The sequence below is a fragment of the Geomonas terrae genome, from assembly GCF_004791675.1.
Taxonomy (GTDB): domain Bacteria; phylum Desulfobacterota; class Desulfuromonadia; order Geobacterales; family Geobacteraceae; genus Geomonas; species Geomonas edaphica.
On sequence record NZ_SRSC01000002.1, the window covers coordinates 922,389 to 980,059 of the forward strand.

37 protein-coding genes and 2 riboswitches (2 of these 39 cut by a window edge) are annotated in these 57,671 nt (G+C 58.5%); of the genes, 14 read left to right on the forward strand and 23 right to left on the reverse strand.

All coding sequences use genetic code 11. The features are described 5' to 3' along the window. From E4633_RS11215 to E4633_RS11265, 11 genes are all read left to right on the forward strand, one after another. Positions 1–82 carry the 3' portion of a type II toxin-antitoxin system RelE/ParE family toxin gene (locus E4633_RS11215; RefSeq protein ID WP_135870318.1) on the forward strand. It extends 275 nt beyond the left edge of the window, so the window shows 82 of its 357 coding nt (coding positions 276–357); the start codon falls outside the window, past its left edge; the stop codon is at positions 80–82. Positions 83–84: 2 nt separating this feature from the next. Then, on the forward strand, positions 85–411 hold the full coding sequence (locus E4633_RS11220) for an XRE family transcriptional regulator (protein ID WP_135870319.1): 327 nt from the start codon (positions 85–87) through the stop codon (positions 409–411). A 154-nt stretch (positions 412–565) separates the two neighbouring features. Then, a complete protein-coding gene (locus tag E4633_RS11225; RefSeq protein WP_135870320.1) occupies positions 566–1,141 on the forward strand; it encodes a dihydrofolate reductase family protein in 576 nt (191 codons plus the stop codon). Continuing rightward, positions 1,125–1,520 (forward strand): hypothetical protein, encoded by a 396-nt coding sequence (locus tag E4633_RS11230; protein ID WP_135870321.1) that lies wholly within the window; start codon positions 1,125–1,127, stop codon positions 1,518–1,520. The genes E4633_RS11225 and E4633_RS11230 overlap by 17 nt, the downstream gene beginning before the upstream one ends. A gap of 69 nt (positions 1,521–1,589) precedes the next feature. Further along, complete coding sequence (locus E4633_RS11235; RefSeq protein WP_135870322.1) at positions 1,590–2,135, forward strand: hypothetical protein; 546 nt, start codon at positions 1,590–1,592, stop codon at positions 2,133–2,135. Between the two features lie 1,416 nt (positions 2,136–3,551). Next, on the forward strand, positions 3,552–17,333 hold the full coding sequence (locus E4633_RS11240) for an Ig-like domain-containing protein (RefSeq protein WP_162604974.1): 13,782 nt from the start codon (positions 3,552–3,554) through the stop codon (positions 17,331–17,333). A 38-nt stretch (positions 17,334–17,371) separates the two neighbouring features. After that, complete coding sequence (locus E4633_RS11245) at positions 17,372–18,934, forward strand: TolC family protein (protein WP_135870324.1); 1,563 nt, start codon at positions 17,372–17,374, stop codon at positions 18,932–18,934. Positions 18,935–18,956: 22 nt separating this feature from the next. Continuing rightward, positions 18,957–19,730 (forward strand): efflux RND transporter periplasmic adaptor subunit, encoded by a 774-nt coding sequence (locus E4633_RS11250; RefSeq protein WP_135870325.1) that lies wholly within the window; start codon positions 18,957–18,959, stop codon positions 19,728–19,730. Then, positions 19,727–21,055 (forward strand): efflux RND transporter periplasmic adaptor subunit, encoded by a 1,329-nt coding sequence (locus E4633_RS11255; protein WP_135870326.1) that lies wholly within the window; start codon positions 19,727–19,729, stop codon positions 21,053–21,055. The genes E4633_RS11250 and E4633_RS11255 overlap by 4 nt, the downstream gene beginning before the upstream one ends. Next, complete coding sequence (locus tag E4633_RS11260; RefSeq protein ID WP_135870327.1) at positions 21,049–23,160, forward strand: HlyD family efflux transporter periplasmic adaptor subunit; 2,112 nt, start codon at positions 21,049–21,051, stop codon at positions 23,158–23,160. Before E4633_RS11255 ends, E4633_RS11260 begins: the two co-directional genes overlap by 7 nt. A gap of 1,226 nt (positions 23,161–24,386) precedes the next feature. Next, positions 24,387–26,747: a methyl-accepting chemotaxis protein gene (locus E4633_RS11265; protein ID WP_456237294.1), complete on the forward strand. Its 2,361-nt coding sequence runs from the start codon at positions 24,387–24,389 to the stop codon at positions 26,745–26,747. Positions 26,748–26,868: 121 nt separating this feature from the next. Here E4633_RS11265 and prsR read toward each other — a convergent pair whose 3' ends face one another. Genes prsR through E4633_RS11280 form a run of 3 tightly spaced genes read right to left on the reverse strand, consistent with a single transcriptional unit; the run spans position 26,869 to position 31,624 of the window. Continuing rightward, positions 26,869–28,227 (reverse strand): PEP-CTERM-box response regulator transcription factor, encoded by a 1,359-nt coding sequence (gene prsR, locus E4633_RS11270; protein WP_135870329.1) that lies wholly within the window; start codon positions 28,225–28,227, stop codon positions 26,869–26,871. Positions 28,228–28,237: 10 nt separating this feature from the next. Then, entirely contained in the window at positions 28,238–30,310 is a 2,073-nt protein-coding gene (gene prsK / locus E4633_RS11275) for an XrtA/PEP-CTERM system histidine kinase PrsK (protein WP_135870330.1), read from the reverse strand. Between the two features lie 27 nt (positions 30,311–30,337). Next, entirely contained in the window at positions 30,338–31,624 is a 1,287-nt protein-coding gene (locus E4633_RS11280; protein ID WP_135870331.1) for a nucleotide sugar dehydrogenase, read from the reverse strand. Positions 31,625–31,773: 149 nt separating this feature from the next. Here E4633_RS11280 and E4633_RS11285 point away from each other — a divergent pair, with 149 nt between their 5' ends. Then, on the forward strand, positions 31,774–32,499 hold the full coding sequence (locus E4633_RS11285) for a Crp/Fnr family transcriptional regulator (protein ID WP_135870332.1): 726 nt from the start codon (positions 31,774–31,776) through the stop codon (positions 32,497–32,499). A 32-nt stretch (positions 32,500–32,531) separates the two neighbouring features. Here E4633_RS11285 and E4633_RS11290 read toward each other — a convergent pair whose 3' ends face one another. From E4633_RS11290 to E4633_RS11315, 6 genes are all read right to left on the reverse strand, one after another. After that, a complete protein-coding gene (locus E4633_RS11290) occupies positions 32,532–33,257 on the reverse strand; it encodes an Ig-like domain-containing protein (protein WP_135870333.1) in 726 nt (241 codons plus the stop codon). 30 nt (positions 33,258–33,287) lie between these two features. Next, on the reverse strand, positions 33,288–34,421 hold the full coding sequence (locus E4633_RS11295; RefSeq protein ID WP_162604975.1) for an Ig-like domain-containing protein: 1,134 nt from the start codon (positions 34,419–34,421) through the stop codon (positions 33,288–33,290). A 97-nt stretch (positions 34,422–34,518) separates the two neighbouring features. Next, a riboswitch (cyclic di-GMP riboswitch) is annotated at positions 34,519–34,595 on the reverse strand. Positions 34,596–34,730: 135 nt separating this feature from the next. Continuing rightward, positions 34,731–35,867, reverse strand: a complete 1,137-nt coding sequence (locus E4633_RS11300) for an Ig-like domain-containing protein (RefSeq protein WP_135870335.1) — start codon at positions 35,865–35,867, stop codon at positions 34,731–34,733. A gap of 74 nt (positions 35,868–35,941) precedes the next feature. After that, a riboswitch (cyclic di-GMP riboswitch) is annotated at positions 35,942–36,018 on the reverse strand. Between the two features lie 85 nt (positions 36,019–36,103). Beyond that, positions 36,104–36,724, reverse strand: coding sequence for a YdcF family protein (locus E4633_RS11305; RefSeq protein WP_135870336.1), 621 nt, complete (start codon positions 36,722–36,724; stop codon positions 36,104–36,106). Beyond that, positions 36,721–37,851 (reverse strand): glycosyltransferase family 2 protein, encoded by a 1,131-nt coding sequence (locus E4633_RS11310; protein ID WP_135870337.1) that lies wholly within the window; start codon positions 37,849–37,851, stop codon positions 36,721–36,723. The genes E4633_RS11305 and E4633_RS11310 overlap by 4 nt, the downstream gene beginning before the upstream one ends. A 14-nt stretch (positions 37,852–37,865) precedes the next feature. Beyond that, positions 37,866–38,144, reverse strand: coding sequence for a glycosyltransferase (locus E4633_RS11315; protein WP_246038038.1), 279 nt, complete (start codon positions 38,142–38,144; stop codon positions 37,866–37,868). A 477-nt stretch (positions 38,145–38,621) separates the two neighbouring features. Between E4633_RS11315 and E4633_RS11320 the strand changes: the two genes are divergently transcribed. Beyond that, a complete protein-coding gene (locus tag E4633_RS11320) occupies positions 38,622–40,517 on the forward strand; it encodes an Ig-like domain-containing protein (protein WP_162604976.1) in 1,896 nt (631 codons plus the stop codon). A 101-nt stretch (positions 40,518–40,618) separates the two neighbouring features. Continuing rightward, on the forward strand, positions 40,619–41,980 hold the full coding sequence (locus E4633_RS11325) for a right-handed parallel beta-helix repeat-containing protein (RefSeq protein ID WP_135870340.1): 1,362 nt from the start codon (positions 40,619–40,621) through the stop codon (positions 41,978–41,980). 49 nt (positions 41,981–42,029) lie between these two features. Here the strand turns inward: E4633_RS11325 and E4633_RS11330 are convergent, their stop codons facing one another. The 14 genes from E4633_RS11330 to E4633_RS11395 all read right to left on the reverse strand — a co-directional run. After that, positions 42,030–42,848 carry a class I SAM-dependent methyltransferase gene (locus E4633_RS11330; RefSeq protein WP_162604977.1) on the reverse strand — a complete coding sequence of 273 codons (819 nt, stop codon included), beginning with the start codon at positions 42,846–42,848 and terminating at the stop codon, positions 42,030–42,032. A 43-nt stretch (positions 42,849–42,891) separates the two neighbouring features. After that, positions 42,892–44,142, reverse strand: a complete 1,251-nt coding sequence (locus E4633_RS11335; RefSeq protein WP_135870342.1) for a glycosyltransferase family 4 protein — start codon at positions 44,140–44,142, stop codon at positions 42,892–42,894. Continuing rightward, on the reverse strand, positions 44,139–45,302 hold the full coding sequence (locus tag E4633_RS11340; RefSeq protein ID WP_162604978.1) for a glycosyltransferase family 4 protein: 1,164 nt from the start codon (positions 45,300–45,302) through the stop codon (positions 44,139–44,141). The genes E4633_RS11335 and E4633_RS11340 overlap by 4 nt, the downstream gene beginning before the upstream one ends. Before the next feature lie 22 nt (positions 45,303–45,324). After that, a complete protein-coding gene (locus E4633_RS11345) occupies positions 45,325–46,536 on the reverse strand; it encodes an O-antigen ligase family protein (RefSeq protein WP_135870344.1) in 1,212 nt (403 codons plus the stop codon). Further along, positions 46,533–47,645 (reverse strand): glycosyltransferase family 4 protein, encoded by a 1,113-nt coding sequence (locus tag E4633_RS11350; protein ID WP_135870345.1) that lies wholly within the window; start codon positions 47,643–47,645, stop codon positions 46,533–46,535. Before E4633_RS11350 ends, E4633_RS11345 begins: the two co-directional genes overlap by 4 nt. Before the next feature lie 4 nt (positions 47,646–47,649). After that, positions 47,650–50,175 (reverse strand): oligosaccharide flippase family protein, encoded by a 2,526-nt coding sequence (locus E4633_RS11355; protein WP_246038063.1) that lies wholly within the window; start codon positions 50,173–50,175, stop codon positions 47,650–47,652. A gap of 74 nt (positions 50,176–50,249) precedes the next feature. Beyond that, positions 50,250–51,587, reverse strand: a complete 1,338-nt coding sequence (locus E4633_RS11360) for a glycosyltransferase (protein ID WP_135870347.1) — start codon at positions 51,585–51,587, stop codon at positions 50,250–50,252. A gap of 118 nt (positions 51,588–51,705) precedes the next feature. Next, positions 51,706–52,821: a glycosyltransferase gene (locus tag E4633_RS11365; protein WP_162604980.1), complete on the reverse strand. Its 1,116-nt coding sequence runs from the start codon at positions 52,819–52,821 to the stop codon at positions 51,706–51,708. 16 nt (positions 52,822–52,837) lie between these two features. Further along, positions 52,838–53,485: an exosortase C-terminal domain/associated protein EpsI gene (locus E4633_RS11370; protein ID WP_135870349.1), complete on the reverse strand. Its 648-nt coding sequence runs from the start codon at positions 53,483–53,485 to the stop codon at positions 52,838–52,840. Continuing rightward, positions 53,485–54,315, reverse strand: coding sequence for an exosortase A (xrtA, locus tag E4633_RS11375; RefSeq protein ID WP_135870350.1), 831 nt, complete (start codon positions 54,313–54,315; stop codon positions 53,485–53,487). Before xrtA ends, E4633_RS11370 begins: the two co-directional genes overlap by 1 nt. Before the next feature lie 21 nt (positions 54,316–54,336). Further along, positions 54,337–55,539 carry a DegT/DnrJ/EryC1/StrS family aminotransferase gene (locus E4633_RS11380; RefSeq protein WP_135870351.1) on the reverse strand — a complete coding sequence of 401 codons (1,203 nt, stop codon included), beginning with the start codon at positions 55,537–55,539 and terminating at the stop codon, positions 54,337–54,339. A 12-nt stretch (positions 55,540–55,551) separates the two neighbouring features. Then, positions 55,552–56,586 carry a FemAB family XrtA/PEP-CTERM system-associated protein gene (locus E4633_RS11385; RefSeq protein WP_135870352.1) on the reverse strand — a complete coding sequence of 345 codons (1,035 nt, stop codon included), beginning with the start codon at positions 56,584–56,586 and terminating at the stop codon, positions 55,552–55,554. After that, entirely contained in the window at positions 56,583–57,473 is an 891-nt protein-coding gene (locus tag E4633_RS11390; RefSeq protein ID WP_135870353.1) for an XrtA system polysaccharide deacetylase, read from the reverse strand. The genes E4633_RS11385 and E4633_RS11390 overlap by 4 nt, the downstream gene beginning before the upstream one ends. 5 nt (positions 57,474–57,478) lie before the next feature. Further along, positions 57,479–57,671, reverse strand: the 3' end of a protein-coding gene (locus tag E4633_RS11395) for a TIGR03016 family PEP-CTERM system-associated outer membrane protein (RefSeq protein WP_135870354.1). Its footprint extends 1,055 nt past the window's final position; only the last 193 of its 1,248 coding nucleotides appear in the window; its start codon lies beyond the right edge, outside the window; it ends in the stop codon at positions 57,479–57,481.

A 57,671-nucleotide genomic window follows, 5' to 3' on the forward strand; every position in this document is an offset into this window, starting at 1 on the left:
CCGCTGGTACAAGATCAACATCCCGATAGCAGACCGGCTTTATGACGAATATTTGGAAGAAGTAGAAGAAGGAGGTAACTAGAGATGGCAAGAAAATATAGCGAGCTGCGCGCCAAGATGTCGCCAACCGCGCGCGCACAAGCCGAAGAACAGACCCGCCAGCTCCTGAAGGAGATGCCGCTCCAAGAGCTGCGCCAAGCGAGGAAGATGAGCCAGCAGCAGATGGCGAAAAGTCTGCACACCAACCAGTCCAACGTGTCCCGCATCGAGAAGCGGACCGACATGTACATCTCCACCTTGAGAAACGTGATCAAGGCGATGGGAGGCGATTTGGAGGTAGTAGCTCGTTTTCCAGACGGCAGTGTGCGCATTAACCAGTTTGAAGACATCGATGAGGCAATAAAGACTTGATTAAGCCGTATCTACAGGCGCTACCAGCCTCTCAGCGTGCGAACGTGTGGAAGAAGCTGGTGCTTAAGAAAGATAGAGAAGACGGCAGGGAAATCATTCATTTGCTCCCCAGTGACACCTAAGCAAACGCAAACAGCATAGGAGATTTGCACTCGTGAAGACGCAGTACTATGTCGCATCAACGCTTGACGGCTTCATTGCGACCGAGACCGATTCGCTCGACTGGCTCTTTCCGCTTGGCAGCCTGGAAGAGTCCAGCTACCAGACGTTCATCGCTGATGTCGGCGCATTGGCCATGGGGTCTTCCACTTATGAGTGGATTCTCCGTAACGCAGACTCTGTCGCCGCGGAGACTGGTTCCCCTTGGCCATATACGCAGCCGACGTGGATATTCACCAGCCGTGTCCTCCCCGTGATCCCGGGAGCCGACATCAGGTTCTGTAAAGGGAACGTAGCAGATGTGTTCGGTGAGATGCGCGCAGCCGCAAAAGAGAAGAATATTTGGGTGGTTGGCGGCGGAGACCTGGCTGGACAGTTCTACGACGCCGGACTGCTTGACGAGCTCATCGTTCAGGTCGGCTCGGCCACTTTGGGCAAGGGCAAACCGCTACTTCCACGGCGCATCCTGAGCCCGGTGCTAAGCCTCACGTCAGTTCAGCAGATGGGTACCGGAATGGTCGAGCTTCGTTACGAAGTCGCAAAGGAGCGGGTTTTTGGAAGCAATCTTTGAGCTGGTGTTCGGTGTACTATGGGAGTTGTTCGCCAACCTTGTCTTTCAGGTGCTGATTGAACTGGGCATGCGCTCACTTGTGGAACCGTTCAGAAAATGCGATCGCAGGCATCCGATACTCGCCTTCATAGGAAGCATTTTGCTGGGAAGCTTGGCCGGTGTCGCGAGTCTCTGGATCTTTCCAAATCACCTCTTCCAGTTCAAACATCTGCAAAGCTACGGACTCTTTTTCGTACCGCTTTTCTGCGGAGCAACCATGGCCGGTTTGCGGCGCCTTAGGGAGTCAAAGGGACAGCCGGTCTTCTTCATGGACAGCTTTGCCTACGGCTATACCTTTGCATTTTTCATGACCCTTGTTAGATTCTACAGGGCAGGATAAACATACGCGGACGGTTGGAAGCTTCGAGATAAAGGTAATTGTCAGAGCCGATAGCAAGAGGTCTCCGCTATGACATCTAGTCAGTCACCAGAAAGGGACATAGATCAAAAATACCGGTTCCTACTGCTCATGACTGCACTGCTCACAGTTCTGACTGGATGCATGGCAGCCTCGACTGCGGTATCTGGAATTGGAGCACGGGCATTATACGGCGGAACGGATTATAACCCTTCAGCAGAAACAGTCAGCATCAAGCTGAGGGATGCCGCATTAATAACGGGAACAGCAGCACCGATATTGCCATACCGCTCCCTTGTAATCGACGGTAAAAATGAAATCGTCGAAGTCATCACGCTTAATTACAATGACATCGTCTGGACCGGCTATAGTGACGGCATGCAGACCGGCAAAGTCAAATGCATTGCCAAAGGCAAAGAAACAGACTTCGACGTCAGGCTAAAAAACCACAACACCAGCCTCTATCTTGAACACAGGTATAGGCAGTGGTACGGGTATCCAGCACAGGGGCTTTTAATTGCGACCGTGCCGATTGAAGGCGCGCTCAATGCTCTTGTGCTGGGAGTCGGTGCTCTATACGCCATGACCGGAGGGTAACAAGAGCAAGCACGAAATACTTCGACACCGTCAGGAGAAGCCGGTGAGCAGAACACAAAAGATCAGGTGCCGCTTAATGGTTTGTCTTACTGCGGCGCTGATATCAGCATGCGGCATCATGGGGGAAACAACGCGTTCAGTCGTTCAACTCGGCACTCTACCCTCGGCAGATCAACATCGTCCCATAGTTGTAGGATCGGTGACCCGTGAAAATGGAAGCATTCGTCTAACGTGCGTCGGACCGGTTGCAGCGCAGGTATTCACAAATCACGACCAAGAAACCATCGAAGATTCGCTCGGTATGACCCTTGTGGCAGCGTCACGAAATATGGGGAGGCAGAGCGGAGATCTGATAAGAATTCACCTGCTGATACGCAAATACTTCCTGGGAGTGAGCAACAGTGCCTCAGCAATCCTGACCGGTGTGGAGTGGGTTTTGAGCGGCCCTCAAAATGAAGTCCTTTTCCATGATTCCTTTTACGCAGCACGGGAATGTCACCTACCAAAATTCTGCACACTCGGACGCGAGAAGGACGCTATCAGAAGCGCAATCGTCAAGCGCATCATGCAAAAGACCATACTGTTCGCGACCGGAGGGTGCCCGGATACAACAGACACGGAAGGAACCTATTCCAGCTTAGAGAGTGCAGCGGCAAAGTTGCCAAAGCGAATCAAGGGATGGAATATAAACGAATCGAAGGAGTTGGACCTGGAATGGGCAGAAATGCAACATCCGACTGATTGGCATCAGTACCTGTCCAACGGACCACATTGGTCCCCCACTCCTACAATTGATCTTAGATGCGAATAAAGCCGGCCATTGGAAATTCATAAAAACTAATTATTTTATCTTTACAAAGCAAAACCTCTGTGGTATTCACAATATCACCTCGTTGTTGCTTCACCTGACCCCCCTGAACTACCTCCCAGGGGGGTCTTTCTTTTTACCGATGCCCCGCCCCCCCTTTCCTCGACATCTTCGTCCCAGATACAACTGCTCTTCTATTTTCTGAAAGCTCCGAACTACTCGCCATTGTCCCCCCCCCGAAGGATATCTGTCCGTTCCCAGCACACCTGTTTGTCCCCCCAGGGGACACGCTGTTTTAGTCCGGTCATTATTTTGACCAAAGCCCAGGGGATTGCGCCCGAAAAACTGGATCAACAATCGGGAAGATGCACTTAATAATAACGGTTTACAACTATTATCGATCAACGCCAGTATGTGGTCCGCATGTTGCAAAATGCTAGGCGCCGGTTTCCCTTCCAACATCTGACATAGGGCAATAGTGCAGTCGCGTGTGAGTTTCCTGTAACCTTCTCCTTGCTTGCCGTGTTTGCCTGTGAGAGTGCCCAGAAGTGATCGAAGCCTTAAAGCGGCAGCCGATCCTTCTTTAAGTCGTACCAAGGAGCAGGATGATGAACAAGTGCTATCGCCTTGTCTGGAGCAGAGTAAAGGAAGCATGGCTGGTCGTCGCCGAGAACGTCGCAAGCAAGGGAAAAGGCGGCCCCACACTGACACAGAGGCACCGCGTCTCCGCAGGGGGAAGCTACCTGCTCGCCCTCGAACAGCGGTTCATGTTCGACGCCGCGGCAGCGCCGACCGTCGCGGTAATAGCCGATGACCACCACGCCGAAAGCGCCTCCCCGCTAGCAGCAGAAAAGGCGACCAGCGTCCATCGCGACGCGACCGATTTCGCCTCGCTCCTGGTCAAACCGCTTGCTTCAAACGTAGGTGCTGCCGCCACCAAGGGGGTGGAGATCGCCTTCGTCGACGCAACGACGCCCGACGCCTCAAGCCTCATCGCGGGGATACGTTCCGGGGGCCAGGTGGTCCTCCTCGACCCGAACAAGGACGGCATCCAGCAGATCACCGACGCACTGCAAAAAGCCGGCAACGTCTCCGCGATCCATATCGTCGGACACGGCAGCACCGGGGATATCACCCTCGGCTCGACCGAACTCACCACCGCGAACCTCTCCGCGCATGCTGCGGATCTCGCTGCCTGGACCTCCCACCTCGACAAGGGGGGCGACATCCTCATCTACGGCTGCAACGTCGCACAGGGTAGCGAGGGACAAGCGCTGATCCAGGGGTTAGCGAGGGTGACCGGTGCGGACGTCGCCGCATCCACCAACAGTACCGGCGCAGCGGCGCTCGGAGGGGACTGGGTGCTCGAGTCGGCCACCGGCCCCATCGAGGCCTCGACGCTGCTGACCAAGGAAGGGGCCGCAGCCTACCAGGACCGTCTCTCCTTCGTTTCCCTGGGTGGTTCCTCGGCGTGGGTCCCGGTGATGTACGGCGCCTCCAAGGACCCGGTAGGCGACAGCCAGGCGGGTGCAGCCGACACCGACATAGTTGGCGACGCAGCGCACGGATCGCTCTACGCGGCATACGACGACAACGGCACGGCCACCACCTCGGACGACACCCTCGTCTACCGCATGCGGATCGACAACCCGACGAGCTCCACCAACTTCGGCGGCGTCGCGATCGTCGGCATCGACGCGAACCTGGACGGCAGGATCGACCTCTTCATGTCGGTCGACGGCCGCAACAACGCCCAGGCGGTGAAGATCCTCGACCCCGGGACGGGCCTCAACACGTCCCCCAGCACCACGACCACATCGCCGCTCCCAACCGGATGGCTCGCGAACAACGGCGTGTACGCCTTCACCTCGAGCAACTACTCGGTGGTGGCGGTTTCCTCGGCCAGCGACCCGAACTGGAACGGGGACGCGGACCTCGGCAACGACGGAAAGACGGACGTCTTCGTCAGCTGGCGCATCCCGGTGGCCGACATGGCGACGGTCCTCGCCATGCCCTCCCCCGTCGACCGCAACGGGGTGACCGGGCCGCGCGGCACGACCGGCATCCAGGGGTTCACCAAGGACACCGTGGTCCAGTACGTGAACTTCACCCAGACTCAGCCCGGCCCGATCAACGGTGACCTGAACGGGGTCGGGGCGAGCTACGACAAGAACGCCACCTTCTCCTCGCTCGGTGCCTTCACCGCGCAGATGTCGACGAGCCAACCGATAAGCGCTGCACTCTCGGTCAACATCACCTCGCCGATCGGGGACGGCAACCTCTCGCACTACCCGGGCGGCTCCCCTGAGGATGCAAGCGTCACCATCACGGGGACCACCTCCTCCACGGTCGCCAACAGCAGCTGGGTGAGGGTGACGGTCAGCGACGGTACCAACAGCAGCATCGGATACACGCAGGTAAGCGGTGCAGCCTGGTCGCTCTCCGGTCGCGATCTCTCCGGGCTGAACGACGGCACCCTCAGCGTGACCGCCGAGCTCTGGAGTACTGGTGACGCCTCCGGGAGCAGACTCACCGGTTCCACCGCGGCAACCACTTCCGTGCTGCACGACAAGGTCGCGCCGGCGGTCACCATAAGCCAAGGGGCCTCGGCGACCGATGCCACCCCGGTTATATCGGGGACCTCCGACCTCCCCGCCGGTTCCACGATACGGATCACCGTAGACCCGGACAACAACGCAGCCACTAACGACGCCGTCACCTACCTCGCCATCGTCGGAGCCGCCGGGGCCTGGAGTGTCGATACCGGGGCAGTCCTGCCAGCTACCGGATCGCTCTCCGCCACCGGCATCCTCCCCTACGCGAAAATCTCGGCGAGCGGTACCGACGCGGCCGGTAACGTAACCACGACCACGGCCTTGAACGCACCCACAGTTACGCCGCTCACCACCAACGCCACCGCGCCGACCATCAGCGGCACCTGGACCAACATCACCGGCGACGTCCTCTCCGTCACCGTGAACGGGACAACCTACACCACGGGCACCTCCCCGGCCCTGACCGTAAGCGGCAACACCTGGTCGCTCGTCCCCAACGCCCTTACCTCTGGCACCTACCCGATTACCGCCACAGTGACCCGCAGCGGATTAAACGTAAGCGACCCAACGACCGGGGAACTCGTGATCAACACGAGCGCACCGAACGTCTCCATCACTTCGGCGAGCACCCAGACTACGACCTTACCCCTCATTTCCGGGACCACGAACGCCACCTCGGTCACCGTGACCATCGATCCGAACAACGACGGCAATTGGAGCGACGCGATCACCTACAACGCGACCGTCTCGGGCGGGACATGGACCGTCGACACGGGACCGGCGGCACCGGTCTCGGGGAGCGAGCCGAGCGCCTATTCGGGACAGATCGGGGTGAAGGTGACGGCGACCACGGGTGGGAACTCCGCGGTCACGAACCAGACGCTGACCCTTGTGCAGCAAACACCGGCGGTCACGATATCCACCATCGAGACCGCCATCGCCTCCGGGAACACCACGGCGAACCGGATCACCGGGGATGCGAAGCTCAACTCCCTCGAGGACGACAACGTCACCATCAGCGGCACGTTGCAGGGAGGCTCGAGCGTGAGCCTCACCGTCTCGGACATCTACGGCAACACCATCTACGTCACCCCGACGGTCTCCGGCACCACATGGAGCGCCACCGGCCTCAACCTCTCCACGCTTTCGGATGGGACCCTTACGGTCAAGGCGACGGTCACCGGCACCTCGGCCGAGGCGACCAGCACAGCGGTGACCCACGACAAGACGCCGCCGCTCATCACGATCCAGACCCAGTCGGTCATCGCGAAGAACCAGGCCATCATCAGCGGCACAAGCGAATGCCCGAGCACGAACCTCACCGTAGAGGTGTACCTGGCCGGGACCTCCACGCTCGTCTGGTCCTCCACCACGGTGGCCACCGATGCTTCGGGTAACTGGACCGTCACCACACCGAACGGCACCAACCTGATCAGCGGCAACAGCGGGACCGTCGACATCAAGGTGAAACCGACCAGCACCTACGCGGACAACGCTGGGAACATCGTGCAGCAGGCGATAAAGTCGGCCCAGCAGGTGAAACAGGGCCAGACCGCGTCGACCGCGACCATCGCCATCGGCACCATCGCCGGGGACAACGTCATCACTTCAGCGCCCGACGAGATCAGTTCCGGACTCACCATCTCTGGCACCACGAGCCTCACCACAGCGGCGGCGGGCTCCTTCACCATCACCATCGACGACGGTGCCGGGCACAGCGTGACCGCCCTCACCGCCAACATCACCAACACCTCGGGGACCTGGACCGCGCGTTTCACCAACGCCGACATCAAGAGCCTGAACAACGGCGTGCTCAACGTGACCGCCCAGGTGACCGACACCGCGACCAGCTCGGCGGTCACCACCGTGTCTCACCCAACCCTCGTTTTGAGCCAGCCCACGCTGAGCATCACCGACAACGTCCCGGGCACCCTCGGTGGGAGTAACCCCGTTACCTTCACCTTCACCTTCAGTGAAAACGTGACCGGCTTCGACGCAACCGACGTCACCGTCGGCAACGGCACCAAGGGGACCTTCACCGCGGTGGACGGCAAAACTTACACCCTTTCCGTCACCCCTTCCCTGGCCGTTACCGGTTCCGTTACGGTTAGCGTCGGCGCACAGGCCGCCACCGGATCGATTTCCGGAAAAGGGTCGCTGGCGGCAACAGGCTCCCAGGGTTACGAACCGACGCCGCCCAGCGTGGCCATCGGGTCGGCCACGCTTACCAACGATCCGACTCCCGTGATCACCGGCACCACCAACCTGCCGGACGGGTCGGTGATCACCATCGCCCTCGATCCTGACAACAACCCCGCCACCTCCAACAGCGTCACCTACTACGCGGTAGTGACAGGCGGGACCTGGTCCATCGACACCGGGACCGCGCTTCCCTACAGCGGCTCGCTCCCCAACGGCGGCTTCGCAGGAACGGTCGGGGTGACGGCAAGCGGAACGAACCTGAACGGCTCCACCGCCATAGCAACCCAGCCGCTTACGGTGGACATAGTAGCGCCGGCAATCGGCTTCACCTCGGGAAGCCGCACCCCGAGCAGCACGCCGACCATCACCGGCAGCACCGATCTCCCTGCCGGAAGCAGCATCTCCGTCACCATCGACCCGAACAACGACGGCGACTGGAGTGACCAGCAGAGCTACCTCGCCACGGTGCAGACCGGGGGGACCTGGTCAGTGGCCACCTCGACGCCGCTTTCCGGGACGGTCGGGGTGCGCGCCTCGGGAACGGATGCCGCCGGCAACTCGGCGACCACCTTCCAGAAGCTCACCGTGGACACGAACGCACCGACCGTCGCCGTCACCGGCCCGCTCGACTGGCAGGGGAACGCTAACGGCATCCTGAGCGGCAGCGAAGACGACGCCGTGGTGGTAAAAGGGAGCACGACAGGCATAGCCGACGGGAGCACGCTCGTCGTCACCGTAACCGACGGCGTCTCGACCATCATGGACACGGTGACCGTCACCGGAAACAGCTGGAGCATGAGCGCCCTCAACCTCTCTGCGCTTGCCAACGGCACCATTTCCGTCACGGCCAGGTACTACGATGACGCCGGGAACACCTACGTTGCCAACGCCGCCGCCCAGCACGACAAGTCCGGTACCGTCTCTATCGACTCAATCAGCACCGACACGTCGGTCCCAGGTGACTTCGTTACCAGCGACAACACCCTTAAATTCACCGGTTCAGCCTCTCCCGGTGCCACGGTCACCCTGAGCCTCTCCGGCCCCAGCCACACCTTCTCCGGGATCCCCGTGACCGCGAACGGCTCCGGCGTTTGGACCTATGACTACAGCGGTACCACGCTGACCGACGGCACCTACACCCTGCAGGCGGTGAGCGGCACCACGGCGACGCAGACCATCGTGGTCGACAGCACCGCACCGGCCGGAGCGGTCACCGTGAACACCCAGACGACGAGCGACACCACTCCAACCATCACCGGTACGGCCACCTTGGGCGCAGGCGAGAGCCTCTCCGTCACAGTGAACGGCGTCACCTACCGCACCGGCGACAGCAGCTTAAGCTACGACAAAGCAGCCCATACCTGGAGCCTCACCATCCCGAGCGGCGATGCTCTCGTACCGAAGAACGCGGATGTATCGGGCTTTGATGGGAAGTACGACGTTACGGCGACGATAAGCGACACGGCAGGTAACAAGACGAGCGACGGGACCTCCAAGGAGTTGACCATCCAGGATGCCGCCGCCCCTGTGATCGACCTCGCCCCTTCCGACGCAGGAAGTATAAACCGCAGTACGAGCACGGCCGGCTCGGCCGTCAGTTTGGATGCCAACGCCGATCCGGCTACGGTTTCGGAAGCCTCCGACCAGGTCACCAGGATCACGGTTACCGTGGGCGGTCTTCTCGACGGCAGCAGCGAGAAACTCACCTTCGGGGCCACCACACTCGCAGCTAACGGCAGCGATGGCGCCGTTAGCTCAGTGACCGTGGGCGGTATCGCGGTCAACGTCTCCTTTGCCTCGGGAGTGTTCACCATCCAGAAGGCGAACTACGAGCCGCTGACCGCAGCCGAGGCACAGGCGGTAGTCCGGGATCTGCAGTACCAAAACAGCGCAGGCAGCCCGAGCACGGGAACGAGAACCTTCGACATCTCGGCAACCGACGCCGCCGGCAACACCTCCTCCGCGGCCCGCTCCAGCGTCTTTGTCGGTGTGGTCGATATTACGCCGCCGGCCGCGCCAAGTATCGACCTTGTCGCCTCTTCGGACAGCGGCATAAGCAATTCCGATGACATCACCTCCGCGACCGCCCCAACCATCCGGGTCACGCTGAACGGAACAGGCGGCAGCGCCCCGCTTGCAGGCGATGTGGTCAACCTTTACGAAGGGGTCACGCTGGTAGGGACCGCAACCTTGACCGGTGCAGACATCACGGCTGGGCACGTCGACATCGCCTCGTCGACGCTGGCACAGGGGAACAAAAGCTTCTCCGCGACGGTGACCGACGCCGCCGGCAATGCTTCCCTCCCCTCCTCCGCGCTTGCCGTGCAGATCGACACCACCGCTCCATCCCTTTCATCGGCTACCGCGAACGGCTCGACCCTGGTGCTCTCCTACAACGAGGCGGCATCGGGCTTCGCATCCACCTCTCCGGCGACCGGCGACTTCTCGGTGCTGGTGAACGGCGTCACCCCGGTTACGGTCAGTAACGTCGCCGTCGACACCACCGCGGAGACGGTTACCCTCACCCTCGGAAGCGCCGTAGCGAACGGCGACGCTGTGACGGTCTCCTACACCGCCGGAACCAACAAGATCCAGGATGTGGCGGGCAACGCGGCGGCAAATCTCGTCGGCCAAGCCGTGACGAACAGCACTCCCGCCCCTGGAGACGTGACTCCGCCGACCGTCACCATAACCGCCGGACAGGACAGTCTGAAAGCCGGCGAAACCACCACCGTGACCTTCAGCTTCAGCGAGGATGTGGACGCAACCTTCACCGTAGGCGACATCAGTGTTGAAAGCGGTTCGCTGTCGAACTTCACCAAGGTGGATGCGACCCATTACACAGCGACATACGCTCCGGCGGCTGACACGGAAGATGCCGCGATGCGCGTCAGCGTAGGTACAGGGACATTCAGCGATCTCTCCGGCAACGCCAACACCGTTGAAGCGACCAAAGATCTCGCCGTAGATACAAAGGCGCCTACGGCCAGCATCTCGATCGATACCGTAACTGCGGATAACGTAGTCAACATCTCGGAGTCAGCCGGTACCGTCGCCGTTACCGGCACCGTAGGCGGTGACGTACAGACCGGCGACACCGTAACCATTACCGTTGACGGGACGAACTACACCGGCACCGTGGACGCCTCCAGAACCTTCAGCATCAACGTCCCCGGTAGCAAGCTTGCTGCAGATGCGGATCTCACCGTCGATGCAAGCGTGACCACCACTGATGCAGCCGGTAATGCTACGACTGCCACGACGACTCAGGCATACACCAAAGATGTAACTGCACCGACTGCATCTGTAACGGTCAATGGCATCACCTCGGATAACGTCCTCAATATCTCCGAGGCGGCCGGTACCGTTGCCATTACCGGCTCGGTAGGCGGTGACGTGCAGACCGGCGATACAGTGACGATCACGGTCGATGGTACCAATTACACCGGTACAGTGGACGCCTCCAGGACCTTCAGCATCAACGTCCCTGGCAGCAAGCTCGCCGCCGATACGGACCTCACTATTGATGCAAGCGTGACCACTACCGACGCTGCCGGGAACTCCACCACTGCAACCAGCACCAAGGCATACACCAAAGACGTCACCGCGCCGACTGCATCTGTGACGGTCAATGGCATCACTTCCGATAACGTCCTCAACATCTCCGAGGCCGCCGGGACTGTCGCCGTTACCGGCACTGTGGGCGGTGACGTGCAGACCGGCGACACTGTAACCATTACCGTCGACGGGACGAACTACACCGGCACCGTGGACGCCTCCAGAACCTTCAGCATCAAAGTCCCAGGTAGCAAGCTTGCTGCCGATGCGGATCTCACCGTCGATGCAAGCGTTACCACCACTGATGCAGCCGGTAATGCTACGACTGCCACGACGACTCAGGCATACACCAAAGATGTAACTGCACCGACTGCATCTGTAACGGTCAATGGCATCACCTCGGATAACGTCCTCAATATCTCCGAGGCCGCCGGGACTGTCGCCATTACCGGCACCGTGGGCGGTGACGTACAGACCGGCGACACTGTAACCATCACCGTCGACGGGACGAACTACACCGGCACCGTGGACGCATCCAGGACCTTCAGCATCAACGTCCCTGGCAGCAAACTTGCCGCCGATGCCGACCTCACTATTGATGCAAGCGTGACCACCACCGACGCAGCAGGGAACTCCACCACTGCAACCAGCACCAAGGCATACACCAAAGACGTCACCGCACCGACTGCATCTGTGACGGTCAATGGCATCACTTCCGATAACGTGCTGAACATCTCCGAGGCGGCCGGGACCGTCGCCGTTACCGGCACCGTGGGCGGTGATGTCCAGACCGGCGATACAGTAACGATCACGGTCGACGGTACCAATTACACCGGTACAGTGGACGCCTCCAGGACCTTCAGCATCAACGTTCCTGGCAGCAAGCTTGCCGCCGATACGGATCTCACCGTCGACGCAAGCGTTACCACCACTGATGCAGCCGGTAATGCTACGACTGCCACGACGACTCAGGCATACACCAAAGATATAACTGCACCGACTGCATCTGTAACGGTCAATGGCATCACCTCGGATAACGTCCTCAATATCTCCGAGGCCGCCGGAACTATCGCCGTTACCGGCACTGTGGGCGGTGACGTGCAGACCGGCGACACCGTAACCATTACCGTTGACGGTACCAATTACACCGGCACCGTGAACGCATCTAGGACCTTCAGCATCAACGTCCCGGGCAGCAAGCTCGCCGCCGATGCCGACCTCACTATTGATGCAAGCGTGACCACCACCGACGCCGCCGGTAACTCAACCACTGCAACCAGCACCAAGGCATACACCAAAGACGTCACCGCACCGACTGCATCTGTGACGGTCAATGGCATCACTTCCGATAACGTCCTCAACATCTCCGAGGCGGCCGGGACTGTCGCCATTACCGGCACCGTGGGCGGTGATGTCCAGACCGGCGATACAGTAACGATCACGGTCGACGGTACCAATTACACCGGTACAGTGGACGCATCCAGGACCTTCAGCATCAACGTCCCCGGCAGCAAGCTTGCTACAGATGCGGATCTCACCGTCGATGCCAGCGTGACCACCACCGACGCAGCAGGGAACTCCACCACTGCAACCAGCACCAAGGCATACACCAAAGACGTCACCGCACCGACTGCATCTGTGACGGTCAATGGCATCACTTCCGATAACGTGCTGAACATCTCCGAGGCGGCCGGGACCGTCGCTATCACCGGCTCAGTAGGCGGTGATGTGCAGACCGGCGACACCGTAACCATTACCGTTGACGGGACGAACTACACCGGCACCGTGGACGCATCTAGGACCTTCAGCATCAACGTCCCTGGCAGCGAGCTTGCTGCCGATGCGGATCTCACCGTCGATGCAAGTGTGACCACCACTGATGCAGCCGGGAACTCCACCACTGCAACCAGCACCAAGGCATACACCAAAGACGTCACCGCACCGACTGCATCTGTGACGGTCAATGGCATCACTTCCGATAACGTGCTGAACATCTCCGAGGCGGCCGGGACCGTCGCTATCACCGGCTCGGTAGGCGGTGATGTGCAGACCGGCGACACCGTAACCATTACCGTTGACGGGACGAACTACACCGGCACCGTGGACGCATCCAAGACCTTCGCCATCAACGTTCCGGGCAGCAAGCTGGCTGCCGATGCCGACCTCTCCATTGATGCAAGCATGACCACCACCGACGCCGCCGGTAACTCAACCACTGCAACAAGCACGAAGGCATACACCAAAGATGTCACAGCACCAACTGCATCTGTAACAGTCAATGGCATCACTTCGGATAACGTGCTGAACATCTCCGAGGCTGCCGGGACCGTCGCCGTTACCGGCACCGTGGGCGGTGACGTACAGACCGGTGACACCGTAACTATCACCGTCGACGGGACCAATTACACCGGCACCGTGGACGCCTCCAGAACCTTCAGCATCAACGTGCCGGGTAGCAAACTGGCCACCGATACGGATCTCATCGTCGACGCGAGCGTGGCTACTACCGATGCCGCCGGGAACTCGACAACCGCAAACGGCACGAAGTCATACACCCTTAACTTCACGCCGCCAAACGCGTCTGTGACATTGAACACCATCACTTCGGATAACGTCCTCAACATCTCCGAAGCTGCCGGTACCGTCGCCATCACCGGCACCGTAGGTGGTGATATAAAGACCGGCGACACCGTAACCATCACCGTCGACGGTACGAACTACACCGGCGCCGTCGACGCCTCCGGGACTTTCAGCATCAACGTCTCTGGCAGCAAACTTGCTGCCGATGCGGATTCGACCATTGACGCAAGCGTTACCACCACAAGCGCTGAAGGTATCTCTGCAACTGCAACAAACAACAAGGCGTACTCCAAAGACCTCAATGCCCCCGCAGCATCCGTAACGGTGAATGGCATCACCTCAGACAACGTCCTCAACATCTCCGAAACTGCCAGTACCGTCGCCATCACCGGCACCGTGGGCGGTGACGTACAGACTGGCGACACGGTAACCATTACCGTTGACGGGACGAACTACACCGGCACTGTGAACGCCTCCAGGACTTTCAGCATCAACGTCCCGGGCAGCAAGCTTGCCGCCGATACGGATCTCACCATTGACGCCAGCGTGACCACCACCGATGCCGCCGGGAACTCAACCACGGCAACAAGCACCAAGGCCTACGCCAAGGACCTCACTGCCCCGACTGCATCTGTAACGGTCAATGGCATCACTTCGGATAACGTGCTGAACATCTCCGAGGCGGCGGGTACTGTCGCCATCACCGGCACAGTGGGTGGTGACGTGCAGACCGGCGATACCGTAACCATCACCGTCGATGGGACGAACTACACCGGCACCGTCGATGCCTCCAGAACCTTCAGCATCAACGTCCCGGGCAGCAAGCTCGCCGCCGATGCGGATCTCACCGTTGATGCAAGCGTCACAACCACGGATTCAGCCGGTAACACTACGACTGCCACGACGACTCAGGCATACACCAAAGATGTCACTGCACCGACTGCGTCTGTAACGCTGAATGGAATCACCTCCGACAACGTCCTCAACATCTCCGAAGCAGCCGGTACCGTCGCCATTACCGGTTCGGTGGGCGGTGATGTGCAGACCGGCGATACCGTAACCATCACCGTCGATGGGACGAACTACACCGGCACCGTCGATGCCTCCAGAACCTTCAGCATCAACGTCCCGGGCAGCAAGCTCGCCGCCGATGCGGATCTCACCGTTGATGCAAGCGTCACAACCACGGATTCAGCCGGTAACGCTACGACTGTCACGACGACTAAGGCATACACCAAAGACGTCACCGCACCGACTGCCTCTGTGACGCTCAATGGCATCACCTCCGACAACGTCCTCAACATATCCGAGGCGGCCGGGACCGTCGCCGTTACCGGCACCGTGGGCGGTGACGTACAGACCGGCGACACCGTAACCATTACAGTTGACGGGACGAACTACACCGGCACCGTCGACGCATCCAGGACCTTCAGCATCAACGTCCCGGGCAGCAAGCTCGCCGCCGACACGGACATGACCATCAACGCCAGCGTCACCACCACCAGCGCAGGCGGCGGTTCAACAACTGCCACGACTACCAAAGGGTACAACGTAGACGTTATCCCTCCCAGCGCCCCCACCATCAACACGGTAACGGACGATTTCGCACCGGAAACCGGTAACGTAGCCAACAACGCCTACACCAACGACACCTCCCCGACCGTGGCCGGTACCGCCGAGGCCGGTAGTACAGTGAAGGTATTCGACGGAGGCGAACTAGTGGGGACCGTGGTGGCCGACAATTCCGGCCATTGGACCTTTACCGCGCCCTCACTCGGCAACGGCACTCATACTTTCACAGCGTCCAGCACCGATGCGGCCGGAAACTCCGCCTCGACTGCCGACGGCTACACCGTACACATCGATACAACAGCGCCGACACCCGCCATCCAGGCTGCCGTCGACGACGCCGACACCACAGTTGCTCGCGTCACCGACAACGGCACGATAAAAGACGCAACTCCGACCCTCGTCGGCACTTCCGAACCGGGAAGCACCGTCACCATCTACGAAGGGACCACCATCATCGGAACGGCCACCGCGGACAGCAACGGCAATTGGACCGTAACCCCCACGGCCGCCCTTTCCGACGGGACCCACACCTTTACCGCAATTGCCGCCGATGCGGCAGGGAACAGCAATACCGGCGCCAGCGCTTTCACCTTGAAAATCGACACTTCGACGCCGCACACCACCACCGGGACGGACACGACTGCCGCTCCGTCGACGCCTGCGCCGACCACGCCGACCGCAACGTCCCCCTCCACGACTACAGATCTGATCACCGGGACGGACTCTCACACTTCTTCCAACCAAACCAGTGCCGACACAACACCCACAGCCTTCGAAGGCACTCCGGCGGAAACCGAGCAGAGCGGCGTCGTCAACTACACCCGCTCGGACATGACCGCCGGGCAGGAAGGGCTGTTCGCGGCACAGACGCCGTCCTCCCAGGAGGCCAACGCCCAACAGGCAACGGCATTCAACCTTCCCAACGGAGTCTTCGTCCAGAACGGCACGAGCGACAAGGTGACCCTCGAGGCGACCCTCACCGATGGCAGGCCGCTCCCCGACTGGATCAAGTTCGACTCGAGCACCGGTCGCTTTACCGCCGTTCCGCCGGAAGGGACCTCCGGCGCAGTGGACATCAAGGTCACCGCTCACGACACGAACGGCAACACGGCAGCGGTCCAGTTCCAGCTCACCGTAACGACGGCGAATACCCAGGGTGCTACTTCCTCAACCGATGCCCGTTCCGGCCAATCGGACGCTTCCACTTCCGGGGGGGCAGCAGCCCAGCCGACCGTTCCGGCACAGTCTTCATCAACTGAGATTTCTGACAGGACCTCGACGTCCCAAAGTGTAGGAACGGGCCCTGCAACTGCCGCCATCTCCAACGGAGTGGTCGTCTTCGGGACCGATGCGGGCCACGCTACGGTGAGCGACCTGGCACTCTACGTAGTTAATCCACCGGCGCCCCAGGAGGTCCAGATCAACGACGTTTCCACCTTCGCCCTCCCCTCCGGTGTCTTCAGGCATTCCGAGCCCGGCGCAGAGGTGAAAGTGGATGCGACACTGTCCAACGGCCAGCCGCTTCCCGAGTGGCTGAGCTTCGACGCAACTACCGGCCGTTTCATCGTCAACCGTCCGCCTGCGAATGCGACAGGAACCTTCGAGGTGAAGGTCATGGCGAGCGACGCCAAGGGAAACGCGGCATCGACGGTGTTCAAGCTGACCATCGCCCCGGCCCGCCCGAACGCAGTACCCCAGAAACCCGCCGCCGGCGGTGCGGAACCGGCTGAAAAACCTGCCCAGGAGAAACCGGAAGCGCCGCACGCAAAAAATGATCGCGGCACCGAACTGTCGCCACATCGCGCCCTTAAAGGTCGTGCTTCTTTAGCCGATAAAATTGCTGGGGAGAACAACAGGCAACGCAGCATGGAACTGGTGAAGATGTTCGATAAAACTCCCGCCAAGAAGGGGCACGCCGTATGATTCTCGATCAAACGAGTCGTAAGAATTCAGGAGCCAGCATGAGGAAAACAACGCCGTACGCAGTGATCGCGTCATTATTCCTTTTCGGTACGGGTTGCGCCGTACATACAAAACCTTTGTCGACAAGCGATCTCATGTCCCGGGTCGCCGCGGACCGCTTGGCCATGTACGAGGGGCAGGAAACGGTACAGGCCCCGGTCACGCTCGAAGAGGCGATGGCGCGGGCGCTAAAATACAACCTCGACCATCGCATAAAGATAATGGAAGATGCCTTGACTCTGCGGCAGGCAGACGCGATGTCCTACGACATGCTGCCGCATCTCGTCGCCTCGGCCGGCTACTCACAGCGTGACAACTACAACGCCTCTTCCAGCATTAACTACAAGACTCACGAGCAGTCGCTGGTCCCCTCCTACTCCTCCGTCCGGGACCATTTCACCACCGATCTCACCCTTAGCTGGAACATCCTCGACTTCGGAGTGAGCTACCTTCAGGCCAAGCAGCAGGCGGACCGGGCCCACATCATGAACGAGCGTCGCCGCAAGGTGGTGCACACGATCATCCAGCAGGTGCGCCAGGCTTACTGGCAGGCGCTGGGGGCGCAGCAGATGGAAGGACGCTTCGAGCCGCTGCTGGCCGAGGTGCGCAAAACGTTGAACGACATCGAATGCGTCGAGGGGGAGAAACTGCGCCCGCCGCTGGAGACGCTCAATTACCGTAAGACGTTGCTTGAGGTACTGAAGCAGCTTGAGATCTTCCGGGATGAACTGCAACAGGCCAAGCCGCGCCTGGCCGCACTGATGAACCTCCCCCCGGGACAACCTTTCAACCTCGTCGTCCCGCCAGGGATGGATGTACCGGGGCTGTGCGACAACCTTAGCGCCATGGAGGAAAAGGCCCTGCTGCAGCGCCCGGAGCTGGTCGAGGCCGATTACAACGAACGGATCAGCGCGGCGGACGTGCGCAAATCCATACTCAGGATGCTCCCCGGCATCGAGGTGAACGTCGGAGGGAATTACGACTCCAACAGCCTCCTCGTGAACAACAGCTGGATCGAGGGGGGCGCGCGGATGACCTGGAACCTCATGAGCCTGCTGAGCGGCCCGAGCCAGTACAAGCTGGCCAAGGGACAGGCTGAGCTCGTGAAGGCGCAGCGGATGGCGCTCAGCATGGCGATCCTCACCCAGGTCCACATCGCGTACCAGAACTACCAGACCCAGGTACGCCAGTACGAACTGGCCGGCGAGTTGAGGGACGTGGAGAAGAAGATCTACGAGCAGACCAGGAACGCTGCGGCAAGCGGTTCGCAGAGCAGGATCAACGAGATCCGTTCGGCAACCTCCACGCTCATGGCGGAATACCGCAACTACCAGAACTACGCCGCGGTGCAGAACGCTTACGGGCAGGTGAACGCAAGCCTCGGGCAGGACCCGCTGCCGGAAACGGTAGGGTCCCACGAGCTTTCGCAGCTGTCCCTGGCGATCAGGAACCAGTTGGATACCAAGTGCCCGGCTCCGGAGAAGTTTTATCAACGTGCCGTTTGCCGGTCTTCCGCGCCGGTCACACCGGCGGTGCCCCCCCTTCCGGCGGGGCTGCGCTAATCTGCTCACAGAAGGAACCGATATGAAGATTCCTCACCTCCTGCTTTCGTTTCGCCGGGCCAACCGCCTGGTTTCATTTCTTGCCTGCACACTGGCAGGTATCGTCTCCCTTCCCGGGGTCTCCACCGGTGAGGGAATGGTCCGCATCCAACTCGCACCGGCACAGCAGACCACGCTCTCGTCGGAGATCGCGGCAAACGTACTAAAGCTCCCCTTCAAAGAGGGGGACTCCTTCCGACAGGGAGAGCTCCTGGTCGAGTTCGACTGCTCGCTGCTCCAGGCGCAGTTGCAAAAGGCGCAGGCGACGGCCGAGGCGGCTCGCGAGACCCTGAAGGTGAGCGAGCGCCTCGCGGAATTGAACTCGATCAGCAGCCTCGAGGTCGACCAGGCCCGCGCCAAGGTGAAGGAAACCGATGCCGAGGTGTCCGCCATGCAGGTGACCGTCTCGAAATGCACCATGAAGGCGCCGTTCTCAGGAAGGGTCGCGAAACTCCAGGTGGACCGCTTCCAGTACGTCTCGCCCGGCAAGCCGCTCATGGACCTCCTCGACACGAGCAGGCTCGAGGTGAGGATGATCGTCCCCTCCCGCTGGCTCTCCTGGCTGCGCACCAAGGGGCGCTTCACGGTGCATATCGAGGAGCTGGGGAAAAGTTACGAGGCGCGGGTGGTGAGGATAGGTGCCCGCATCGACCCCTTAAGCCAGACGGTTCCGGTCATGGGCGAGATCGTGGGGCACCACGATGAGCTCGTGACGGGGATGAGCGGGACGGCGAGCTTCGCCAAGGGGCAGAGATGACCGAGATCCAGGATGAACGGCTGCTCGGGATGGGGCTGCTCCTGCAGATCGGGCGGCGGGCACGTCAGGCCGCCGATCCCCGCGAAGTAGGTTTCATCGCAGTCAATGAGACCAAGCAGGTCCTCAGTTACCGGCAGGGGGCGTTGTGGCTCCAGGGAAAGGGGGTCTACGCGGTGTCGGGGCTCCCGGAGAGCGATCCGAGCGCACCCTACGTGCAGTGGCTAGCCCGCGTCTTTCCGAACTGGCGCAAAGAACAGAAAAGCCGCGCGACCGGCCCCTCGGAGCTTCCGGCTGCCCTCGGAGAGCGCTGGGGGGAATGGCTTCCGGCGCACGCGGCGGTCGTCCCGCTGCGCGGCAAGGACGGCTCCCTCCTCGGACTTCTGCTTTTTGCCCGTGACGAGGAGTGGCTCGAGGGGGAACTCACCCTCCTTGACGAGCTTGCCTCGATATACGCGCACGCCCTGTGGGCTCTTGCGGGTGGAAAAAGGCGCGGAGCACCGAGAAGCGGCGTCTTCCGCGGGGCATTCAAACTGATCCCGGTGGCCCTCGCCGTCGCCGCCCTCTTCTACCCCGTTCGCCTCTCGGTGCTCGCACCGGCCGAGGTGACCCCCAAGGATCCCTTCGTGGTCAGATCCCCACTGGACGGCGTCATCGACCGTTTCTACCTGCACCCGAACCAGCCGGTGCGCCAGGGGGATCTCCTGTTCGAATACGACAGCTCCGCACTGCGCGCCAAGATGGGGGTGGCGGCGAAGGCCTACGAGGTGGCGAGCGAGGAATATCGCCAGTCGGTGCAGATGGCGCTTTCCGACGACAAGACCCGTGGCGAGATGGAGCCGAGGCGCGGGAAGATGCAAGAGAAGGAGGCAGAGCTTTCCTACTCGCGACAGATGTTCCACCGCCTCCAGGTGCGCGCCCCGAGATCCGGGATCGCGGTGTTCACAGATCAGAGCGACTGGGTAGGGAAGAACGTTTCGGTCGGTGAACGGGTGTTGGTAATCGCCGATCCTGCCCGGGCTGATATGCTCATCCACCTCCCGGTCGCGGACGCGATGAACCTGGAACTCGGCTCGAGGGTGAAGCTATATCTCGGGACGGACCCGCAGCATCCCGTGGAAGGGACCCTGCGCTACGCATCGTTCAAGCCGGAGCTGAACCCGGCCGGGTACGCGGCGTATCGGCTGAAGGCCGACTTCGCCCCGGGTGCAACACCGCCGCGGCTGGGGCTCACCGGGACGGTGCGCATCTATGGTGAAAAGGTCAGCCTCGGGCGCCTCATCTTCCGGCGCCCCATAACGGCACTGCGCCAGAGGCTGGGATGGTGAACCTGGCACTCCCACCGCTACGGCAGGAGCTTGACCTACTCCCGGCCCCCACGGCCCCGGACGGCTCGCCCGGGTGGACCCTGCACGATCCGGCGAACAACCGCTACTACCTGCTCGCCTGGCCAGCCTTCGAGATCCTCTCCCGCTGGCACCTGGGATCAGTCGCGGCGGTGCTTGAAGCGGTCCGCCGGGAGACCACCCTCGACGCTACCGAGACCGACCTCGCCGAGGTGACCACCTTCTTGCAGCGCAACTTCCTGCTCGACCTCCCCTCCGCAGCCGGGACCGATTACCTCGTCGCGGCGGCACGGGCCCGCAAGCTCGGCGGCGCCACTTGGCTTTTGCACAACTACCTCTTCTTCCGGGTCCCCCTTTTCAGACCGCAGCGCTTTCTCGACACCACCTCGCCCCTCGTCGGATGGATCTACACCAAGGTCTTCCTCCTGATCGCACTCGTGGCGGCGGCCCTTGGTCTCTACCTCGCCTCGCGGCAGTGGGACCTCTTCGCCCACGCCTTCACAGCCTACCGGGGCGGCGAGGCGCTTTTCGCCCTCTGGTGCATCATCCCGCTTGCCAAGGTCATCCACGAGTTCGGGCACGCCTTCACCGCGCACCGCTTCGGGTGCCGCATCCCCGCTATGGGGGTCGCCTTCGTGGTAATGACCCCTATGCTCTTCACCGACACCAACGAGGTGTGGAAGCTCACCTCACGCCGGCAAAGGCTCGCGGTCGGGGCGGCGGGGGTGCTGGCCGAGCTCATCCTGGCCCTGGCCGCCCTCTGGGCATGGCTGCTCCTTCCCGACGGGCCGTGGCGGGGAGCGGCCTTCATGCTGGCGACAACGACCCTGTTGATGACCATCGCCTTGAACGCGAGCCCCTTCATGCGTTTTGACGGCTACTTCTTCCTTTCCGACCTCCTCGGAATCCCAAACCTGCATGCGCGCTCCTTCGCCTTCGGGCGCTGGTGGCTGCGTGAGAGGCTCTTCGGCCTCAAGGACCCTCCTCCTGAACCGGCCTCGCGAGGGAGGAGGCGTTTTCTGGTAGGCTTCGCCTACGCCGTCTGGGCCTACCGTTTTTCCGTCTTCATCGGCATCGCGCTTTTGGTTTACCACTACTTCTTCAAGGCCCTTGGGATCTTCCTCTTCGGGATCGAGATCGGCTGGTTCGTACTGCTCCCCTTCTACCGCGAGGGGGCCGACTGGTGGAAAATGAGAGACCGCATCACCTTAAACTTCGCCCTTTTCACCACCCTGCTACTCGTGGCAGGGGTGATCGCCCTTCTCGTGGTTCCCTGGCAGGGGGACGTCGCCGCGCCGGGGGTGCTTCTGCCTGCACGCGAGCAGCAGGTCTCGGCGCCGCGCGGCGGTATGCTGCTTCAGACCGCCGACGACGGCACCGCAAAGGTCCGTCGCGGAGAGCTCCTCGCCAAGCTGCAGGTCCCTGAACTCGAGGCCCAGATAAAGAAGGCCGGCACCTCGGCAGCGACATCGGCGTGGCAGGCAGCCAGGCAGAGCTTCGACCCGCAACTATTGAGCCAGGGGATGGTACCTCAGCGCCGCTACGAAGTGGACCGTAGCGAACAGGCCGGGCTAGAAGGAGAGCGAAACCGGCTCACCCTGCGGGCCCCGTTCGACGGGACAATCGTGGCCCGAAACGACGAGATCGCTCCGGGGGTCTGGGTGTCGGCGAAAGAACCACTATACCTGCTGGCCGATACCGCCGGTAACCGGATCGACAGCTACGTCGGCGAGCGCGACCTTAAGTGGCTGCAGCCTGGGGCTCGCGCCCGTTTCCTGCCGGACGCAAGCGAATTCGGCCCGGTGAGCTGCACGGTAGCCGACATCGACCGGGTGAACGTGCCGGAGATCGACGATCCCATGCTCGCCTCGTCGTCCGGTGGGCCACTACCAACCCGCCCCGACGCGCGCGGTGCACAGATCCCGCAGACCCCGGTGTTCAGGGTACGTCTCGACAACTGCGCTCCTCACACGGTTCCCTTGGTCCCCCTGCGCGGCGTGGTACACATCGAGGCGCAGAAGCAGAGCCTCCTCGGGGAGATCACACGCAACGCCGCGGCACTGTTGGTCCGGGAAAGCAATCTGTAACCTCCACTCTCCCCAAAGCAGATCACCGCTGCCTCCAGCCGAGGTCCATATGGGTGGTGCGGCATGCCATTCAGCTTGAATGGAGCTCCACATCGCGCGATGTGCCACGACCTATGGGACGATGTGCCATGACCTATTGCGCGAGGTGCCATGGCCTATTGCGCGATGTGCCACGACCTATTGCACGATGTGCCACGACCTATTGCACGATGTGCCACGACCTATTGCACGATGTGCCATGACCTATCGCACGATATGCCGCTACCTGTCGCGCGATGTGCCGCTACCTCTCGTCTTAACGTAGGTACAGGAGCGGCGACTCAAATGAAATTAAAAATTTGTTAATTTTAATTGACAGCTCACATTCATACTTTATACTGCACTACTCCTGCGCAACGAGTCACACGTGCCACGGCACGGAAGGAGTTTGATAATGGCAATTTGTATGGACTGCAAAGGCAAAAGGACCGTCACCTGCCCCGAGTGCGGTGGCACCGGTAACAGGTATTATGTCGCGGTGCTCGATATCTGGGAGTCCGATTGCAGCGCCTGTTTCGGAAGCGGTACCGTCAGCTGTCCTGCTTGTGAAAGCCGCCCGCTCGGCTCAGCGGTACCGAGACCACCGGCAGCCTGGACCCCGCCACCAGCCCCACCGGGACTGTAAAAGACATTTGAACGTGAAAAGGGCCGGCAGAAGATGCCAGCCCTTTTTTTCTCCCTCTTCGACGCCACGCTGAAAAGCCCGCCGCCCCACCTCGCCACAAGCAGTGTAACCGACCTAAAAAGACACCCGGAAAACTGGGGCGGCCCCATTTGGATGAGATGATGAATGCAGTCAGCACAGGATTAGCCAAAAAAAATGCAATACATTTACCGTTCTGTATACTTTTTTTATCCGCACTATCAGCCTGTTATACGGAAATCGTAAGCTATCCCGGTAACGCCCCCTTCTTACGTTAGATATGACCAACCATTTTCTCCTACATTAAATTCGCCCACCTCCGAAGAAGCAACCAATTCTGTAAAGAATCACGTCCGGTGAAAGCACAGAAATTACCTTTTCTGCTCCCGAGATGCCGCATGTCTGTCGTGCCTGACTGCTGAATTATCCAGCGCCGGTTCTGGCGCCGTCACTACAACCCGAAGAGAGGACAGGAAGAAAAATGGGGGAACTGAAACTGAAGGCAAAGGTATTGGTCGGATTCGCCGTCGCAGCTTTGCTCGGCATGGCGGGTTGTCTCGTCGCGATGCGGGGCTCGACGGGGATCGGAGTGGGTGTCTCAGTGGCGGCCTGTATAGCCACCCTCGCGCTTGGGGTCTGGCTCTCCCGCGCCGTCGGCGCGAGGACGCAGTCGTTGGAAGAGGAATGCGAACGGCTCATTGAGAAAAACGACTGGTTCCGCGCCATCATCGACGCGGTGCCGTTTCCGGTGCACGTAACCGATAACGACATGAAATGGACCTTCATGAACAAGCCGTTCGAGACGCTCCTGGTCCGCGAGGGGCGCATCAAGGATCGCGACACCGCCGTGGGACTTGCCTGTAGCAACGCCGCAGCCAACATCTGCAACAACGAGGGATGCGGCATAAAGCAGCTGCACAAAGGGGTGAACGAGAGCTTCTTCGACTGGTGCGGGTCGGAATGCAAACAGGACACGGCCTACCTGATAAACCGCAAGGGGGAGCGGATCGGCTACGTAGAGACGGTGACCGACCTCACCGCCATGATCAGAAACCGCGACTATACCCATACCGAGGTTGAGCGCATGGCTGAGAACCTGACCAGGCTGGCGCTGGGGAATCTCGACCTCGACCTGCAGGTGGCGGATGCGGACCAGCATACCGGCGTAACCCGCGAGAACTTCGTGAAGATCAACGCGAGCCTCTCCAGGGTGAAGGACGCCGTCGGCGCCATGATCGAGGACACGGAAAAGCTGGTCAACGCGGCGCTGGCCGGTGAGTTCCAGACCCGCTCCGACGCTTCCAGGCACCAGGGTGAGTTTCGCGCCATCGTGGACGGCGTGAACCGGACGCTCGACGTGGTGGTCGATAAGAACGACTGGTACGAGGCGATCATCGACGCGGTCCCCTTCCCCATCCACGTCACCGACAACGACATGAACTGGACCTTCCTGAACAAACCCTTCGAGGCGCTCCTGGTCAAGGAGGGGCGCATCAGAGACCGGGTCACCGCGCTCGGGCTTGCCTGCAGCAACGCCGCGGCCAACATCTGCAGCACCGAGGGGTGCGGCATCAAACAGCTGCAAAGGGGAGTGGGCGAGAGCTACTTCGACTGGTGCGGCTCGGGTTGCAAACAGGACACCTCGTACCTGCTGAATCGCAAGGGGGAGAAGATCGGTTACGTCGAGGTGGTCCAGGACCTGACGGCGATCATAAGGAACCGCGACTACACCAAGGTGGAGATCGAACGGATGGCCGCGAACCTCAGGCTCCTCTCGGAGGGGGACCTCGACCTCGATTTCGCCATCGTGCAGCCGGACAAGCACACGAAGGAGACACACTCCGACTTCGCCAGGATCAACGACAGCCTGAAAAGCGTGAAACAGGCCATGGACGGCGTGATCGGCATCACCAAGGAGATAGCCGACGGAAACCTGACCGTCGAAGTGACGCCGCGCTCGGAGAAGGATGAGTTGCTAAAGGACCTCGCTGCTATGGTGCGCAAGCTCTCCGACGTGGTACTGGACGTGAAACAGGCGGCGGACAACGTGAGCATAGGGAGCAAGGAGCTCGCAGAAAACGCGGAGAACACCTCGCAGGGGGCAACGGAGCAGGCGGCCTCCGCCGAGCAGGCATCGAGCTCCATGGAAGAAATGAGCGCCAACATCAGGCAGACCGCCGACAACGCGATGCAAACCGAGAGAATCGCGGTGAAATCGGCCGCTGACGCGCAGGAGGGAGGGAAGGCCGTCGCAGAGACCTTAGCCGCCATGAAGGAGATCGCCGGGAAGATCTCCATCGTCGAGGAGATCGCACGCCAGACCAACATGCTCGCGCTGAACGCGGCCATCGAGGCGGCGCGCGCAGGTGAGCACGGCAAGGGGTTCGCGGTGGTGGCGGCCGAGGTGAGAAAGCTCGCCGAGCGCAGCCAGAAGGCTGCCGGCGAGATATCGACACTCTCCACCTCGAGCGTGGAGATCGCGGAGAAGGCGGAGGCCCTTCTGGGGGAAATACTGCCCAACATCCAGAGGACCGCGGAGCTGGTTCAGGAGATCAGCGCGGCAAGCAAGGAGCAGGACGGCGGTGCGCAGCAGATCAACCAGGCGATTCAGGTGCTGGACCAGGTGATCCAGAAAAACGCCACGGTGGCGGAAGAGATGTCATCCACCGCCGAAGAGCTCTCCTCGCAGGCGGCCCAGCTGCAGGAAACCATCTCCTTCTTCCACGTGAACAGCGCCGAGGCCCCGGCCGGGCGGAGGGAGATGGGGACAAGGGCACGCGAGGCCGCCTCCCTCACCTACTCCGGGACGAGCGCCAAGAAAGACACCAGGGCGCGCGCCAGACAGGCCGCGGTCGACAAAGGGGTAGCCATCAACCTCGACCACGGCGACTTCGAGCGCTTCTAAGACGCAGAAAAAGGAAGGCCGCCTCCCCTTTCAAAGGTGAGGCGGCCTTTTCTCTTGCTCACGCAGCCTTTACTGCCTGCACCCTACCCCATGCGTCCCCTCACGTAGAACACTTAAGTTTTCATTGATGGATGGAGAGTTTCTTCATCAGGTCGTAGAGCGTGGGGCGGCTGACGCCGAGTTCTTCGGCGGCCTTCAGGATGTTCCCAGACTGGCGTTCGATGGCGTTCAGGATCATCTCACGCTCCATCCGCTCGCGCGCCTCGCGAAGCGAAAGCCCGTCGTTCGAAGAAACCGGCACAGGGGGTGGCTCGAAGTCGCAGCCAAGATCGAGGGGGCCGATGCTGGAGCCGTCGCACATGATGACGGCACGCTGGATCCGATTCTTCAGCTCGCGCACATTGCCCGGCCAATCGTGCCGCTTCAAAAAGGCTATCGCGGCCGGGGAGAGGCGCACCTTCTTCTTGTTCTCCTTGCAGTATAGACGCAGGAAGTTGTCGGCAAGCAGCAGCACGTCGTCACCGCGCTCCCTCAGTGGGGGAAGCTTGATGGTGACCACCCCGATCCGGTAGTAGAGGTCCTCGCGGAAGCGCCCCTCCTCGATCGCCTTCTGGATGTCGATGTTGGTCGCGCAGGTGGTGCGGGCGTCGACCGGGATCTCCTCCCTCCCCCCGACACGCTGGATCAGGCCCTCCTGGAGAAAGCGCAGAAGCTTCACCTGCAGGTTCACCGGCAACTCCCCGATCTCGTCGAGGAAAAGGGTCCCCTTGTGCGCGAACTGCAGCTTGCCGCGCACCGCGGTATGGGCACCGGTGAAGGCACCCTTCTCATGCCCGAAGAGCTCGCTCTCGAGGAGGTTTTCGGGAATGGCGCCGCAGTTGATCGCAACGAGCGGCCCCTTGCGGTGCTGGCTCGCCTCGTGGATGGCCGCGGCGACCAGTTCCTTGCCGGTGCCGCTCTCGCCGGTGATGAGGATCGGTGCGTTTGAGGGGGCAACCTTCCTGATGGTGGTGTAGACAGCCTGCATCTCGGCGCATCGCCCGACCATCCCCCATTGTTCCTCCGGCTCGGCGCTGGATGTGATGGAGCTGTTTTGTTCCTCCAGGGTGGCGATATGGAAGGCGCGCCCGATCATCACCTTGAGTTCGGTGAGCACGGGTGGCTTGGCGTAGAAGTCGAAGGCCCCCATGCGCATCGCCTTCAGCGCGTTCTCACGCTCGTTGTTTCCCGTGAGCATGATCACCTTGGTCACCGGGTTCAGCCCAAGCATCTCGTCCAGGCAGCGAAACCCCTCCACGGAGCTGTCCGGGTACGGCGGCAGCCCGAGGTCGAGGATCACGACAGCCGGGTGTTCGCTTCGGAAAAGGGAGAGCGCCTCGCGCGCATCTCCGGCGAGCAGCACCTGGTACTCCTGGGTCAGCCCCCACTTGAGCTGCTGCCTGATATCCTCGTTGTCGTCGACAATAAGAAGCTTTTTCACTACTCCTCCTCTATGCGGCGGCGCTGCACCCTCTTGCCGGTTCGGCCTGCGCGACCGGGAGGTGGACGGTGAACACCGTCCCTTCCCCTTCGACGCTTGCGACCTCGATCCTGCCGCCGTGCGCCGCGACGATCTGCCGCGACTGGTAAAGCCCGATCCCCAAACCGGTCCGTTTCGAGGTGCGGAATGGGACGAACAAATCGTTTCTGATGAAGCGCGGCGACATGCCGCAGCCGCGGTCGGTCACCCTGATGAAGGGGGAGGCGTTGCATCCCACCTCGGCGGTTATGGGGGTCTCCGGCGCGGAGGCCTCGACCGCGTTCAAAAAGAGGTTCAAAAGCACCTTCTGCAACTCCTCCGCGTCGCCAAGGACCATCTGGCAGCTCCCGGTCACATCTATCGTCCGTCCCTGCACCATCTCGGCGCAGCGCCTGGCGAGGGACAGGATCTCGACGGGACGCCTCTGCAAAAGTTCGCTTTCCCCTAAGTTACGCAGGCGTCCTATGAGGCCCTGCATTTTCTTGGTGGTGTTGCCGAGGCTGTTAAGCATGTCCTTCTGGAATTCGGGGTTGTCGATGTGTTCGCCCGCGTTCTGCAGTACCAGCGAAATGGTGGCTGCGAGATTTTTCAGGTCGTGCGCCACGAAGGTGGCGAGGCTTCCGACCGCCTCCATCGCCTTCGCCTGGGTGAGTTGCTCGGAAAGACGCTGGTGCTGCATGGCGACCGAGACCTGACGCGCGATGGTCTTCATCAGGTCGAAATCCTCGTAGCGGTACTGCTCGTCCGGGACGATCTGCGCACCCAGCACGATGAAGCCGGAAAGGGCCTCCCCTTCAGAAAGAGGGATCACGAAGGAGATGTCGTAGCGAGCAAGCAGGGCGCGGTCGGCCTCCGTCAGTTCGGGGTTCGCATCGGAGGAGCTGAAGACCCACTGCTTCTCGCGCAGCGAAGCGAGGATGGGGCTGTCGTCCTCGATGGTCTCGGCCATAGGCTCCAACTCCAGAAGGCCGCCGACACAGTACCAGCCGACCCCCTTCTGGTGCTGGTACAGGGCCGCACCGCGCACGCCGAAGATCTCGCAGTAGGCCTGTAGCACCCGGTGCGCCAGTTCGTCGGCGTAGTCAAAGGTGGCGAGCCTCTGGGTAAGCCCCAGCCACTGCGAGCGGTAGTCGTACTTGCTCTGGTAGAAATGTTTGTGCAGGAAGACCTTGAACTCGCGGTTGGCGCGCTCGGAGAGAAGGAGCAGCAGCAAAAGGATGCCGCCTGAGAAGCAAAGGGCCAGGGTGAGCACACGCGGGAACTGCGGCCCGAAGTACCTCATCCCCTCCCCCAGAAGCCCCAGCAGGATGAGATAGACCGCGATCACCGAGATGACGACCGATTTCAGCAACACCGCCTGGGAAACCTTCACCCGGGCGCTGCCGCGCCAGTGGGTGCGGGCATAGAGCATCATGAGGGAGGCGACGATGAAAACAAAAGAGCGCAGCGGGACGAGCTCCATGTTGATGGAGCGGTACAAGAGCGCGTTCGAGTAGTAAAACACGAGCACGGACAGCGTCGCGACGAGCGCCACGATGTCGAGCTTCACGCGCCACAGGGCCTCGGACGAGGCGTGCGCCAGGGTGGACTCGAAGTTGATGAGCGCCATCACGAGCAGCGCAAGGATGGCGATGTAGAAATAGAAACCCGCGTCGGCCAGAAAAAGCAGCGGCTCCACCGGGAAATCCGGGGCGTAGTAAAAGGAGGTGACGGGGAGAAAAGCCGGCACCAACAGGAGCAGACAGGCACAGGCGAGGAGGACCCGTGTCCGGACAGTGAGCCCGCGCTCCGGGAGCTCACGCGCATAAGTGAGACTAAGAAGGAGCCACAAGGGAGGCAGGAGCGCCTCCACGAATAGCCCCGTCCTTTTCCAATCCCTCGCGGGCCAAAAGGATTCGAGGGCGAACAGGTCGGCAAGCTCCAGGACCGCCAGGGCGAGGACGGGGAATGCCAGAAAGCTGCGGACGGCGCTTCGCTTCTCCAACTGCACGATGCGCAGTACGGTAACAAGCAGCAACAAAACCGCGATCAGCGAAAGCGCCATGGCATCCCCTCGGCCGGCCGACCCCTGCTACAGCTTCCAGACCCGTATCCCGGCCCCGTTCATAAGCTCCCTGTCGAAGAGCCCCTTCACGTCGATGAGCACCGGGTTTGCCACCATGAGCCGCGCGAAATCGGCGGGGCCCAGTTCCTGGTACTCGCGGTGTGCCACAGCGACCACCACCGCGACCGCAGGCTTTAGCTTCGACATCGGCATGATACTGACGCCGTATTCGTGATGCGCCTCTTCGGGGTCCGCCATCGGGTCGCACACCTGTACCTCGACGCCGTAGTCCTCGAACTCCTTCACGATGTCGATGACCTTGGAGTTCCTGAGATCCGGGCAGTTTTCCTTGAAGGTAAGGCCGAGCACGGTGACGTAGGAGCCGAGCACGTGGTGCCCAGCCCGGATGATCTCCTTCACGGCGCGCTGCGCCACGAATTTCCCCATGCCGTCGTTGATGCGCCGCCCGGCGAGGATCACCTGCGGGATGTAGCCGTTCTTCTCCGCCTTGTGGGTCAGGTAGTAGGGGTCCACCCCGATGCAGTGCCCCCCGACGAGACCGGGGCGGAAGTTCAGAAAGTTCCACTTGCTCCCGGCGGCGGCAAGCACATCCCCGGTGTCGATCCCCATCCGGTCGAAGATGAGGGCAAGCTCGTTCATGAGGGCGATGTTCAGGTCGCGCTGCGTGTTCTCGATCACCTTCGCCGCCTCGGCCACCTTGATCGAGGAGGCGCGAAAGACGCCGGCGGTCACCACGGAGCCGTACACCTGCGCCACGACCTCCAGGGTCTCGGCGTCCTGCCCGGAGACCACCTTCTTGATCTTGGTGAAGGTGTGCTCCCGGTCCCCCGGGTTGATCCGCTCGGGGCTGTAGCCGACCTTGAAGTCCACCCCTCCCCTGAGCCCGGAGACCCGCTCGAGGATCGGGAGGCACTCCTCCTCGGTTACACCGGGATACACCGTCGACTCGTAGACCACGATGTCGCCCTTTTTCAGGGCACTGCCTACCGTTTCACTGGCGCGGTACATGAGGGTGAGGTCAGGCTGGTTGGCCTGGTCGATGGGGGTGGGGACAGCGACGATGTGGAAGTCCGCCTTTTTCAGGTCTTCGACGCGGTCGGTGAAGAGTATGTCGGCTTCGGCCAGGTCCGCGGCCTCCACCTCGCCGGTGTGGTCGCGTCCCTCGCGCAGTTCCATGATCCTGTTGCGGTTTATATCGAAACCTATGGTGGTACGGCACTTTCCGAAAGCCACTGCGACGGGCAGGCCGACGTAGCCCAACCCCACCACCGAAATAATACGTTCTGCCGTCAAGAGATCCTCCTGGTAAAGAATAGCGGCACTCACAGAGCCGCGCTGAACACAGCTATACCTATACAGCCTAAGGCACAAATTGACAAGTGCTAATTGTTTGTGGTAAATCACCGATTGACTGGGGTAAATTGCAAGCTGGAGGCGGTAAAATGACAGGACCGGCGTCACAAAGACAGAAACAGGAATCCTGCGTTATCAGCAGCATCCCATTCTTCTCCTCCCTCACCCCGGAACAGGTGGAACAGGTCGAGAAACTGTTCAGGAAAAAGAACTACGAGAAGGAACAGATAGTGCTCTACGAGGAGGATACCTCGAACTATATGTACCTGATCTATTCCGGGAAGGTGCGCGTTGTCAAGATGAACGACGAGGGGAAAGAGCAGATCATCACCATCCACAAGAAAAACGACTTCTTCGGGGAGATGTCGCTTCTGGACAACAAGACCTCGCCGGCGACCATCATCGCGCACGAGGACTCGGTGATCGGGCTTTTGCACAAAACGGATTTCGAAGAGTACCTTTTGCGCAACGAGGAGATCCGCAAAAAGATCATCGAGCTTCTGTGCAGCCGACTGCGCGAGTCATGGGAGATGATCAAGATCCTGAGTTTCAACGCCGAGAACGCCCAGGACCGGGTGCTATCCCTCCTGGACCGGCTGGGGGAGCTTTACGGCGTGCGCGACGACCGCGGCGTGATCATCGACGTGAAGATGACGCACCAGCAGATGGCGAGCTACGCTTCGGTGACCCGCGAGACCATGAGCCGGGTCTTGCGCAGCCTTGAGAAGTCTCAGGCGATCAGCATCCTGGACGGCAAGGCGATCCTCTTGAACAAGGGGTTCTTCGACGCGAGACAGAACCACAAGAGGCACTAGCCCCCCCTGCCCCACTTATACCGCCCCGAACCTTACTGGATCTGGGTGCCCCCACCGTCAAACACCGCCGACACGGCGACAGCGAAATCCCCCGCCACCGCTCCGGGGGGAACATTGGTGAAGGAAAGCTTCAGGATCTCTCCCGAGGCAAGGTTGCTGCTTGCGAGTATGACGGCATTGCTACCGGAGGTGCCGACCATACCGCTCGCAGCATAGGGTCCGGAAGCGGCTGCGCCGGCAAGGGTCGCACCCGTCGGCATGGTCACCACTAAGTTCACCCCGTAAGGAGCCGCCGCCGGGAGCCCGGCAAGAAACACCGTCCCTACCGCCGTACTGCCGCTCAACACGGTGCTCATCGCCGCGTAGATCGGCACGGTTACCGCGACTTCGGTGGAGGTCTGCACGTTGCCGGCGGCGTCATAGGCCTTTGCGGTCCAGTTGTAGCTACCCTTAGCGACTCCCGACGGATCCCAGGAAAAGGAGTATGGGGCACTGGTGGCGCTTCCCTGCAGCACCCCGTCCAGGTAGAACTCCACCCGCTCAATCCCCACGTCATCGGAGGCCGCGGCCTTGATGAGGGTGACCCCGTGCACCACGGTCCCCTCCGCCGGGGCGGTGAGCGCCACGCTGGGAGCGGTGCGGTCCGGAACGCCGGAATCGGCTCCCCCTACCGCACTCCCCCCTCCTCCCCCACCGCCGCCGCAGGCAGCCAGAGTCATCACCATAAGGGCCACCAGGACCCGCTTAACAAACCGCATCATTTCCCTCCATAATCCAATGTGCCCCATCTAGATCTTCCCCGTAAGCAGCGAGAGGATCACCACGATATCGCCGGTATCGATCCTGCCGTTGGGCTGCGAGGTGCCGTTCACGTAGGGGGCAAGGTCCAGGCGCAAAAGCTCCTCACTCCCCGGGGCAACCTGGCTCGAGGCAATCTGCAGCGCGAGCTGGGCATCCGCTATGGTGAGGGGCGCCGAGACCGTTGCAGGCGGGGTCGGGTCGGTGAGCTTGACGGCGTTGTAGACCGAGAAGGTGGCCGACGCGGAGCCGGTGTTGCCGGCTGCATCGTAGGCCCGGGCGCTCACGATATGGCTGCCGTTTGCAGCAAGTGTGCTGTTGAAGTCGAAGCTCACCGTGTTTTGGGCACCGCTGTAAACCGACGTCCCGTCGAGGTACAGCTCGAGCCTTGCGACCCCGACATCGTCCTTTGCGCTGGCGGAGATGGAGACCGTACCGCCGACGGCACTGGCCTGTGACGGGGTGACAAGGGATACCGTGGGGGAGATCACGTCCCCAGGCACGGAAACGGTGACCGCTTTCGATACCGCCTCGTTGCCGGAGACATCGACCGCCCTGGCGGCAAGGTCGTAGCTTCCCTTGGCCAGGGAGGCGACGTTCCAGGCGAAGCTGTAGGGGGGCTTGGCCGTCTCGAAGACCGGTACCCCGTTCACCAGGAACTGCACCCTAGCGATACCGGCGTTGTCGGTAGCCGAAGCGGTGACGGTCACCGTCCCGGAGACCGCATCGCTATTGGCCGGCGAGGTTATGCTGACAGTCGGGGGGAGCGCCTCCGGCACCGTGACGATGTTGGAGTAGACGCTCTCGGCACCAGAGGAGTTGTAGGCGGTCACCGCGAAATAGTAGGAGTTTGCCGGATCCAGCCCGCTTATCGTCGCAGAGGTGCTGTTTCTTCCGTCGACAGGGGCGTTACCCTCGATGGCCCCGGTCCCCTGAAACGGAAAGGCACCGGAGTTCGCCTGGTAATAGATGTGGTAACCCGCGAGGTCGGGGTCGGGGCTTGGGTCCCAGGCTAGCGAGACATCAGTGGCAAGAGAGGTGGCAGGGGCAACGATGAGTAGAATTGCAACAGACAACAAGGCGGAAAGGGCGGAAAAGGTGTTGGCTTTTCCATTAGATAGCATGCTCACTCCCATGACAGGCCTCGGCCGTACGCCTTTTTCGGAAGGGAGTGATAGGGGAAATGAAAAAAGCCGGGACCGCGACACCAGTACTTGGCATTTCGGCGACCCGGCTGTCTCAGAGAGACCCTGTAGGCTTTCCGTCCCACCCTCGCGGGTGGTTTAGTATTATCGTGTACCTGTATTCATTTTAGCTGGACGGGAAACCCCTCCATCGGGAGCGGATACTATTTGATTCATAAGAGAAAAGCAACAGTTTTTTTAAAGAAAGCGGCTAAAAACCGCGCGTTTAGCCGCGCAGCCGCGCTGGCACTACCGCGACACGTTCATGGCCTTGGTCCCCTTGTTCCCGGCGGCATCGTACGCCGCGACCGTGACGGTATGGTTTCCGGCGCCCACCTTGGTCGTGGCGCTGATGGAACCCGAGTTGGTCCCCAACAGCAGAACCCCGTCCAGGTAAACCTCCATCCGGACTACGGCCACGTTGTCCTGGGCCGACGCCGCCACCTTCAGGTTGGCATTTTTGAGATACGGAGAGGAAGGCAGCACCAGGTTGACGGACGGAGCAACGACATCGTTGGCGACGTTGACGGTCACGCTGGCGGAACCTGCATTTCCGGCGGCATCGGAGGCAATGGCAACCAGGGTGTGACTCCCGTTGCCTGCGGCTACCGTGTTCCAGTTATAGCTGATGGCACCCTGGTTCGCCGCGTATATGAGGCTTGAGTTATCGTAAAGTGCGAAAGATGTGACGCCGATGTTATCGGTGGCGCCGGCCGTCACGGTGACGGTGCCGCTGACCTGCTTGCTGTTGGCGGGAGCCGAAATGGTGACCGTCGGGACTGACGTGTCACCAGCTACGTAGACGACCTTCTCCGTGGTCCCCACGTTGCCGGCGGCATCGTAGGCCTTGGCCGAAAGGGTGTACTGCCCCGGGGGCATGGATGCGGTCTGCCAGTTGAACGCGCAAGGAGCCGTGCTCCCCGCTCCCAGCAGCGTGTTGCCCACGTAGAGCTCCACCTTCGTGACGCCGACGTTGTCCTGAGCGTCGACGCCTACGGAAACCGTACCGCTCAGGGTAGTGGTTGCGGACGAGACGGCGATATCCACCACAGGCGGGACCATCTCTTTTACCTGGACCACGTTGGAGTACGCACTTTCCGCGCCGCTCGAGTTGTAGGCGGTGACCGCGAAATAGTAGGAGCTGCCCGGGTCGAGGCCGCTGATGGAAGCGGTGGTGCTGTTAGCGACGTTCACGGGTGCCGCCCCTTCGACTGCGCCGTTGCCGGCAAAGGGGAGTGCCGAGGAGTTGGCCTGGTAGTAAACACGGTAACCGGCGAGATCAGGATCGGTGGACGGGTCCCACTGAAGGCTCACCGTTGCGGGAAAAGCTGCGGCAGGAACCAAAAGAAGGGGGAGAAGGAGCTGCAGAACGCGCTTGGTTTTCAACACGGACCTCCACGAGAGGTGGAGCCCGTGCTCAAGACGCAAAAAAACCGGGCACCGACCTGTAGTGCAGGCATTTCGGCGACCCGGCTGTCTCAGAGAGACCCAATAGGCTTTCCGTCCCACCCTCGCGGATGGTTTAGTATTGTCGTGTACCTAATTGTGCTCCTTCTTTAATCAAATTTAACGGCTGTCCGCAGTGATCCAGATCACATTTTTCACAAATAGGGCTTGCAGCTCTACCTCCAACGGGACATCACGCTGTATACCGCCAACTTCACGTATTCGATCCACAGGGGATGGCAGAGTTCCTGACTGCTGCGCAGTTCGGTGGCCGCGAAGGGAACAACGGCTACCGTTGCGGGAAGGGCATCCCGGAAGGCCATAAGCGCCCGCCGCATGTGCGGAGCCGAGCTCACGATCACCACCTGGCGGACTCCGGCATCAAGATGCGAGGCTAGGTTCGCAGCCTCGGTGCGGGTGCCGAAGAAGCCTTCCGCAGCCGGGATGACCCTGATCCGCTCTGCCGGCACTCCGCGCCAGACGAGGTAATCGACGTACCACCGCCCCCTGCTCCAGGAACGTCCCTCCCGCACGTTGTACTGGTCCCGGGCGGGGTTGTCCATCAGGTAGATGCTCGGCACCCTCCCCAGGTGCACCAGGTCGGCGGCGGCGTTCAGTCGCTCCCAGACGGTCTCGCCGCCGGCAAGTACATAGCAGGCGTCGCCGCGCGCTGCCGTCTCGGTGATAAACAGGGGGGCGGCGAGAAGAGCCCGTACCTCGGTAAACGAGGGGATGACCACAAAGATCAGAAATCCGCAGAAAAGTGCGGCTAGGAGTTTCAGGCGTGGCAGCTTCATCTCTCTGACGGTGTCCACATAACCAGGCGATTACCGCGCAGATAGCGCACCCAGGCGACGGCGATGGCCAGGTTCACCGTGGCAAAATAAAGGGGCAGCTTTACGGCAAGACTACGGGCCAGGGAGGGCCTTTTCCAGCCGGCAACGGCCAGGAGGTAGAAGATGCACTGGAGCAGGAATAGGAAAAGGTACGGCGGTGAGAAAGGCGCAAGAAAGGCGTTGATCAGCAGTGCCGCCGTCAGGAAAAAGGGTACCAGCCAGCGCAGCAGCTTGTGGCAGCAAAACTGGTAAGCGAAGAGGCCATAGCGAAACGGGTTCAGAAATTCCAGATTTTTGAAAAAGACGGTGATCCCCCGCAGGACAGTCCTGACCTTGCGGTCGAACTCGCGGCTGCTGTCCGCCACGTCCTGGTACAACCCGATCACCTCGGTGTCCCCCACTCCGCGCAGCCCCAGCCTCATGCTGTTCAAAAGTGTCCTGAAATCGCTCTGCATGTTCGGGGAGAAGTCGCGGCAGACCTCTTTTCTTGCTGCGAAGAAAGAGCCGCTCAGGCCGACCAGGGAATTCACCCTCCCCTCCAGATCGCGGAGCCACATCTCGTAGCGCACGTAGGCCCCCTCGCCGCACGGCTTTCCATCCCGCCCCACTACCCGGTCCACACTGCTCACGCAGCCGATCGTCGAGTCGGCGAAATTGGCCGTAATGCGGTACAGGCTGTCCGGCTCGATGATGGTCGCGGTATCGGAAAAGACCAGGATGTCCCCACGGGCGATGGCTACCGCCTCCTTCTGGGCATTCTCCTTGCCGCCGCGATCCTTAACCTCCAAAAGGACGACGCCCCGGCCTTGGTACTCCCTGACTATGTCGTTGGTACGGTCGGTGGATCCGTCCGAGGCAACCACCACCTGCAGCAGATCCGCGGGATAGTCTAGCGCCACCGTGTTTTCGAGCTTCTCCCGTATGCGCTTTTCCTCGTTGAATGCGGTGATGATGAAAGTCACAGGCGGTGTGATGGGAGCCTTCGCCACATTGCGGCGTCGAAGGTAGCTGAGGAGATACAGGGAGAGTGGGTAACCGAAGTAGGCCCAAAAGACAAGGAAGATAAATAAAAACAGGAGAATGGGCATGATGTGCTCCGGTGTCAGCCCGCCAGGAGTTCCCGGTAGACCCGTAGGTAGTCCTGCGCCATCTTTTCCGCAGAAAACCGCGCTAGGACTTTCCGGTGCGCCGCCCGGGACATGTCTTGCCGCAGTCGGGTGTCGTCGACTAGTTCGATGCAACGCCTGGCGAAGGCGGCGGGTTCTCTTTCCTTGACCAGGTACCCCTCCACGCCGTCGGCGAGGATCTCGCCGATCCCTCCGACAGCCGGGGCCACGACCGGCACGCCGCAGGCCAAAGCCTCGAGGATTATGTGGCACACCTTCATCATGCGGGAAATATAATCGACAGCGGGAATTATGCAATCTGAATCAAGCCAAGGCACAGGCGCACGCGATAGTCATAGCCTGCTCAACTTAAACCTTTCACACCGCTAATACCTTGACAAATCGAAACAAAATATAAAAAATAATACCATTGCAGGTGGGCAGAAAGCATTTAAACTTGACTCAAGCCTCCTCCATCCGCCCCAGCAAGCACCTGGTCCCACAGACTTAGCATGGCGACATCGCTGCACTGTCAGGCTGTAGTCTGACGAAATGGCACTGCAGAGCGGGACAGTACGCTTGCCTGCAGAAAGGAGTTGATAATGCAGAGCCCTAACCTGTTTCAAAGGATTTCCAGACGGGCCCTTGGACAGATACTGCTTGATGGCAAGTTCGTGTCCAAAAGGGACCTGAATAGAGCCCTACGGGAACAAAAAACCACTCACGAGCTGCTTGGAGGCGTTCTGGTCAGGATGGGGGTCTTAAGGCCTGAAGACGTGGCAGCCCCCCTCTCCATCCAGCAGCACCTGAACCAGATCGAGGATGCTGTCAAGCTGGCTGCAGGCGACCGGCAACTTCTGGGCGCACTGCTGGTGCAGTCGGGGCGGATAACCGCACAGCAGCTCGATGAAGCGATCGCCGAACAAAAACGGAGCGGTGAACGTCTTGGCGCAGTTTTCATGCGCCTGGGGATGCTCACGGAGCTGCAGCTTAAAGGCCTTCTCGATTGGCAACAGAACCAGCAGACCCCGACAGAAACCCCACTCCGACTGGGTGAATTGCTGGTCGCCACCGGCCACATCACCCGCGAACAGTTGGGGCGAGCACTCGCCAAACAGGGGGACAGCGGCAGGAAGCTCGGCGACATCCTGGTCGCCGAGGGGTACGTGCGCAGGAGCGAGGTCAACCGCGCGGTACGCCTGCAGAAGATGTGCGTCAACGCCGTCGTTGCCGCCATCATGGCGATGGGAATGAGCAGTGCCGCCTCGGCCTCCTCCGTGTCCCTGCAGTGGGACCCCTCACCGGACACCACCGTGGTTGGCTACAAGCTATATTATCAGGCCGACTCTGCGACTCAGCCTTTCCAGGGTCCCGCGCCTATCGACGTACAAAGCCTCACCAACGCCACCGTATCAAACCTCGACCCCTCCCACTCCTACAGTTTTGCCGTCACCGCGTACGATTCGGCGGGCGACGAAAGTGCATACTCGAACGTGGTCACTGTTGCCGAGATGCAGCCGCCGACGACCACCATCACCTACCCTTCAGCTTCGACCACCGTGGCGGGCACCGTATCGGTTACTGCAAGTGCCACCGACAACGTTGGGGTTACCAAGGTTGAGTTTTACGTAAACGGCGTGCTGAAGGCGAGCATCCCCTCCTCTCCCTACGTCTACTCCTGGGACACCAGCGGTCTTACCGCGGGAAGTTATACCCTGATGACCAAGGCCTATGACGCAGCGGGAAACATCGGGCAGTCCCAGAACATAACGGTGAACGTGGCAAACGACCTTACCGCGCCCACCGTTTCCCTCACCTCCCCCGGCAACAACGTGACGGTGAGCGGTCCAGTGAACATCGCCGCGAGCGCCAGCGACAACGTGGGGGTGAGCAGGGTCGAGTTCTACCTGAACAACGTACTTCTCTCCGCCACCAACATGTCTCCTTATTCGTACGCCTGGAACAGTGCAAGTGTAGCGAACGGGGTCTACACCTTAACGGCTAAGGCGTACGATGCCGCCGGCAATCTCGGGTTGTCACAAGCGCTCACCATCAACGTATCGAACGACCTCATCGCCCCGAGCGTCAGCCTCGCCTCGCCGCTTTCCGGGTCCACGGTGAGCGGCACCGTTGCGGTAACCGCCAACGCAAGCGACAACGTGGGTGTGAGCAAGGTGGAGTTCTACAGGAACAACGTGTTGCAGGCCACCGTCGCCACCGCCCCCTACAGTTACAACTGGGATACTAAGACGGTGACCAACGGCAGTTACACGCTGACGGCCAAGGCATACGATGCAGCGGGCAACGTGTCCGTATCGCAAAGCAGTTCCGTCAACGTATCGAACGCGGTTCCCGACACCATAGCCCCGACGGTTTCCATAACATCGCCAAGCAACAACAGTACGGTGAGCGGGACAGTGACGATCAGCGCAAGCGCCAGCGACAACGTCGGTGTCACGAAGGTCAATATTTATGTCGGCGGACAGTTAATGACGAGTCTGACCACTGCCCCTTACAATTATGCCTGGGACACGACAAAAATGACAAACAACAGTGTGTATGCTGTCACGGCAATAGCCTACGATGCGGCGGGGAATCAAAAGCAGGCATCCAACGTGTATGTGACAGTGAAGAACCGGAAGAAATGACATCCAGCGGCGGCTGTGCAGAAGGCGTCATTAGTGCGGCTTTCAGTCACAAAAAGCAGGAATGAGTTGAACCGCGCCTTCAACTTTTAAGGAGAACTGAGATGGAAAAAACACACAACTTGATAAACGGTAAGGCATTCATTACGTTTGCAATTATAGCCCATATGACTCTGTTCTCATCGGTTCTCTCTGCATCGGCAGCTGACCACTACGTTGCACCGACAGGCTCAGCGACCTGGGCTCTCTCCGTCAGCCAATCCACACCATGCTCGGTTTCAACCGCGATAGCCAACGCAGCAGCAGGCGACACTGTATACTTCTTCCCAGGAACCTATGCAACTGGGATGCAGAGTTCAAACTACCACATACCAATACTGAACCCATCCAATTCCGGAACTGCAGGTGCTCCCATTGTGTTCAAGAGTCTGGTACCCTTTGGCGCAATTTTACAAGGCACACCCTATACCGGAACGCAAACGGCAGCCATTATAGGTGCTTACAACAAGACGTATGTAACATGGGATGGTTTTATCGTAACGACGCAGAACTCGAGTACTGCTGCACTAGTACAGATCGACAATTCCAATTACATCACGATACAAAATTGTGAATTAATAGGGGGCACCTTTTCAAACAGTGGCAATAACGTTGCAGGTGTAATAGTCCTCGACAGCAGTTATTGTTCGGTCAATAACAACTACATACACGGTTACATCGATCCAAACAACAACCATAACACTGCTGGAATATGGACTTGCAATTCTGTTGGAAACCACTTTTTCAATAATACTTTTTACAACAATACTGAGAACATTTATTCCAAATACAAAAGCGACAGCGACGTTTACAACAACAACCTTCTCGGTCCCCTGGCGAACCTCTCAACGAATGCAAACTTTTATGTACAGAACTACAATGGTCTTGTGACTAGCCTGTCAATTTATCAGAACATAGTAATAGGCGGCGGTTACGGGATTTCTCTCGACACCAGTCAGAATGCTGGCAACACTGCCAAGATCTACAATAATACTTTTTATGGTCAAAGCATCGGGGCCATGGGTGTCGGTACGAAATTAACCACAACATGGTCATTTTATAACAACATAGTTGCCGGAAGTCCGCAGCAGAGTGTAATTTGGACATACTCAGCAGCTAACCCGGGCCAACTCGACTTCAACAATTATTATAGTTCGGGGAAATATTCTGCAAGGGTTTATGACACAGTATGTACGGCAACGACTTTGGGCAATTGGCAAACCACGTGCAAATATGATCTCAACAGCGTCACTACAGATCCAGGATTCGTAAACCCAGGAGGAAACAAAGCTTCCGACTATAAACGTAAGTCATACCCGTCAAACGGCATCAATGGCAGCGTGATGGGGGCGTATCTAACGGGCACGGAGGTAATTGGAGTCTCAGTTATTCCTCCTAGAAACCTTGGAATCACTACAGTACAGTGACGGACAACCAAGTGTGTAAGCTTCAACGAGAGAAGTGAGCGAGACAGGCTTATCTGGATTTTTGTTTGGTACAAACTACGAGGTATCCTTCGCCCAGGAATGCAAGGTTGGTTTTACACAGTTGTTCCAGTTTATCCCCGAGCCTCGTGGTAGCTTTCGGGAAAAACTTATCCAGAGGCCGTGGCCAAGGCATGAAGTGGAAAAACTCCGCCGCCAAAACTTCGAAGCCCGCCTGCCTCAGACTTTTTCTGAATCGGCTCGGCCTATGACGACGGACTCTGAAACTTCTCGGTAGCACCGGTTCTTTTCCCAACCGTGTCCAGATACGGTTAAAGCAACGTAAGAACATGTGCCTTCTTTTCAGGAATTCGACGATGAAGTCGAGGGAATTGACGGGAGACCATGCATTCGTTACTGAAATCAGGAGGAACCCTCCCGGACGCAGGACTCTGTACATTTCCTGCAAAACTAACTGGTCCGTATCCAGGTATTCGATGACACCGGTAGAGCAGACAAGATCGAACGAGTCGTCGCTGTAGGGCAAAGAGTCTATGCTTCCTTGTTTAAGCGATACAGGGTAGGCTTCCCCTAAGGACTCCATCCTTTCAGCCGTACGGGCCAGCATGTTTTCAGAGACATCTAGCCCGGAGACCCAGAGCTCGCGCCGTGCCAGGGCTTCCACCAACGCTCCAGGGCCGCAACCTGCATCCAGAACTTTAGCGCCCCGAGACAAGGACAGCCGATCAACATTCCGAAGCACAGCTTCCAGCCGCACTGTCATGAAGGTTCTGACGGATCCCCCGTAATGCTTGGACTGATAGTCCCCCACATTTTGGTCGAAGAATTCAGTCACCTTTTGCCTGCTCATACGCCCCTCCCTCGCAAACAAGCCAGCCATCTTCGCGCAGGCGTCATCTCTTAATCTCACTCCCCAGGCCGCAGAGCCTTTCATAGCTCTCGCACAAATCCTTTCCGATCGAGTCATAAGCGTAATTGGAAAGCACCAATTTTCTGGCATTCCCTCCAATAACACCTCTTAAACTCGAGTCGGCGAAAAGCTCACGTATTCTCGAAACGAACTCCTCAGCAGTGGTTGCCAACATGATGTTTTCGCCATGTTTGGCATTGATGCCCTCACAGGCGATGGGGTGAGCTACGACCGCCTTGCCCATGGCAAAAGCATCAAGCAGCTTCAGTTTAGTCCCCCCGCCATCAGTAATGGGGCAGACATAGACGGTGGCTTCTTCAAGGTACGGCCGGACGTCACTGACAAATCCAAAAAATGTGATGGATGGATCTAATTGGGCAAGGTCTAACAGCGATCGGGGCGGATGCGCCCCAACAACGTGAAGCTTGGCATCAGGAACCTCACGCTTGAGCGCCGGCCATACAGCGCTTATGAAATAGCGCATTGCCTCTACATTCGGGTACCAGTTCATAGACCCCACGAATATCACTGTCTTGTCAGCGGTACTGCGCCCTGATGGACAAAAGTACAAAGGATCGACGCCATTTGGCATCACTTTTACATAAAGGCCCGGGTCAACCTTGAGAAGCCTACGGGCATCAAGTTCGGAACAGGTGATATGAAGATCGAAGTGGGAACAAACTTTTCTTTCGTATGACCGAAGGCGAAGCCCCTCCTGCCAGTAATAGGGCCGTGCCAGCAGATGTGCGTTCTCCGCCCTTCTTAACATCATATGTGATTCTATATTGTGGTGATCCAACACAGTCTTAACGCTTGGGCAAAACAAGCGGTATGGCGCCAAACTTATGGTATCAAAATGTATGATATCGTAACGGTTTTCCGCAACAAGGCGTGAGAGGGCCTTTGAGTACAACGGAGAGCTGAGCCAGTTGATGGAATACGGTTTCTTAGTAAAAAGGCTTTTTGCGGCAAGGAAATATTTACCCAGTGGACGCTGCTCCGACGGGATGGGGATAAACTCCACATGTTTGCAAAATGCTGAGAGGGCTTGGCGCGTATCCGCTATTCCGGACTCATAGGAGGGATAAAAAGTCTCAAGATATCCCATTTGAACAAAGGATAGTAAATCCACGTCATGGACTCTTGCTAGCTGCAACAACAGATTGTAGCTGCGCAAGAGAACCCCTGCTTTGGGCGGATAAGGGATCAGATGTGAAAGCCAAAGAATTCTCACTGAGTACCCCGCTGTTTAGGGCCAAGCAACCGGTCGTAGAGTTCACAGTACTGGGCTGTCATTCGGCTCGAGCTGAACTGTTCGACCACGGTTCTCCTTGCCTGTCGCCCAAGCTTGGCAACCAAAGATGGATTTGCCAGCAAAGTCTCTATTGCTGCAGCAAGCCCGTCAGTATCACAGGGGTGTACCAACAAACCGTTGGTACCAGATGTGACAAGGTTTTTGGCATCACCCACTTTAGAGGCAATAACAGCCTTCCCACAAGCCATCGCCTCCAAAAGGGCCATCGGTAACCCTTCCTGCAACGACGGGAGAAGAAATATATCGATCATGGAAAGTATTTTCCGAACATCACTGCGCCGTCCGAGAAAAAGCACTCTTGATCCTAATCCGGCCTGTGAAACACGTGCCTTCAGAACACTATCAAGAGGGCCATCGCCGACTATGAGAAGCTTGACATCTTCACTACCGATTCTTGATAACGCCTGAAGAGCTAGTTCATGGTTCTTTTCAGGGGTGAGGCTCGAAATCATGCCCAAAACGGTGCAGCCAGAATTAAAGCCTAATTCACTCGCCAAGTCACTTGGCTTTGCGCCAATATCGAAGGCGGCGACATCAACACCATTAGAGACCTTCACTGCCCCCGTGATTCCTACCTCCCTCATCTCGGTGACAATTTCATCAGAAACACCTGTTACCAGATCAAACATACGCAGCAATCTGATGTCCAAGGCTTTATAAATTCGCAACGACACGGATGTGGTCTTCCACAGGTGGTTCGTTGCAATCATAGGGACATCGATCCTGCTGAGGATAGCGTAAAAATCTTCCTTGTATCCGTGACAGTGGACGAGATCGATCTTAGAGCCGGCGACAAACCGCCTGATCTCTAAGGCACAGGCGAGATCCAACTTACCTTTGCATTTAAAACCGGTCGTTGAAAGGCCAAGCTCCTTTGCTGTCAACATGAACTCCGCCTTCGCATCTCTGACATCGTTCAAAGTACCGACTATCGAATGGTACCCGAAGGCATCGGAGTGCTTTGCCAATTCAATGATCACGTTTTCGGCGCCCAAAACGCCTCCCGAACTCCGCAGATGGAGGACCTTGCGGGGGGGGACGGCCAGTGTCTCGGCAATGTCAGCGTCTTTAGAAACCATCCAAACTCCGTGAGCCATGCCCTTAGGGGGTGAAACTTTTAATTGCGAAAGATGCATCCATTAAGGAGATATTTCTCAAACACACAATGAGCGCGGTCAGATACCAGAAAATCGGATAGTAAAGAACAGAAAGAAATGATGCAGCCGCGAAAAATCCCATCAGCGAGGCCAAAAGAGCAGTTGACATGGATACATAGAACCTTTGCTGCAATGCCTCGTGAGGATAACGCTTTACGGCAAAAACATCCTTGAAGTTCCTATAGACGAGGGCAAAGTAAAGGTATGCCCCTATGACTCCAGTTTCCGGAAGCAAAGTAAACCAAAGGGAGTGGGCAACCCTTCCCCACATGTCGCGCCGCAGGTCGGTCGACTGATACTCTGAGAAGTGCCTAGGGAAATTGTTGCCTCCTACGCCCAGCGGTCTGTCCAAGAACATCTTCCACGCGGCATTCCAAGAAAGGATCCTTTCATTTGCAGTCCCCTCCGAGGTAGCTGTTATCGTCAGCATCTTCGCCTTGTAGTCGTCATCAGTCATATAAGTGAAAGCTAATGCGACTAAAAGGGTGATGGATATAAGCAAAAGCTTCCGTTTCCCAAAAATCCAGTACACCGCTGCCATGACGATTAATCCGACAAGTGATCCCCTTGACTTTGTCATAACAATGGCTGCCAGGGAAACAATGACAGAAAGGGCCCACAAGGCCTGCCCTTTTCTGGATGTAGCCTGTGAGAGTAGGAAAAATGTGAACGGCAGAAAACTCACCAGATATAACCCAACGTCGTTTTCGTCACCCACCGAACCGCCTGGACCACGACCTGAATGAGTCAGGGCGTACACACCAATAAAAAGAAAGAGCAGGCACAAGAACTTGCATACACTTTCGATTTTTTCGCGCGAGTCTATGATAACGAGGCAAGACAAAACGACCGGCACGAACAAGGAAACACCAAGAGCAGTGTTGAACGCTGCACGAGGGGCGGTAGCGAACGGTACGTAACAGAAAAGGAGGACTACAAAAAGAAGGAAATTTCTAGTCTGAGGCAACCCCTTGACAAAACTGTCAGTCAGATCCCCACTGGATACAAGAAAAGCCATCAGGACCACCGTCATTAGTGCACCGGGCCAGACATGGGAAAGAAAAGGGAAAAGATCCTGCAGTCTGCCAAGATCAACGCACAGATACACAGCAACAGCAACGAGCCATTTATTTTTGAAACCGCTGTTATCCTTCAATGCAATTCCTCTCGTTTGTTTTTCACATCGTCATAGAAGTCGACGACATGCTTGAAGTACGCCTCCCAGCAAAATTCTCTTGCTGCACGAAGCTGCCCGGCACGACCGAGTTGGTACCTCACCTCTGGGCAGACAATCAGGGTTTCCATCTTTTCGGCAAGAGCATCTATATCAGAAGGCTCTACCAAAATTCCATCTACACCGTCGGCAATAACAGTGGGTATACCATCCACGCGGGACCCGATACGAGCCTTTCCTGCAGACATCGCCTCCAGCAGGACCCGCCCCATAGCCTCCGTTCGTGATGGCAGCACTAAAAACCCGCACCGTCCAATATGATCTGGCATCTCGCACGAAGGTACCGGGGGGTGATAAACTATCCTCGGATGCCCGCCAATCTCGTCATTAAGTTCAGCGGGATCAGGGTACCATCCCAAAATCTTCAAATACCAATCCGGATGACGGCCTGATATTCGCTTGAAAGCCTTTATGAGTACATCTACACCCTTTAACTTGAACGGAAACCCTACGAATAGAATTTCTTTTCGTTCCTCTATGTTTTTAAACAGTTCGGTATTAGTATAATTGGAAAAAGATCTTATTATTTTATTTTTTCTGTTTATTTTAAAAGGTTCGAGTTGTTCAGGATAGGTGAGTTTTATTCCACATGCGCGTGATAAAACAAACTGGGCGAGCAATGGAAATAAAAGGGCGCGAAACCTCGGAGACAATTTGTTAGTAGCTCCTTCCCAAACATGCGATGAGGTATAAACACCGTTGAGTTCGACAATAAGCTTAGCATTCAGGATAATCTTAGCTACGTACCCAATAACACCGGTGAGAAGAGGGTCGTAAGCAACTACAATATCGATGTTTTTCAAGGCCAGGATTTTTCTGAGGCAGAACAACACAAAGCGTAGCCGTCCTCCGAAACCATCGATGTGCTTACAGGCGCAGCACTGAAAACCGCCGACGGAAATATCCACTGGCGAACTGGAAGCGGTCAAGACGTAGCCTGAGAAAACCTCGGACAAAAGCCTGTACCTCCGTTGGAAGTGATCCGAGGTCATGCCATATACCGGGCCCGGGAAGATATAAAGGATTTTCATGCATTCACCCTACGGCCGGCTTTGCGAGAGCGACGAAGTCGGCCGTCATCCTCTCCCAAGTGAAGTTTTGCTGCACCTTTTTCTTTAAGTTACTCCCCAGCATAACGATCTCCTCACCTCCTGATATGAACTGCAGCATAAGAGCCAAGAGCTGGGATTCATCTGCAACGGAGAAAAGCCTTCCATCCACTGTATCTGTTATGATCTCCGGCACTCCCCCTGTCCGTGAGGCAATAACCGGGAGCCCGCACAAACCTGCTTCCAAAATGGCGATACCGAAAGCCTCTTTTCTGCTCGGCAGGACAAAAAAGCGTGCATGCTTGTAAAAACCAGGCATCTGCTTTCTGGGGATATTGGTAAAAAAAAGTATTTGTTCAGTAAGGCCTTCCTTCTGCACGAGGCGTTTGAGTACTTCAAGATAGGGCGTGTCTCGACCAACAAACAATAAATGCAAACGGTGCTTTGTAAGGTGAAAGGATTTTGCGAAGGCTGAAATCAGGATATCCTGCCCCTTATTTTCCTCGAAAGTTCCCACGCTGAGGATATAGTCGCTGTAGGGGGGGGGAGTCTCGCAGATAGAGTCCTCAATGCACAAAGAGGCGCCATTGTGAATGACAGTCACAGCATCTGAAGGAAGGTCCAGTCCCTGGATTACCTTCTCTTTCAAGGAGTACGAACAGGTAGTCACCCCGTCGGCGGCAGCCAAAATCCGCTCCCAAGCTGCACGCTCGAGCTCTCCCGCATAGACGATCTCGTCAATGTCTCTGCCATGGAAGGAGATTATCAGGGTGAAGGGTGCCTGAGGAGCGCGGACGGCAGCACCGAAGCAGGAGCACGTCGAAAGACACGGGAAGTGCACATTGACTACGCCGACATTATACAGCCGCAAAAGCAGGGAGATGATAGCGGCATTTGCGCGTTTCGCCATACGACTAGAGAATTTCGTCCCTCCGAAAGCTTCCGGGTACAGTCGTTGCCGAATGGTCCGCACGTCACCGCGGGAAAAACGAGGGATGAATGAGGACCATGAATTAATCAAGATTACCGGCCGGAACACCCCCCCCTTTTCCAATTGTCGATATAGCTGATAGGCAACTTCGTTCACTCCACCCACTTCCGAAATGTCCCATGGCAAAACAATAAGGTATGTCTTTTTCGGCCTTGCCACTGCGGGAAACAGCTTACGAAGATCGGAGAACAGGGCGGAACGTAGCTGCTGGAACTGCGGATTCCTATCAACGAGAAGGTAAGAGCAATAGACAACACAACCAGTACTGATGAGCACCAACAGATTGAGCTCAGTTTTTGCTTTGAGGGGCATGGACAGTAGCAGGACCAGCACAAACATGATAACTGAACCAACCGCCCCCGTCTCGACATAAGAATAGACTTCATAAATGCTTACTTTCAGGAATGAGGTGGCAAGGGAGAAGGATAGAATGAACTCGATCAGGCTGAAGAAAAAGTAGGCCCACGCAACCCCTTCTATTCCGAATCGTACCCCCGCAAAACATAACCCGGCGAAAGACACGCCGGAAAATAGCAGCCGCAGCGTATAGCTACGGTATTGTCCGACCCCAATGTTAAAGCTGGCAAGAACCCCTCCGAAGGATTTAAGCACGAACGCCGCACAGAGGATGCGCAAAGGCGTGAGCATTTCCTGCCATTGGGGTCCGAGCAGGATATGAACGAGGTGTCCCGAGACAGCGATCAGGCCGAGGTACAAAGGCCCCGAGACCAGAGCGGTCAGCAAAAAGGCCTTGGCGAACTGCCGCCTGAGTTCCTCATTGTTTGCCCTGCTGCGGCTGAAAGCGGAGAACATAACTGAGTTTATGTTCATGAGTATGCTTTCTGAGGGCGTTACCGCGATGTTGAGCGCCTTGTCGTAAAGCCCGAGCGGGTAGGTGCCGAGCATCCTGCCGATAACCAGCGTATCGATATGCCTGATGGCAAAGTTGATCTGACTTTTGGCAAAGTTCCAGAGCCCGAAACGCCAAATGGGCCTAAGAAGTGAATTACTGAGCCTAACAACCGGTAGCCACCTGGAGACGGCACACAATAAGATCGTGAATAAAAATAACGGTACGATCTGGCCAAGAGCTAGCGACCAAAACCCGAACCCCATATAGGCCAGCACCAGGGAAAGCACCCCGGTCGCGAGGTTATGAAGCGATTCTATGGTCGCGAGGGCCTTGAACCTCATCTGGGATCTTAATATCGCGTGGGAAATCCCGTAAAAGGTCGACAAAATGAAGTACGCGCACATCACCTTGATCGCCATTTCACAGCGCGGCTCTCTGAAAAAGGCGGAAAGTTTCCGTGCAGATGCAAAGAAAACCAAGGCCATAATAACCGAAACGGTGAGATCTATGGTGAAAATGGAATTGATGGTCATCCTGCAGGTGATGTTTTGTTGCACGATGGTTTCATTCATGCCAACGTTTGTGATCTGGTTGGCGTAGGCAATAATCATCATCACGATAGCCATAATGCCGAAATCCGACGGGTTCAAGAGCCTGGCGACTACAATCGACAGGGCGAAAGAGATCACCTTCAACGGCAACCTCAACATAGTGTTCCAATAAAGACTGTCCTTGACAGACGTCATACTCGATAACCTTGTCGCAGGATTCTGCAGATCAGCGTCTTGAATTCCAGTGAAATCCGCTCGCGCGAGAAAAGAGCCAACGTTTCAGGGTCTGCATACCCCTTTGTGGCACCGAGGCTGGCGTCTGCCATGGCAGCTTCGAGACGTTCCGCAACTGTCCGGGCCGAAGCGTCAGTAACGATATAGGAGCTTTTGTTGTAGGTCCGAATGAGGCGTTCGGCTTCACCTGGCGGAATGACGGCTAAGAACGGCACATTGAGTGCGATGCCTTCAAAAAGCTTGGTACTCAACATAGGCTGAACGATCCTTAGCAACTGCAGGTGCGAGCGTTTTATCACATGCAAGGCTTCGGCGTACGGAATGCTATCGTGTAAAATGACTACATCTTCTAAACCATATTTTTTAATATATTTTTGCAATCCACTGCCTGTGCCGTAAAAGCTCATCTCAAAATTGTTATGACAAATAACACTTTTCTTTTTTAAGATGCTTAGTCCTTCAAACAAAAAATCACATTCTAGCTCAAAATAAAAATTACCAGTATAAACAACCGTGAACTTCTTGTATTTATTGTCAATTACCAATTCAGAAAGTATATTGTCGTCAAATCCGTTGTAGAATGTCTTTATTTTTTTCTTTACCACAGGAAACTGTTCTACAAAAAGCTGCTCCGTCTCCTTAGTGGTCACGGCAAAGACGTCGCACGCCTTAAGCAACTGATGTGTATACCATTTATTACAGGGCTTTCTGAACTTGGACGTAACAAAAGCAGTTTTCTGGTACCTACTGATATCCAGACCAAAGGGGTCACGGTAGTCTATGACCAAAGGAAGACCCGTGAGTTTTTTGAGTATGACTCCGACAAGGCCTGAACTAAAAGGCGAACAGGAGACGTAGATCAAGTCCACCTTCTTCCTTCGGATTATGAACCACCCACTAAGGATGGCAAGAGGAACCCAACCTATGAAAATATCAGGAAAGGCAAAAAAGTCGTATAGATAATTCCTTTTAAGGGTGATGCCTGTAAGGCTCAGCAGCCTACAGATGCCACCGTTCAGCTTGCCGAGAACCTTGTACATGTTGAACAGCGAGTAGGCATAGACGACATCTATACCGGCAGGGACATCCCCTCCCCCTACCGAGCAGTAGGTGCGGTCCGGATTTCTGACACTGAGGACCACGGGGTTCCATCCATATTTTTTCCAATACACAGATAACGCGACACTGCGCTTGCACCCCACGTCTTTGAGAGGCGGGTAGTAGTAGCAGACCATCAAAACATTTTTCGGCGAAGACTCGCTATCAGCTTTCAACGCCCCACCTATACCGCTCATAAACGTTGCCCCGCCTTGCTAACTTTCTACCGAAGTAAATCACACGGTAGATTCGAAGAAGACACAGCTGGGAAAACCAGTAGTGCACTTACTTTCACAAGAAATGAAGAGGAACGAACTAACGTCCTCCTAGGTACAATTCGCTGTATTTATTGGTCATAACCTCAGATGAAAACTTTTGAATCACTATACTTCTTGCTTTACGAGCGAACTTTTCCCTCAGACTGCCGCTGGACAAGAGGGTGGACACGGCCTCGGCCAGCTTTAAAGGGTCCGCAGGAGGTACCAGCAGAGCACTAGTCATGTGCTCCAGGACATCTGGTACCCCCCCGACGTGCGAGGCAACGATGGGACAGCCGCTAGCCATGGCCTCCAGAATACCGATGGGGAGCCCCTCTGACTCCGACGGCAAGACATATACGTCAAGCAGCTTGAGCAGTTGCGGCACGTCACCGCGTGCCCCTGTAAATACGACATGTTTTGAAATACCTAGCCGATTGCACTCCTGCTCCAGAAAATCTTTTATGGATCCGTCTCCCACTATCAGGAGGGTAAGCCTAGGGTGCCTTCCTAGCACCGCCGGCATCGCACGCAGCAGGTGCTCAACACCCTTCACCGGTTCCAGCCGAGCTATGACGCCGATGAGCGGTGTATCCTGCGCAACCCCCAATTCTCTTCTTTTCTGAATACAGTCAACACCGCATGAGAAGCGCTCTAGATCGACTCCGTTTTCAATAGTAAGCAGTTTTGAGTCCGGGATCTTCTCATATGCATGCAGGTTCGCCGTTGTATGAGTAGAAACCCCGACGACCTTGTGCACAAAGTGACTCATCAACCACTCCATAAACATGTAGCGGGCTTTATCAGGAAACTCTCTAGCATGGTCGGTGTGGATGATTCTATGTTTCTGAAGGCTGAGTAAAGACCCCAATGTACCATCTAAGAGAGGCTGGGTGTTGTGAGTATGGATTACATCAACCGGGTATTGCTTCAGTATTTTGGCTACTTTTAGGAAAGAGAGGTAATCAGTACCTGGCGAAACCGGCTGCGGTAACAGCACGACGGGAACGCCCAAGGTTCCCAGTTCACCAGCCAAAGGACCGAGGCTCCTGAGGCAGAGAACTACAAACTCGAAAGCCTGCCTATCGGCGGTACGGCAAAGGGTTACCAACATCTGCTGGAGGCCACCAATCGCCAGGTCGTGGGTTATGTGCAGGATGCGTAACGGCGCCATCGAACCCACCATACCTCTACCGTTCGACCGGCCAGGCAGCAGGCAGCGAGTCGAGAAGCTTGCCGGCGAATACCCTGACATGCTGCTTAGCCTGAGCCACGTTGCCGTCAGCGGCTGCTTGAGAAATCTGGATGTAAGCACCATCGTCTTTATTATGCATAACTCTGTTCACCAACCGGCCTAGATTCTGATAAAGGCTGCTCGAGGCAACCGTAGTCCCGCCAGTCTGATACCAATGGAGCAGCACCGTGTTGAGTTCATCTTTGCGGGCAACTATAACGTTAACTCTTGCGGTTTTACCCGTAGACATCGTGCAGTCGATCGTTCCAGTTTCGACTATCGCCGAACCGGCGCTGGGAAGACATGAGTATGGGTTATGTCCAGTCCGCCCCCCCTTCGCCGTCCCGTAATAGCCGATGTAGAGGTCTATGACTCTGCCGTCGGCGGAACGATAATGACGGTAGATATTTTTGTCCGCGTTCAACTCCTTGTAGACCGACTCGGGAAAGGTGTCCTCGACGGCGTGGTAACCATCGATCTCCATAGGGAGCTTTTCCAGGTTCGTGGCGACCACTACCGGGACGGGACGGTAGGCCAAAAGGCTGCTGACTGCTCCGGTCAGAACCAGCAGAATCAATGCCGTTACGAAGCTAGCGTTTCTCATCACGCCACCTTTTTCCTGTTCAACAGCTTATACAGCCCCCCGAGCACGGCGAGACCGAACACGAAGACGATGATCCCGGAGAACTCGTGCAGAAATCCGCGCGCCACCTTGTCACCGAAGAAGTGGGCCAAAATGCCGGTGCCGGTGATCCTGATGATGTTGGCGGTCATGGCGATGGGGACCGCCGCCAGCACCATGACGACGCGCCGCTTCCACGTGGCCTGCGACATGTAGGCAAAGATGGTCCCCAGCATGGTGAGGGACATGATGGAGCGGACCCCGCTGCACGCCTCGGCCACCTCGAGCTGGGTTCCGACGAAAAAAAGCATGTTCCCCTCCCGGTACACCGGGATGGAGCAGTGCTCGATGAGCTTCGCGGACACCTTGGTGGCCATGAGCTGCAGCGGCATGGAGACCAGCCCAATCACGGAGACCGGCACCGGAACCATGAAGAGCAGGAACAGGACGGGAAAGGCCAGAATCCGCCCCCAGGCGCTCCCGGTGCAGAACCACAACAGGCCAAAAAGGGAAAGCACCATGGCGACCCGCGCCGGAAAGGCGACCCCCCCCGCGAAACTGAGCAGGAAAACGGCGAGACCGGCAACGAGAACCACTGCCCCCCACTTCGAGGAGTCGATCTCGGCGCTCAGAAGTTCGTCCTTTTTCTGCCAGATGAGGTAGAGCGCTATGAGCGGCACCAGAAAACCGTGGTTGTTGTCGGAATGGCCGGCCCAGTCCCGCACCATCTCGGGGACGACAGGGTAAAAGACCAGGAACCAGAGACCAAGTAGCAGGGCCAATTTTATTTTGTCGTTTCGTGCCAGTACCATCACCAGATCTCCCGGTACGTCTCAGTTCCCGCCCTCGCCTGCCCCGGAGTTAAGCAGATCCGCTATCCGCCGCAGGTCTTTTTCCGTCACATATGGGTGCAAGGGTAGCGAAACGAGGCGCTTAGCCACCTGCTCGGCCTGCGGAGCCGGACCGCCCAAGAGCGTCCCTCTCAGTTCGGCGATCCCGGTTACCGCGTCGGGGTAGACCAGCGCCACCCCGAGCCCCTCTTCCTCACTCATCTCGATCAAGCGTCTCCGCTTGGCCTCGTCCACGAGCACCGGGAACCTGATCAAGTTAGGAATCGCCCCCTTGGACCGTGCCGTGGCTTTCACCCCGGCCTTTTCCAGGAATACCGCTTTCCTCAGGCGCGTCTCGCGCAGCCGGGCAAGTCTCTCCTGCCACCCCCTGGCAAGCCCCGCCTGGAACGCCCCCAGCCGCTTCATGGAGAACCGCGGGTCGAAGCGGGTCTCCCCCAACCTCAGAAAGGGGAGCGCCTTTGGCAGCCAGAAGAGGCCGGGTCGGACCAGCAGGGAGAGCGCAAGCGCGTAGCAGAACGCCAGCAGGAAATCGCCCCACCCTTCGCGCGGCAGCCCACGGACCGCCCGCGTCACGGCGTCGCCAAGTGTTGTGTCTCCGGTCAGGATGATGCCGCCTGACACAGTGGAGAAGGCCTTGCCGCGCCCGAGACTGAAGAGAGCTATATCCCCCAGGGTGCCGATTTTTCTCCCGCCGACCTCCCCTCCCATCGCCTGGGCCGCATCCTCCACCACGAAGATGCCGCGAGGAGAAGCGAGTTCCTTCAGCCGGTCCACATCTGCTGGAAACCCGAAAAGATGTGCTGACACGGCGCACAGCACGCGCCCGCTGTCGAGCGCCCCCTCGAGTTTCTCCCAGTCGTAATCGAGGGTCGCCGGGTCAATGTCACAGGGGAGCACCTTAAGCCCCGCCCTGGTCACCGCGGCCGGGACCGAGTAGCAGGTGTAGGCGGGAATGACGACCTCTTCCCGTTCCGGATGCAACTCCTTCAAAGCGGTCAGGATGACGGTCAAGGCCGTCCTTCCCGAATTGACAAGGGATACGTGGCTGACCTCGTAATACTCCCGCAATTCCGTCTCGAAACTCGCAACGGCCTTCATGCCAGAGGCGAGGTCCGCAAGACCGGAAAGAATCTCCCTAAAGGAAATCGGTACCGCCGCTGGGGGGAGGGTTCTACCTACGCGCATCACGCCCCTCATCTATGGGATGTTCCTGACGATGGCCGGTCCCAAAAGCCGGGTGAGCGCCACGGGGAGCCTCCGCCACCCTTGCACCGCGAGGCGGAACTTCGGGTTGGCCGGGTTCAGATCAGGAAGCTCCGCTCCTGGTCGCAAAAGGTACTGCCAGTAAAGGGGCACAGGCTCGGCACCCCACTGCTTCTTGAAGAGGTACGTCCCTTCGCCCGGGGTAGAACGCCCGAAGTCGAAGCTGCGTGCCCCATCGCCGATGGCGAGCCTGATCGCCTCCCAGTAGAGCATGTTGTTGGGGCAACACTCCCGGAAATCGCGATTGGAGGAGGCCCAGGGGACTTCGACCCTGTCGCGGAAACGGGTCATGATGCCCGAGGCGATGGCTTCGCCGCCGCGCAGGACGGAGATGACGCGGGGTTCTACTTCTCGGGCATGCAGGACGTTCTCGAAGAACTCCCGTCCGTACACCGGGGTCCCCAAGTCGCGCATGTTGCGGCAGAACACCCGATAGAACCCGTCGAGGAGCTCAGCGCCCCCTACCGTCACCTCCAGCTCGCTTTTTTGCGCCTTTCTCACCTGGTTCCTGAGCTTCGGGCTGAAACGCCCCCACTGGCTCTCGGAGTCTGGGGCGAGGTCCAGGACCATGGTCACCTTGTGGCTGCGGGTGGCAAGTCCTGGGAGAGGATCCGCCAGGTGGCGCAGTTCAAGGTACGAAGCGTCACACTCCGCCATGACGAGTTCCCCCTCTTTCAGGAGGGCGGATCTCCCGGCGGGGTCGCTGCAAAGAAGCCCTCCGTAATTGAAAAAGGGAACGGAGACCAGAAAATTGCCAAAGAGCCTGCTTTTCATGTGGATGATCGGGAGCACCCCGACGGTCCTGCCGCCGGAACGTGCCAGCAGGTAGTACCCACGGTGTCCGAAGCTCTCCTCAACCACCTTTTTCCAGAGGTAACGATGATAGCTGGTCGCTGCGGGATGCGAGGCCACGAAGTCGTCCCACTCCGTCCCGTCCCCCCCGTAGAGCTCGACCGATAGCCCGCTCACGAATACACCCCGCCGGGGGCGCCGGGAAGCCCCTCCCCACTTCCCACCATGGCCGCGAAGACCTCACTCATGGTGCCGAAGCGGACGCCGGAAAGGAGCGTCCTCAGCTTCCCTTCGGTCTTGTCCAGGTTCAGGTAGTGCCTGAAGCGGGACTTGAGCCCGGCCCGGATACGCGGCTGCCCCGGGTCCATCTCCCAGGGATGAAAGTAAAGCACCGCGGGCTCCCCTTCCCTTTCGTTGATCGACTCGATGCAGCGCCAAAGGAGGGAGACGGGGAAGAGCCTCAGGTACCCTCCCCCCGCAACCGGCAGGAGGTACTGGTGTCCTGCCACCCGCAACGGGTAGGTGCTAAGCGGGAACTCCCTGATCACTCCGCCGGCGCGCCGGATCAGGTGCGGGAATCGCGGCGCGCCGGGAAGACCGTAGATGTCGTGGTAGACCGGGAAAATGCTCGAGTCGAACTCGAACCCCTCCTCGACGAGGACGTCGAGGGCCCAAAGTGACTGCCTCGTGATCGAGTAACTCGGGGCACGGTAACCAGCCACCCGGTTGCCGGTCACGTCCTCCAAAAGCGCCTTGGCGCCGCGCACGTCCTCGCGAAACTTTTCCTTACCCAGGCGGTATACCAACTGGTGGCCGTAGCCGTGGCAGGCGATCTCGTGCCCCCGCGCACCGATCTCGCGCACGAGGGCGGGGCAGCGCTTTGCCACCCAGCCGAGGACGAAGAAGGTTCCCTTGACGCCGAAGGAGTCGAAAAGCTCCAGCACCCGACGCGTGTTCGCTTCCACCCGCAACGGATATTCGTCCCACTTTTCGCGGTCCACGTAACGTTCGAAGGCCGAAACCTGGAAGTAATCCTCGACGTCTACGGTGAGCGCGTTCAGCATGGTGGTCACCTGGTGATCCGCATCTCGACTATGGCACGGTTCACCTCGACGGAACCTGCAGCGCTGTCGAGGTTGTCGCGGTAGCTTATGTGCGTGTAGTTCGCCGCGAGCACGACATTGCTGCTCAGGGTGTAATCAAATCCAGCTCCGGCGGTCAGGTGGTAGGGGTAATCCCTGGGAAGCGTGCTGTCTAAGCGG

Bases quoted from the DNA above. Each gene is read 5' to 3' on its own strand.
- E4633_RS11360 (WP_135870347.1), bottom strand. From the start codon at position 51,587: ATGAGCGGTATAGGTGGGGCGTTGAAAGCTGATAGCGAGTCTTCGCCG.
- prsK (WP_135870330.1), bottom strand. From the start codon at position 30,310: ATGGCGCTTTCGCTGATCGCGGTTTTGTTGCTGCTTGTTACCGTACTG.
- E4633_RS11370 (WP_135870349.1), bottom strand. From the start codon at position 53,485: ATGAGAAACGCTAGCTTCGTAACGGCATTGATTCTGCTGGTTCTGACC.
- E4633_RS11245 (WP_135870324.1), top strand. From the start codon at position 17,372: ATGAGGAAAACAACGCCGTACGCAGTGATCGCGTCATTATTCCTTTTC.
- E4633_RS11250 (WP_135870325.1), top strand. From the start codon at position 18,957: ATGAAGATTCCTCACCTCCTGCTTTCGTTTCGCCGGGCCAACCGCCTG.
- E4633_RS11305 (WP_135870336.1), bottom strand. From the start codon at position 36,724: ATGAAGCTGCCACGCCTGAAACTCCTAGCCGCACTTTTCTGCGGATTT.
- E4633_RS11260 (WP_135870327.1), top strand. From the start codon at position 21,049: ATGGTGAACCTGGCACTCCCACCGCTACGGCAGGAGCTTGACCTACTC.
- E4633_RS11320 (WP_162604976.1), top strand. From the start codon at position 38,622: ATGGGGGTCTTAAGGCCTGAAGACGTGGCAGCCCCCCTCTCCATCCAG.
- xrtA (WP_135870350.1), bottom strand. From the start codon at position 54,315: ATGGTACTGGCACGAAACGACAAAATAAAATTGGCCCTGCTACTTGGT.
- E4633_RS11240 (WP_162604974.1), top strand. From the start codon at position 3,552: ATGAACAAGTGCTATCGCCTTGTCTGGAGCAGAGTAAAGGAAGCATGG.
- E4633_RS11265 (WP_456237294.1), top strand. From the start codon at position 24,387: ATGGCGGGTTGTCTCGTCGCGATGCGGGGCTCGACGGGGATCGGAGTG.
- E4633_RS11220 (WP_135870319.1), top strand. From the start codon at position 85: ATGGCAAGAAAATATAGCGAGCTGCGCGCCAAGATGTCGCCAACCGCG.
- E4633_RS11235 (WP_135870322.1), top strand. From the start codon at position 1,590: ATGACATCTAGTCAGTCACCAGAAAGGGACATAGATCAAAAATACCGG.
- E4633_RS11325 (WP_135870340.1), top strand. From the start codon at position 40,619: ATGGAAAAAACACACAACTTGATAAACGGTAAGGCATTCATTACGTTT.
- E4633_RS11350 (WP_135870345.1), bottom strand. From the start codon at position 47,645: ATGAAAATCCTTTATATCTTCCCGGGCCCGGTATATGGCATGACCTCG.
- E4633_RS11295 (WP_162604975.1), bottom strand. From the start codon at position 34,421: ATGCTATCTAATGGAAAAGCCAACACCTTTTCCGCCCTTTCCGCCTTG.
- E4633_RS11380 (WP_135870351.1), bottom strand. From the start codon at position 55,539: ATGCGCGTAGGTAGAACCCTCCCCCCAGCGGCGGTACCGATTTCCTTT.
- E4633_RS11310 (WP_135870337.1), bottom strand. From the start codon at position 37,851: ATGCCCATTCTCCTGTTTTTATTTATCTTCCTTGTCTTTTGGGCCTAC.
- E4633_RS11365 (WP_162604980.1), bottom strand. From the start codon at position 52,821: ATGGCGCCGTTACGCATCCTGCACATAACCCACGACCTGGCGATTGGT.
- E4633_RS11255 (WP_135870326.1), top strand. From the start codon at position 19,727: ATGACCGAGATCCAGGATGAACGGCTGCTCGGGATGGGGCTGCTCCTG.
- E4633_RS11285 (WP_135870332.1), top strand. From the start codon at position 31,774: ATGACAGGACCGGCGTCACAAAGACAGAAACAGGAATCCTGCGTTATC.
- E4633_RS11390 (WP_135870353.1), bottom strand. From the start codon at position 57,473: ATGCTGAACGCGCTCACCGTAGACGTCGAGGATTACTTCCAGGTTTCG.
- E4633_RS11340 (WP_162604978.1), bottom strand. From the start codon at position 45,302: ATGGTTTCTAAAGACGCTGACATTGCCGAGACACTGGCCGTCCCCCCC.
- E4633_RS11330 (WP_162604977.1), bottom strand. From the start codon at position 42,848: ATGAGCAGGCAAAAGGTGACTGAATTCTTCGACCAAAATGTGGGGGAC.
- E4633_RS11290 (WP_135870333.1), bottom strand. From the start codon at position 33,257: ATGCGGTTTGTTAAGCGGGTCCTGGTGGCCCTTATGGTGATGACTCTG.